47 protein-coding genes (1 of these 47 only partly in view) are annotated in these 57,671 nt (G+C 70.8%); 17 read left to right on the plus strand and 30 right to left on the minus strand.

Going from position 1 to position 57,671, the window contains the following annotated elements; all coding sequences use genetic code 11:
* Positions 1 to 334: 334 nt before the first annotated feature.
* Positions 335 to 1,609: a lipase family protein gene (locus tag ABD691_RS17075; protein ID WP_344680803.1), complete on the plus strand. Its 1,275-nt coding sequence runs from the start codon at positions 335 to 337 to the stop codon at positions 1,607 to 1,609.
* A 76-nt stretch (positions 1,610 to 1,685) separates the two neighbouring features.
* Positions 1,686 to 2,921: a PucR family transcriptional regulator gene (locus tag ABD691_RS17080; RefSeq protein WP_344680805.1), complete on the plus strand. Its 1,236-nt coding sequence runs from the start codon at positions 1,686 to 1,688 to the stop codon at positions 2,919 to 2,921.
* Here the strand turns inward: ABD691_RS17080 and ABD691_RS17085 are convergent.
* Together ABD691_RS17085 and ABD691_RS17090 are read right to left on the minus strand one after the other, a co-directional pair.
* Entirely contained in the window at positions 2,893 to 4,512 is a 1,620-nt protein-coding gene (locus ABD691_RS17085; RefSeq protein ID WP_344680806.1) for an FAD-dependent monooxygenase, read from the minus strand. The two genes, ABD691_RS17080 and ABD691_RS17085, sit on opposite strands and share 29 nt — an antisense overlap.
* Positions 4,513 to 4,533: 21 nt before the next feature.
* Positions 4,534 to 5,496, minus strand: a complete 963-nt coding sequence (locus ABD691_RS17090) for an MBL fold metallo-hydrolase (protein ID WP_344680807.1) — start codon at positions 5,494 to 5,496, stop codon at positions 4,534 to 4,536.
* 267 nt (positions 5,497 to 5,763) lie between these two features.
* On the opposite strand from ABD691_RS17090, the gene ABD691_RS17095 reads away from it, so the two are divergent.
* From ABD691_RS17095 to ABD691_RS17110, 4 genes are all read left to right on the plus strand, one after another.
* Complete coding sequence (locus ABD691_RS17095) at positions 5,764 to 6,060, plus strand: DUF485 domain-containing protein (RefSeq protein WP_344680809.1); 297 nt, start codon at positions 5,764 to 5,766, stop codon at positions 6,058 to 6,060.
* Positions 6,057 to 7,565: a solute symporter family protein gene (locus ABD691_RS17100; RefSeq protein WP_344680812.1), complete on the plus strand. Its 1,509-nt coding sequence runs from the start codon at positions 6,057 to 6,059 to the stop codon at positions 7,563 to 7,565. The genes ABD691_RS17095 and ABD691_RS17100 overlap by 4 nt, the downstream gene beginning before the upstream one ends.
* A gap of 14 nt (positions 7,566 to 7,579) precedes the next feature.
* Positions 7,580 to 9,979, plus strand: a complete 2,400-nt coding sequence (locus ABD691_RS17105; RefSeq protein WP_344680814.1) for a penicillin acylase family protein — start codon at positions 7,580 to 7,582, stop codon at positions 9,977 to 9,979.
* 120 nt (positions 9,980 to 10,099) lie between these two features.
* Positions 10,100 to 10,969, plus strand: a complete 870-nt coding sequence (locus ABD691_RS17110) for a LuxR C-terminal-related transcriptional regulator (RefSeq protein WP_344680816.1) — start codon at positions 10,100 to 10,102, stop codon at positions 10,967 to 10,969.
* A 61-nt stretch (positions 10,970 to 11,030) separates the two neighbouring features.
* Here ABD691_RS17110 and ABD691_RS17115 read toward each other — a convergent pair whose 3' ends face one another.
* Positions 11,031 to 11,678 carry a C40 family peptidase gene (locus tag ABD691_RS17115; protein WP_344680817.1) on the minus strand — a complete coding sequence of 216 codons (648 nt, stop codon included), beginning with the start codon at positions 11,676 to 11,678 and terminating at the stop codon, positions 11,031 to 11,033.
* A gap of 323 nt (positions 11,679 to 12,001) precedes the next feature.
* Here ABD691_RS17115 and ABD691_RS17120 point away from each other — a divergent pair, with 323 nt between their 5' ends.
* Together ABD691_RS17120 and ABD691_RS17125 are read left to right on the plus strand one after the other, a co-directional pair.
* Positions 12,002 to 12,871, plus strand: a complete 870-nt coding sequence (locus ABD691_RS17120; RefSeq protein ID WP_344680818.1) for a helix-turn-helix domain-containing protein — start codon at positions 12,002 to 12,004, stop codon at positions 12,869 to 12,871.
* A gap of 62 nt (positions 12,872 to 12,933) precedes the next feature.
* The gene (locus ABD691_RS17125; RefSeq protein ID WP_344680819.1) at positions 12,934 to 14,457 is read left to right on the plus strand and encodes an AMP-binding protein; all 1,524 of its coding nucleotides are present in this window, start codon (positions 12,934 to 12,936) and stop codon (positions 14,455 to 14,457) included.
* Positions 14,458 to 14,716: 259 nt separating this feature from the next.
* Here ABD691_RS17125 and ABD691_RS17130 read toward each other — a convergent pair whose 3' ends face one another.
* From ABD691_RS17130 to pdxR, 3 genes are all read right to left on the minus strand, one after another.
* Positions 14,717 to 14,962: an HC3 family zinc finger protein gene (locus tag ABD691_RS17130; protein ID WP_344680820.1), complete on the minus strand. Its 246-nt coding sequence runs from the start codon at positions 14,960 to 14,962 to the stop codon at positions 14,717 to 14,719.
* 67 nt (positions 14,963 to 15,029) lie between these two features.
* Positions 15,030 to 16,175: a helix-turn-helix transcriptional regulator gene (locus ABD691_RS17135; RefSeq protein WP_344680822.1), complete on the minus strand. Its 1,146-nt coding sequence runs from the start codon at positions 16,173 to 16,175 to the stop codon at positions 15,030 to 15,032.
* A gap of 349 nt (positions 16,176 to 16,524) precedes the next feature.
* Positions 16,525 to 18,000 (minus strand): MocR-like pyridoxine biosynthesis transcription factor PdxR, encoded by a 1,476-nt coding sequence (gene pdxR, locus ABD691_RS17140; RefSeq protein WP_344680824.1) that lies wholly within the window; start codon positions 17,998 to 18,000, stop codon positions 16,525 to 16,527.
* Positions 18,001 to 18,029: 29 nt separating this feature from the next.
* On the opposite strand from pdxR, the gene ABD691_RS17145 reads away from it, so the two are divergent.
* Positions 18,030 to 18,848 carry a methyltransferase domain-containing protein gene (locus ABD691_RS17145; protein WP_344680825.1) on the plus strand — a complete coding sequence of 273 codons (819 nt, stop codon included), beginning with the start codon at positions 18,030 to 18,032 and terminating at the stop codon, positions 18,846 to 18,848.
* Between the two features lie 16 nt (positions 18,849 to 18,864).
* Here ABD691_RS17145 and ABD691_RS17150 read toward each other — a convergent pair whose 3' ends face one another.
* From ABD691_RS17150 to ABD691_RS17190, 9 genes are all read right to left on the minus strand, one after another.
* A complete protein-coding gene (locus ABD691_RS17150; RefSeq protein WP_344680827.1) occupies positions 18,865 to 19,293 on the minus strand; it encodes a VOC family protein in 429 nt (142 codons plus the stop codon).
* Positions 19,294 to 19,369: 76 nt separating this feature from the next.
* On the minus strand, positions 19,370 to 20,332 hold the full coding sequence (locus ABD691_RS17155; RefSeq protein WP_425565109.1) for a methyltransferase: 963 nt from the start codon (positions 20,330 to 20,332) through the stop codon (positions 19,370 to 19,372).
* A gap of 112 nt (positions 20,333 to 20,444) precedes the next feature.
* Positions 20,445 to 22,487 (minus strand): OPT family oligopeptide transporter, encoded by a 2,043-nt coding sequence (locus ABD691_RS17160; RefSeq protein WP_344680829.1) that lies wholly within the window; start codon positions 22,485 to 22,487, stop codon positions 20,445 to 20,447.
* Between the two features lie 201 nt (positions 22,488 to 22,688).
* A complete protein-coding gene (locus tag ABD691_RS17165) occupies positions 22,689 to 23,351 on the minus strand; it encodes a methionine ABC transporter permease (protein WP_344680830.1) in 663 nt (220 codons plus the stop codon).
* Positions 23,348 to 24,361 (minus strand): methionine ABC transporter ATP-binding protein, encoded by a 1,014-nt coding sequence (locus ABD691_RS17170; RefSeq protein ID WP_344680832.1) that lies wholly within the window; start codon positions 24,359 to 24,361, stop codon positions 23,348 to 23,350. Before ABD691_RS17170 ends, ABD691_RS17165 begins: the two co-directional genes overlap by 4 nt.
* Entirely contained in the window at positions 24,358 to 25,293 is a 936-nt protein-coding gene (locus tag ABD691_RS17175; RefSeq protein WP_344680834.1) for a MetQ/NlpA family ABC transporter substrate-binding protein, read from the minus strand. Before ABD691_RS17175 ends, ABD691_RS17170 begins: the two co-directional genes overlap by 4 nt.
* A gap of 160 nt (positions 25,294 to 25,453) precedes the next feature.
* Positions 25,454 to 26,347 (minus strand): YceI family protein, encoded by an 894-nt coding sequence (locus tag ABD691_RS17180; RefSeq protein WP_344680835.1) that lies wholly within the window; start codon positions 26,345 to 26,347, stop codon positions 25,454 to 25,456.
* A gap of 237 nt (positions 26,348 to 26,584) precedes the next feature.
* On the minus strand, positions 26,585 to 27,202 hold the full coding sequence (locus ABD691_RS17185) for an FMN reductase (protein WP_344680837.1): 618 nt from the start codon (positions 27,200 to 27,202) through the stop codon (positions 26,585 to 26,587).
* A complete protein-coding gene (locus tag ABD691_RS17190) occupies positions 27,199 to 28,326 on the minus strand; it encodes a CE1758 family FMN-dependent luciferase-like monooxygenase (protein ID WP_344680838.1) in 1,128 nt (375 codons plus the stop codon). Before ABD691_RS17190 ends, ABD691_RS17185 begins: the two co-directional genes overlap by 4 nt.
* 492 nt (positions 28,327 to 28,818) lie before the next feature.
* Between ABD691_RS17190 and ABD691_RS17195 the strand changes: the two genes are divergently transcribed.
* The 3 genes from ABD691_RS17195 to ABD691_RS17205 are packed head-to-tail and all read left to right on the plus strand — an operon-like array spanning position 28,819 to position 32,373.
* Positions 28,819 to 29,682 carry a HalD/BesD family halogenase gene (locus ABD691_RS17195; protein WP_344680840.1) on the plus strand — a complete coding sequence of 288 codons (864 nt, stop codon included), beginning with the start codon at positions 28,819 to 28,821 and terminating at the stop codon, positions 29,680 to 29,682.
* A 30-nt stretch (positions 29,683 to 29,712) separates the two neighbouring features.
* The gene (locus ABD691_RS17200) at positions 29,713 to 30,537 is read left to right on the plus strand and encodes a class I SAM-dependent methyltransferase (RefSeq protein ID WP_344680842.1); all 825 of its coding nucleotides are present in this window, start codon (positions 29,713 to 29,715) and stop codon (positions 30,535 to 30,537) included.
* 30 nt (positions 30,538 to 30,567) lie between these two features.
* Complete coding sequence (locus ABD691_RS17205) at positions 30,568 to 32,373, plus strand: choline/carnitine O-acyltransferase (protein WP_344681320.1); 1,806 nt, start codon at positions 30,568 to 30,570, stop codon at positions 32,371 to 32,373.
* 19 nt (positions 32,374 to 32,392) lie between these two features.
* Here the strand turns inward: ABD691_RS17205 and ABD691_RS17210 are convergent, their stop codons facing one another.
* Both ABD691_RS17210 and ABD691_RS17215 read right to left on the minus strand, forming a co-directional pair.
* Positions 32,393 to 34,240 (minus strand): FUSC family protein, encoded by a 1,848-nt coding sequence (locus ABD691_RS17210; protein WP_344680844.1) that lies wholly within the window; start codon positions 34,238 to 34,240, stop codon positions 32,393 to 32,395.
* Between the two features lie 235 nt (positions 34,241 to 34,475).
* Positions 34,476 to 34,994, minus strand: coding sequence for a CGNR zinc finger domain-containing protein (locus tag ABD691_RS17215; protein ID WP_344680846.1), 519 nt, complete (start codon positions 34,992 to 34,994; stop codon positions 34,476 to 34,478).
* 95 nt (positions 34,995 to 35,089) lie between these two features.
* Between ABD691_RS17215 and ABD691_RS17220 the strand changes: the two genes are divergently transcribed.
* A complete protein-coding gene (locus tag ABD691_RS17220; RefSeq protein ID WP_344680848.1) occupies positions 35,090 to 35,959 on the plus strand; it encodes an alpha/beta fold hydrolase in 870 nt (289 codons plus the stop codon).
* Here the strand turns inward: ABD691_RS17220 and ABD691_RS17225 are convergent.
* Genes ABD691_RS17225 through ABD691_RS17245 form a run of 5 tightly spaced genes read right to left on the minus strand, consistent with a single transcriptional unit; the run spans position 35,925 to position 43,525 of the window.
* Positions 35,925 to 36,872 carry a TDT family transporter gene (locus ABD691_RS17225; RefSeq protein ID WP_344680850.1) on the minus strand — a complete coding sequence of 316 codons (948 nt, stop codon included), beginning with the start codon at positions 36,870 to 36,872 and terminating at the stop codon, positions 35,925 to 35,927. The genes ABD691_RS17220 and ABD691_RS17225 overlap by 35 nt on opposite strands.
* Positions 36,869 to 37,597, minus strand: coding sequence for a respiratory nitrate reductase subunit gamma (gene narI / locus ABD691_RS17230; RefSeq protein WP_344680852.1), 729 nt, complete (start codon positions 37,595 to 37,597; stop codon positions 36,869 to 36,871). The genes ABD691_RS17225 and narI overlap by 4 nt, the downstream gene beginning before the upstream one ends.
* On the minus strand, positions 37,594 to 38,226 hold the full coding sequence (narJ, locus tag ABD691_RS17235; protein WP_344680854.1) for a nitrate reductase molybdenum cofactor assembly chaperone: 633 nt from the start codon (positions 38,224 to 38,226) through the stop codon (positions 37,594 to 37,596). Before narJ ends, narI begins: the two co-directional genes overlap by 4 nt.
* Complete coding sequence (gene narH, locus ABD691_RS17240) at positions 38,223 to 39,818, minus strand: nitrate reductase subunit beta (RefSeq protein ID WP_344680856.1); 1,596 nt, start codon at positions 39,816 to 39,818, stop codon at positions 38,223 to 38,225. Before narH ends, narJ begins: the two co-directional genes overlap by 4 nt.
* Positions 39,818 to 43,525 (minus strand): nitrate reductase subunit alpha, encoded by a 3,708-nt coding sequence (locus ABD691_RS17245; RefSeq protein WP_425565095.1) that lies wholly within the window; start codon positions 43,523 to 43,525, stop codon positions 39,818 to 39,820. Before ABD691_RS17245 ends, narH begins: the two co-directional genes overlap by 1 nt.
* A gap of 361 nt (positions 43,526 to 43,886) precedes the next feature.
* Here ABD691_RS17245 and ABD691_RS17250 point away from each other — a divergent pair, with 361 nt between their 5' ends.
* Positions 43,887 to 44,633, plus strand: coding sequence for a lipoate--protein ligase family protein (locus ABD691_RS17250; RefSeq protein WP_344680860.1), 747 nt, complete (start codon positions 43,887 to 43,889; stop codon positions 44,631 to 44,633).
* A 112-nt stretch (positions 44,634 to 44,745) separates the two neighbouring features.
* A complete protein-coding gene (locus ABD691_RS17255) occupies positions 44,746 to 45,561 on the plus strand; it encodes an ion transporter (protein WP_344680862.1) in 816 nt (271 codons plus the stop codon).
* A gap of 13 nt (positions 45,562 to 45,574) precedes the next feature.
* On the opposite strand, the gene ABD691_RS17260 is transcribed toward ABD691_RS17255, so the two are convergent.
* The 8 genes from ABD691_RS17260 to ABD691_RS17295 all read right to left on the minus strand — a co-directional run bounded on the left by ABD691_RS17260 (position 45,575) and on the right by ABD691_RS17295 (position 56,154).
* Positions 45,575 to 47,185, minus strand: a complete 1,611-nt coding sequence (locus ABD691_RS17260; protein ID WP_344680864.1) for a class I adenylate-forming enzyme family protein — start codon at positions 47,183 to 47,185, stop codon at positions 45,575 to 45,577.
* Entirely contained in the window at positions 47,170 to 48,648 is a 1,479-nt protein-coding gene (locus ABD691_RS17265) for a CoA transferase (RefSeq protein ID WP_344680866.1), read from the minus strand. The genes ABD691_RS17260 and ABD691_RS17265 overlap by 16 nt, the downstream gene beginning before the upstream one ends.
* Entirely contained in the window at positions 48,645 to 49,436 is a 792-nt protein-coding gene (locus ABD691_RS17270) for a methyltransferase domain-containing protein (protein WP_344680867.1), read from the minus strand. The genes ABD691_RS17265 and ABD691_RS17270 overlap by 4 nt, the downstream gene beginning before the upstream one ends.
* Positions 49,427 to 51,001, minus strand: a complete 1,575-nt coding sequence (locus ABD691_RS17275) for an AMP-binding protein (RefSeq protein WP_344681322.1) — start codon at positions 50,999 to 51,001, stop codon at positions 49,427 to 49,429. Before ABD691_RS17275 ends, ABD691_RS17270 begins: the two co-directional genes overlap by 10 nt.
* A gap of 246 nt (positions 51,002 to 51,247) precedes the next feature.
* Positions 51,248 to 52,582: a protoporphyrinogen/coproporphyrinogen oxidase gene (locus ABD691_RS17280; protein ID WP_344680868.1), complete on the minus strand. Its 1,335-nt coding sequence runs from the start codon at positions 52,580 to 52,582 to the stop codon at positions 51,248 to 51,250.
* On the minus strand, positions 52,579 to 53,550 hold the full coding sequence (locus tag ABD691_RS17285; RefSeq protein WP_344680870.1) for a UbiA family prenyltransferase: 972 nt from the start codon (positions 53,548 to 53,550) through the stop codon (positions 52,579 to 52,581). The genes ABD691_RS17280 and ABD691_RS17285 overlap by 4 nt, the downstream gene beginning before the upstream one ends.
* 53 nt (positions 53,551 to 53,603) lie before the next feature.
* A complete protein-coding gene (locus ABD691_RS17290; RefSeq protein WP_344680872.1) occupies positions 53,604 to 54,743 on the minus strand; it encodes a DegT/DnrJ/EryC1/StrS family aminotransferase in 1,140 nt (379 codons plus the stop codon).
* A 214-nt stretch (positions 54,744 to 54,957) separates the two neighbouring features.
* Positions 54,958 to 56,154, minus strand: a complete 1,197-nt coding sequence (locus ABD691_RS17295) for a DegT/DnrJ/EryC1/StrS family aminotransferase (RefSeq protein ID WP_344680873.1) — start codon at positions 56,152 to 56,154, stop codon at positions 54,958 to 54,960.
* Positions 56,155 to 56,447: 293 nt separating this feature from the next.
* Between ABD691_RS17295 and ABD691_RS17300 the strand changes: the two genes are divergently transcribed.
* Together ABD691_RS17300 and ABD691_RS17305 are read left to right on the plus strand one after the other, a co-directional pair.
* Entirely contained in the window at positions 56,448 to 57,437 is a 990-nt protein-coding gene (locus tag ABD691_RS17300; protein WP_344680874.1) for a Gfo/Idh/MocA family oxidoreductase, read from the plus strand.
* Positions 57,434 to 57,671, plus strand: the 5' end (the start) of a protein-coding gene (locus ABD691_RS17305; protein WP_344680875.1) for a sugar phosphate isomerase/epimerase family protein. The gene runs 599 nt beyond the window's last position; only the first 238 of its 837 coding nucleotides appear in the window; its start codon is at positions 57,434 to 57,436; its stop codon lies off the right edge, out of view. Before ABD691_RS17300 ends, ABD691_RS17305 begins: the two co-directional genes overlap by 4 nt.

A 57,671-nucleotide genomic window follows, 5' to 3' on the forward strand; every position in this document is an offset into this window, starting at 1 on the left:
GCGCGCAGCAGCGCGGATCTCAATGTCCACATAAGACAAGAATTCCCTTGGACGGAATGCGGATTCCTCGATGGCAGGCCGGTAGATTACTTACGGCCCGGCGGAGCGGACAAGAACGAATACGCCGCGACTGCGGTATTTGTCATCCACATCAAGGTCCTTCGCCCTCCCGCACTCCCCCGGGACACAAGTCCGCGCCCCGACGCACGCGCATCGTTCATATCCGTGCTAAAAACCCGGACCCGAACTGCCACGCGCATGTCTAGAACTGCTTGCGCCCGCTCCGGAACACTCACCGTTCGAATCGAATCCAGCGAACGCGAGGAGTTGACCCATGCGGCGGGTACTTGCACCCGCGGCGGCGCTGGCCATCCTGTGTGGTGCGGCAGCGCCCACCGCACTGGCCGACGCACCGCAGCGCGGCGACGCGCCCTGTTCGGCGACCGACGAGCAGATCTACACCCCACCGGCGCAACTCCAGGGAAAACCTGGTGACGTGCTGGCCTGCGCCCCCTCGGAATTCCCGAAGATTCCCGGCAACATTCCGAAGCGTTCGTGGAAGGTGCAGTACCAGTCGACCGATGTGCGCGGAACTCCCGTCGCGGTGTCCGGTCTGGTCGCTGTTCCCGACGTGCCGTGGAACGGTCCGGGCCCGAGGCCGGTCGTGGCCTTCAACCCCGGAACGGTCGGGCTCGGTCCGCAGTGCGCCTATTCCAAGCAGATGTCGGGCGCTTACGACGACGCCTACGAACTCGAACAGCTCGCCGCCGCGCTCAAGGCGGGATACGCGGTGGTCGCCACCGACGGCGTCGGCTACCTCAACGGGCAGCAGCACACCTACATGGTCGGGCAGAACGCCGGGCACGCCCTGCTCGACGCGGCCCGTGCCGCGGCCCGCGTGCCGGAGGCCGGGATCGCCCCGGAGGCACCAGTCGCGCTGTGGGGCTACTCCGAGGGCGGGCAGGCCGCGCTGTGGGCCACCCAGCTCGCCGCGTCCTACGCCCCCGACCTGAAGCTCGCCGGGACCGCCGCCGGCGGTGTTCCCGGCGACCTGCGGATGGTCGGCAACGCGCTCAACGGCGGCCAGTTCGCCGGGTTCGCCGCCGCCGCGCTGGTCGGATTCCACGCCGGCTACCCGGAAATGCCGTTCGACGAGCTGCTCAACGACCGCGGCCGGGAGGCCGTGGGCAAGCTGTCCGGCAGCTGCCTGATCGACACCATCTTCGGCTTCTCCGGGGAGCGGGTGGAGGACTACACGCTCGACGGGCTCACCCCGGACCAGATCTACGAGCTGCCCGGGCCGGACGGCACCACCTGGGGCCAGATCGCCGACTCGCACCGGGTGGGCGACGGCATCGGCACGCCGGGTTCGGGCGCGGCCTACGAGATCGGCGTCCCGGTCTTCCAGTACCGGGGCGCGCGGGAGCAGATCATCCCGGTGCCCACCGAGGAGCAGACCCGCGACGCGTACTGCCGGGCGGGGATCCAGACCCAGTGGAAGCCCGATGTCGACGGCGATCACCTGATCGCGGCCAAGAACGCGATCCCGGACGTGATGGCGTTCTTCGCGAGCCGGTTCGCAGGCGAACCGCCGACCGGGAACTGCTGATCTCCGGCCGGGGGCGGTGGTCACCGCTCCCGGCCGGCACCACCGCTGACCACGAGCCGAACCTGATGGTGATGACGTGATCGACCCGCTCGACGCGGAACCCACCGGCCCCGTCGAGGCCGGCTACGAGTCGCTGACCGCGCCCGCCCGCGCCGAGGACGCCGGGCGGGCGAACCGGTTGTGGGAGCTGCTGCCCGGCGGCCTGGCCGGGGTGTTCCGGCCCACGGTCGCCGAGGCCACCGCCGAGGTCATGCGCGAGATCCAGCTGGCGCTGCCGGAGTACGCGGGCTGGCTGGAAGGCGAGTTCGGCGACGCCGTCGCGACCGGGGTGCAGCACGCCATCCACCACTTCCTGGACCGGCTGGGCGGTCCGGCGGCCGGCTACGAGGACCGCGGCCGGATCTTCCACCTGCTGGGGCGCAACGAGATGCAGCAGGGCCGCAGCCTGGACATGCTGCAACGGGCGTACCGGGTGGGGGCGCGGGTCGCCTGGCAGCGGGTGTCGGCGATCGGCATCCGCGCGGGCATCCCGTCCTCCACCCTGTGCCTGCTGGCCGAGGCGATCTTCGCCTACATCGACGAGCTCTCCGCGCTGTCCATCGAGGGCTACGCCGCCGCCCAGGCCGAGGCCAGCGGAACCCTGGAACGGCGGCGCCGCAGGCTGCTGGACCTGATCCTGGCCAGCCCGCCGACGCCGCCGGAGACCATCGCCGAGTTCGCCGCGACCGCGCACTGGCCGGTGCCGGACCGGGTCGTGGCCGTGGCGCTGGAGCCCGCGGGCGACCGCGCGCTGCCGAACCTGGGCGACGACGTGCTGACCAACATGGAGGACGCCACGCCGTGCCTGGTGATTCCGCATCGGAGCCCGGCGCCGGACCGCGCGCTGGCGGGCTGGCAGGCCGCGATCGGGCCGGCCGTGCCGCTCGGCGAGGCCCGGGAGTCGCTGCGCTGCGCGCGGCAGGCGCTGGAGCTGATGCGCCGGGGCGTGCTGCCGTCGGAGACGGTGCTGCACTGCGACCAGCACCTGTTCGCCCTTTGCCTGCACCGTGATTCGTTCCTGCTCGACGAGCTGGTGTCCACCGCGCTCGCGCCGCTCGCCCCGCTTTCACCCAAGCAGCAACGGAAACTGTCGTCCACGCTGCTGGTCTGGCTGGAGACGCGCGGGAACGTGCGGGAGGTCGCGACCAGGCTCGGCATGCATCCGCAGACCGTGCGTTCGCACCTCCAGCAGTTGGAGGGGCTGTTCGGTTCTCGGCTGAGCGAGCCTCGGGATCGGTTCGATCTCATGCTCGCTCTCCGGGCGAGCTGCTGAGGTATGCGCCAAGAGCGCGTCGCAGCGCGATGAGCGTTGCCGTCCGGTCCGGGTTGCGAAGCACCGCAGCCACGTGTGCGTCCGGACGAATGATCCACAGCTGTCCCTCCTCCACCTCCAGAGCTTCGGCCAGCGCTCCGGTGCGGTCGATGCGCGCCAGATGCAGCATTCGCACCGGGGCGCCGGACGCCGCCGCGGCGGCTTCGCGGATCGCCGCCTCGTCCAGGTTTCCGCACAGCAGCAGCAGAAATCCGTCCCGCGCCAGGGCCCGGAAGCGGGTGGTTCCGCGGCCGAACGCCGCCACCGGGGCGTCCGGGACCAGTACTCCCGGCCCGGGCCTCGGCGTGTGACCGCGTTCCGGGCGGTGTGCGGGCGGTCTTGCCGGGTCCGGGGTGGTCAGCGGTGAGGCCGAGTACCAGAACGGCTCGGCCAGCCGGCCGGAATCCACCTGCTGCCAGGCCGTTTCGTCGCGCACCGCGCGCTCCAGGATCGACGTCCGGCGTTCGCGCTCCTCGTCGTCGCCCGGCACCAGGAATCGCATCGTCGTGCCGGTGACGTCGAGGTTTTCGACCGCTGCCGCGTGGCGTTCGTCGTGGTAGGTGTCCAGCAGCCGCTCGCCCGCCCAGCCGTGCAGCACGAACGCCAGTTTCCACGCCGCGTTCTCGGCGTCCTGGACCCCCGAATTCAGCCCCCGGGCCCCGAACGGCGACACCAGGTGCGCGCAGTCCCCGGCCAGCAGCACCCTGCCCACCCGCATCCTGTCCGCCAGCCTGGAGTGGAACCGGTACACCGACTTCCAGACGATCTCGTAATCCCGGTCGCCGATGATCGCCCTGATCCGGGCGTCCAGCGCCCCGCTCACCTCCTCCGCGTCCGGGTCGTAACCCGCGGGGACCTGCCAGTCGATGCGGAACGTCGAGTCCGGGCTGGGATGGATCAGCACTTGGCGGCCCGGGTTCCAGGCCGGGTCGAAGTAGAACCGGCGCTCGTCTGCCCAGTCCGGCAGGTCGGTGCGGATGTCGCAGATCAGGAACCGGTCGTCGAAGGACCGGCCGCCGAACCCGACTCCGAGCATCCGCCGCACGGCTTCTCCCCGCGCACCCGCGCAAGCCACAGCCCAGCCGCCCTTGACGCGCACCTCACCACCGGAAGTCGCGCAGGTGAGGACGACCCCGTCCGCCCCCTGCTCGATCCCGGTCACCTCGTGTCCCCAGCGGACGTCGACGAGGGGTTCGCCCGCGATCCGCTCGTCGAGGATCTGCTCGGTGCGGGCCTGGGAGAGGTTGACGAAAGGCGGGAACGGCGAATCGCCTCGGTCGTGGAACGAGTAGGCGAACAGTTCCCGGTCCCGGTAGAAGGTGCGCGCTGTGGTCCAGGTGACGCCCTCGTCGGCGATCCGCTGACCCGCACCGACGGCGTTCCACACGTCGAGAACGTCCCGCTGCTGGCAGATCGCCTTCGACCCGGCCGGATCGCGCTCCGGCCGCCGGTCGAGCAGCAGCACCGGAATCCCCCACCTCGCGAGCAGGAGCGCGGTGGTCTGCCCGACCGGCCCGTTGCCGATCACCAGCACGGAATGCCTTGTGTTCATGGGGCTCCGATCGACCCGGTGTCAGGCTTGGAGTTGGTTCCAGATGTCGTGGTCGCGTTCGGTGGTCCAGATGACGGGCCGGTCGATGCCGGAGAGCTCATCCCAGAGGCGGGTGACGTCGAAGGGCAGGCAGTGCTCGAAGATCGGCCACCGCCCATAGGTACCGACCAACGCGGCATGCGCGGCCTGGAACGCTTCCTTCAACGTGCCGCCGCGCTCATGGACCGTGCCGACTTCGCGGATCAGGGTTGCGAGGAAGTGCCGGGTCTGCGCGATCGCGGCGTCCACAGCCTCCCGCCCGTGCACGACCGCGCCTCGGCCGCCCACCAGTGCTTCGGCCTTCAACGATGCCAGGGTGTCCAGAGTGGACGTCGACCAGTCGTGGTGGAACGCGTCCCCGGTGTACAGCGCGGCCTCGGCCTCGACCAGGTCTCCGGCGAACAGGATCTTGTTGCGAGGTAGCCAGGCGACGATGTCGCCCTCGGTGTGGCCACGGCCGCAGTACCGCAACTCCAGATCTCCCCGATCACCACCCAGCGGGATGGTCAACCGGTCCGAGAAGGTCAAGGTGGGCCAGGTCAGACCCGGGATCGACTCCGGCTCGGCGAACAACCTCGGCATGCGGCCGAACTCCGAGTCCCAGTCCTGCTTGCCGCGCTCGGTGATCAGAGCCCGGGTGTTGTCGTGCGCCACGATCACCTCGGCATCGAATGCGCTGGCACCCAGCACCCGCACCGCGTGGTAGTGGCTCAACACCAGGTACTTCACCGGCTTGTCGGTGTGCTCCCGAAGCTTCGCCAACCAGCCCCGGGCCGCGGCCGGGGTCGCCAACGCCTCGAAGCAGACCAGGAAGTCCTCGCCCTCGATGGCACCGACGTTCGGATCACCCTCCGCCGTCAGCGCGTACACACCGTCAGCCAGCACCTCCAACGTCTGCTCCTTGGCGGCCAGATCACCCGACGACGCAAACGGCCTCACGGTCACTCCTCAATACGATCAAAACTTTGATTACCTGTGGGTGATCCAGCACACTAGAGCAACCGGGTCCGTTCAGGAAGAGCCCGATCCAGGATTCTTCCACAGCGCCGATCATCGAATTCCGCAGGCAATCCTCGGCTTGACCGAGCAAGTGGGACGTCAGCCTTGCGGACTGTGCAGTGCATCACTAGCCTTCCGGTTCAATCCAAGCTTTGACTACTTCCGCGTTGTCTTCTGCTGCTCCCGCACCCACTCACCCCAATGCGAGGGATCATGGTTGCTCCATCGCCGGGCCGTCCCGCCGGCACCGACTCCGACCTGGTCGCGCTGGCCCGGCGCCGCAGGCGGCTGGCGCTGGGCGGCGCCGCGCTGCTGCTGGCGGGCTTCCTCGGCTACATCGCCCTGACCACCTCGACCACGGTGCTCTCCGGCAGGCTGGCCGGGCTCGGCACCGCCTACTGGGCGGGATTCGCGATCTTCGCCGCGATCCTCGCCGTCGCGCACGCCTACGCCCGCTGGGCGCGGCGGATGGACGCGCTGGCCCAGCGGTCCCGGGGTGAGGCGCGGTGATCCTCAGCGTCGCCATCGTCGTGGCCATCCTCGGCCTCACGCTGGGCATCACCTGGGTCGCGGCCCGGCGCAACACCTCCGCCTCGGCGCACTACGTCGCCGAGGGCCAGGTCGGCCCGCTCGGCAACGGGCTGGCCATCGCGGGCGACTACGTCTCGGCCGCCTCGTTCCTCGGCATCAGCGGGGCGATCGCGCTGTCCGGCTTCAGCGGCTTCTACCTGGCCGCCGCCGTCCCGCTGGCGTACCTGCTGGTGCTGCTGGTGATCGCCGAACCGCTGCGCAACCTCGGCCGGTTCACCCTGGCCGACGCCGTCGCCGCGCGGTTCGCCGTACGCGGCCTGCGCGGCTGGCTGGCGACCACCACGATCGTCATCTCCGCCATGTACATGGTGATCCAGTTCGTCGGCGCCGGTCTGCTGGTGCAGGCGCTGCTCGGGGTGGACTTCGCGGTGGCGGTGCTCGTGCTCGGCCTGCTCATGGTCGTCTACACGATGTTCGGGGGCATGCTCGCCACGACCTGGGTGCAGGTGCTCAAGACCGGTCTGCTGCTGGGCGGCACGGCCACGATCCTGCTGCTGGTGCTGGTGAAGTACGGGCCGGACCCGCTCGGCGTGGTGCGCGGGCTCCCGGCGGAGTCCGTGGCCGCCGAGCCGACCGGGCCGCTCAAGACGATCGACACGATGTCCCAGCAACTCGCCCTCGCGTTGGGCGTCATGGGGCTGCCGCATGTGATGGTCCGGTTCCTGACCGTCCGCGACGCGCCCGCCGCGCGGCGTTCCGGCCTCGTCGCGCTCTGGGTGTTCAGCGCTTTCTACGTCGTGCTGCCGTTCCTGGGCTACGGGGCGCTGCGTGCGGTCGGCGCACCCGGGATCAGCGCGGCGCACGACAAGGGAAATCTCGCCGCTGTGCAGCTGGCCGAGGTGCTGGGTGGCGACGTGCTCCGGGCGGCGATCGTCGGCATCGCGCTGGCGACCATCCTCGCGGTGCTCGCCGGGGTCGCCATCGCCACCTCCGGCGCGTTCGCGCACGACCTCTACACGCACGTGATCAAGCGGGGCGCGGTCTCCCCGCGCGGGCAGCTGCGCGCGGCCCGGCTGTCGCTGGTCGGCATCGCGCTGGTGGCGATGCTGCTGGCGCTGGCGGCGAAGCAGTTCAACCTGGCCTTCCTGGCCAACGTCGCCTTCGCGGTGGCAGCGAGCACCAACATGCCGGTGCTGGTGCTGTCGATCTACTGGCGGCGGTTCAACCGCACCGGCGCGACCTGGGCGCTGGTCGGTGGGCTGATCACCAGCCTCGGACTGGTCGCCGTCAGCCCCAACGTGCTCGGCCCCACCGGCCTGGTCCCAGGAGTGGAACCGCTGTTCCCGCTGACGATTCCGGCGCTGGTCTCCGTTCCGGCCGCCTTCCTGCTGGCCGTCGCAGGATCGTGGTGGGGCCGCGACCGCGACGACGACGCCACGCCGTTCGGCCGGATCGAGCGTGCCGCCCTGATCGGCACCCGCTGAACCCGAGGAGAACGATGTCCGATCCCGCCCAGCTGAGCCGCCGAAGCGTGCTCGCCGCAGCCACCGCCCTCGGCGTCTCCGCCACCACCGCGACCGGCGCGCACGCGCGCGAAGCCGGTGGCGCCGCCATCGTCCGCGACACCTGGGGAACCCCGCACGTCTACGCAAGCACCCGCCGCGACCTGTTCCGCGGTTACGGCTACAGCGTCGCCGAGGACCGGCTGTTCCAGCTCGACATGGCGCGCCGCTCGTTCACCGGCCGCGTCGCCGAAGTGCTCGGCGCCGACCACGTCGAGCACGACCGCTCGGTGCGGGCCGAGACCGACACCCCGTCCATCCGAGGCCAGTACGACCGCCTGCCCCGGCAGGACCGCGACGTCGTCGACGGTTACGCCGAGGGCGTCAACGAGCGCATCCGGGAAGTGCTGGCGGACCGGGGAAACCTGCTGCCGCGCCAGTACTCCGCGCACGGCTTCGACCCCACCCCGTGGACCGGTCTCGACGTGGTGATGATCTTCGTGGGGACGATGGCGGTCCGCTTCTCCGACACCACGGTGCAGGCGGCGAACCTGGCCACGCTGACCGAACTCGTCGAGCACTTCGGCCCGGAGCGGGGGCGGGAGCTGTTCGACCAGCTCGTGTGGCGCGACGATCCCGACGCACCGACGACCGTTCCCTCCGCGCCCGCACGGGTGCCGCACGTCCTGCCCGCGTTGTCGGCGAGGCAGTCCGCGATCCCGGTTCTCCCGGAGGCCGCCGGAACCGGGCCCGTCCGCTTCAGCAACGCCTGGCTGATCGGCGGCGGCAAGACCCGGTCCGGTGGGGCGATCCTGGTCAACGGCCCGCAGTTCGGGTTCTTCCGGCCCGCCTACACCTACTCCGTCGGCCTGCACGGCGCGGGGTTCGACGTCGTCGGCAACACGCCGTTCGGCTACCCGGTCGTCCTCTTCGGGCACAACGAGCACATCGCCTGGGGCTCGACCGCCGGTATGGGCACCAGCGTCGACCTGTACGCCGAACAGCTCAACCCCGCCGATCCGGACGAGTACCTGTTCAACGGTTCCTACCGCAGGATGGACGAGCGCACCGAGACCATCGCGGTCCGCGGCGCCGATCCCGTCACCACGACCGTCCGGTCCACAGTGCACGGTCTGGTCACCGCAGGCGATCCGGCCGGGGGAGTCGCCTACAGCACCCGGCGGGCGTGGGCGGGCAAGGAGCTGGAATCGCTGTTCGGCTGGCTGGACTCCACCCGGGCCCGGTCCTGGCCGGAATGGCTCGAACAGGCGGGGCGCAACGCCACCTCGATCAACTGGTACTACGCCGACCGCGACGGCAACATCGGCTACGTCCACACCGGCAGGTACCCGAAGCGCAGGCCCGGTGTCGACCCGCGGCTGCCGATGTCGGGCACCGGCGACATGGAATGGCTCGGGCTGCAACCGTTCTCCTGGAACCCCAAGGTGTTCAACCCGGAACAGGGGTTCATCGCCAACTGGAACAACAAACCCGCCGCCGGTTACGAAGGCACCTCGTCGTGGTCGTCGGCCGACCGGGTCAACGAGATCACCGACCTGCTGCGGGACCGCTCGGACATCACGCCGCGGCAGGCGTGGGACGTCATCGCCGGGACGTCGTTGCTCGACGTCAACGCCCGGTACTTCCTCGGCGCACTGCGGTCGGCGACGGCCGACCTGCCCGAGGACTCCGACGAGGCCCGGGCCGTCGGCCTGCTCGGTGAGTGGGACCGCGCCAACGCCGACCGCGACGGTGACGGCCGCTACGACCACCCGGGCGGCGCGATCATGCGCGCCTGGCTGGAGCGGATGGTCGGCCAGGTCGTCGCCGGACTGCCGGCGGGTGTCCGGGAGCACTACGGCAGGACCGGATATCCGGACTCCAGCGAGGGAATCGGGTCGCTGAACATCTCCCCCGGCGTCCAGCTCGTCCACAACGCCCTGCGCGGGCCGGAATCCGGTGTCCCGCAGAAGCACGACCTGTTCGGCGGCAGGCCCGTCGACGAGGTGGTCCGCGAAGCGCTCGGCGCGGCGATCGAGGATCTCCGCCACCGCCACGGCCCGGACATGCGACAGTGGAAGGCGCCGGTGGTGCCCGCGACCTTCGACCACGAGAACTTCGCCGGGATTCCGCAGGCACTGCCGGAGGAAGCGGTCAGCCGCGGCGCGTTCATGAACCGCGGCAGCCAGAACGACATCGTCGTGCTCGACCGCGACGGGATCACGGCCGCGGAGGTGTGCGCGCCCGGCCAGAGCGGGTTCGTCGCTCCGGACGGGGCGACCGGCGCCCACTACCAGGACCAGCTCGACCTGTTCTTGTCGTTCCGGAACAAGCCGGTCTGGTTCACCCCCGACGAGGTGCGCGCGCACCAGTCCTCCGTGCGCCACCTGCCTTGAGCGAGGGCATGCGCGATTCGCCACCGGTTGAGTAGTGTGCTCGCCAACACCAGGCGGCCAGCCGGTGCCCGCACCCCTCAGAGCGGGCACCGGTACTGCCGTGACCTGCGAGGACGTGCCATGACAATGTCGTCGAAGAACTTGGGTGCGTCGAAGAATCCGGGCGCGTCGAACGACCTGGGCGCGCCGGACGACCTCGGCCCACTGCTCGCCCGGGGAGTGCGCGACCTCCGCCGGGTGACCGGACTTCCGGTCGCCTTCGGCGGTGCGGTCTCGCCCGACCACCGCACCCTGGTCATCGAGCAGCTCTGCGGGACGGCCACCCGGTCGCTGGCGAACCTGCAGGTCAGCGCGGGAGCCGGGCTCGGCGGCAAGGCGCTCGCGCTGGCCCGGCCCTCGGCCGTCGAGGACTACCTCAGCGCCAGGGGCATCACCCACCGCTACGACGCGGCCGTCGCGCCGGAGCGGTTGCAGGCGATGCTCGCGCTGCCGGTCCGGGTCGGCGGCCGGACGCGGGCGGTCCTCTACGCGGCCACCAGGCAGCGGGTCCGGTTCGGCGACGTCGTGCTGCGCTCCGCCGCCCAGGTCGTGCACCAGGTGGAGCGCGACCTCGAAGCCGAGCAGGAGGTGCTGCGCCGCCTGGAGGCGCCTGCCACGTTGTCCCGCGACGAGATCGACGACCTCTGCGCGGAGCTGACGGCCATCGCCGGAACCGTCTCCGACGACGGCGCCCGCACCCGGCTCCTCGACGTGTGCCACCGGGTGCGCTCCCGGACCCACCAGCCCCGGCCCGCGGTTTCGCTGTCCCCCCGCGAAACCGAAGCCCTCGCGCTGGTCGCCGCCGGATGCACCAACGACGAGATCGCGCACCGGCTCGGGCTGCTGCCGAACACCGTCAAGTCCTACCTGAAGAGCGCGATGAAGAAGCTCGACGCGACCAACCGCGTGCAGGCGGTCAACCGCGCGCGCGAGGCCGGGCTGATCAGGTGATCCGCCTGCGGGACCGGAATCCCGGCCCCGCAGGACGGATCGCAGCGGTCGCGCGAACCCGTCAGAAGACCGGGCGGACGTAGCCGTAGACGGCGCCGCCGTTGGTCGTCTTCGTCTTCGGGTCGATCGTCCGCTTGACCACCTTGTCGGACAGGTTGCCGTCGATGGTGGTCAGCTTGCCGTCGGAGTGGACCTTGACCACGATGCCGACGTGGCCGTCGAGGCTGCCCGGCACGCCGTAGACGATCGCGTCACCGGCCTGCGGGTTGCCGCCCCTGGTTCCCGCCGGGCGGCGCTTGAGCAGGTCCTTGTCCTTGCCCCACTTCGCCCAGTACGTCGCGACCCACGCCTTGCCGTAGCCTGCGGGCGGCAGCTTGCTGACGCCGGCCTTCTGCCACACCCAGCGGGCGAACATGCCGCACCACGCCGCGCAGTCCCTGCTGTACTTGTTGCAGTTGTTGGCGCGCTCGGTGTAGCCGATCTCCTTGGTGGCGATGCGGACGATGTCCTTGCGGCCCGCCGCCGCGACATCGGTGCCCGCGGCCAGTTCCGCCATCGCGGCGGCCGTCAGCTCCGGGTACTCGTCGGCCACCTGGCTGGTGGCCGCGAGTCCCGGTTCGACCGGGGGCACCGCGCTCGCGGTGCCGGACGCGCCCAGGAACGCGACGGTGGTGATCGCGGCGGCGATGACTGCGGTTCTCGGATTCACGAACGTTCTCCTCTTCTTCTCGAACATGCCAGGACGGGAAACCCCGAATCGGCATCGGGGACGGGAGAGAAATGCCATCCGCGGCGCATGGAATTCGCGGGTGGCCGATTTCGGTTCGCACCGGCGGTCACGCCGGGCGGGACAAAGATTGCCCGGCCGGGCGGGAAAAGGACAACAGCATTGGCCGTCCCGGACTTGTCCGAGGTTGTCCGGCCTGGTCAGAGCCGTGTCCGGAAACGCATTGGACGTTCCCGGACCGATTCCGGGAACGCACCTCGAACGGCCGATGTCAGGCAGGTCCGGCTTGGGCAAAGTGTGGAGCCATGGAAAAGCAGCGGGAGTTGTCCCCGCAACAGGCGCGGGATGCCGTCGAGTTCACCGCGTTGCTCCGCCGGCTCAAGCAGCGGTCCGGGCTGACCTATCGGCAGCTGGAAGGGCGCGCGGCCGAGCGCGGCGAGGTGCTGGCGCGCAGCACCCTGGCCGATGTCCTGGAGGGCAAGCGGTTGCCGCGCCCCGAGTTGCTGGCCGCGTTCGTGCGGGCGTGCGGGGACGACGACGTGGAGACGTGGTTGCGCGCCAGGGAAAGGATCGCCGCGGCGGTCGAGGAACCGGCTCCGGCCCGCAAGAGCCGCGTGCTTCCGGTGTCGGTGGCGGCCGGAGCCGTGGTCGTGGCTGTCACGGCGGCCTGGCTCCTGGTTTCGGCGGGCGGATCGGGTGAGCGACCCGGCGCGGAATCCCCCGCCCTACCGGGCGGCTGGGTGCGCCTGCGTCCGGTCAGCGCGCCCGGCCTGTGCCTGACCGACGGGCAGGTCCGGGACCGGCGGTACACCGCGCTGGTCGCCGTGCAGCGGCCGTGCGACGCGGTGGCACCGCAGACAACCCTGCTGGAGCCGGTGGGCGGGGGCTTGCACCGCATCCAGTGGCACCACCCCGATCACGGCAAGGGCTGTCTGAAAGCGCTGGCCGACGGACCGGCTGCCGGGCTGCTGGAACCGTGGGACGCTTGCGACCAGGCGACTTCCTTCCGCATCGAACCGCGGTTCGGCACCTACGTGCTGCGGGTGGACGGCCGGGGGTGCGTCGGAATCGCGGGCTCCGATCCGGGCGAAGGCGCCGAAGCGGTCGTGGAGCAGTGCGCGGGGCAGGACGGCCAGGCGTTCTTCATCGAGCCCGCTACCCCCTTTGTGGGGTAGTCCGCCTCCGCCCGGATGGCCATGATTCGGTCCACTCGCGACGGGGCGGAAAGGGGCGGCAGATGTTCTTCGACCTGGGAGTGCGGGACTTCCTCGACCGGGCCGAGCTGGTCTATCCCGATCGGATCGCCGTGGTCGACGAACCCGACCAGCCCGCGGCGTCCTGGGGTTCGCTGACCTACCGGGAGGTCGCGCGGCTCGCGCGGGCGCAGGCGGCGAGCCTGGACGAACTGGGCGTGCCGGTCGGCGGCCGGGTCGCGATCGTGTCGCACAACGCCGCCCGGCTGCTGGTGTCGTTCTTCGGCGTCTCGGCGTGGGGACGGGTCCTGGTGCCGGTCAACTTCCGGCTCGCCCCGGCCGAGGTCCGCTACATCGTCGAACACTCCGGCGCCGACGTCGTCATGGTCGATCCCGAGCTGCGGCACCTGCTCGACGCCGTCACCGGCAAGCACGTGTTCGTGCTCGGCGAGGACGACGACAAGATCTTCGGCAGCACCGCCGAACCGGCGCCCTGGGACACCGACGAGTCGGCGACGGCCACCCTGAACTACACGTCCGGAACCACGGCCCGGCCCAAGGGCGTGCAGCTCACCCACCGCAACCTGTGGATCAACGCGACGGTGTTCGGGCTGCACACGACGCTCGACGACAACGACGTCCTGCTGCACACGCTCCCGATGTTCCACTGCAACGGCTGGGGCATGCCGTACGCGGTGACCGGCCTGGGCGGTAGGCACGTCGTGTTGCGCAAGATCGATGGCGGCGAGATCCTGCGGCGGATCCGCGACCACGGGGTGACGATCCTGTGCGCCGCGCCCGCCGTGGTCGCCGCCGCGCTGGATGCCGCCCGCGACTGGGACGGTGAGATCCCGGGCCGGGACCGGGTGCGGATCGTGGTCGCGGGCGCTCCCCCGCCGACCCGGACCATCCAGCGGGTGCGCGAGGAACTCGGCTGGGAGTTCATCCAGATCTACGGCCTGACCGAGACCGCGCCGCTGCTGACGTTCAACCGGATGCGCTCGGAGTGGGCCGAGCTGGCCGGCACCGAGCAGGCCCGCCTGCTCGGCCGTGCCGGGGCGCCGGCGGTCGGGGTGCGCATCCGCATCGACGAGAGCGGCGAGGTCCTCGCCCGGTCGAACACCAACCTCGCCGGCTACTGGAACGACCCGCAGGAGACCGCGCGGGTGCAGGCGGGCGACTGGTTCCACACCGGTGACGGCGGCAGCCTGACCGACGGCTACCTCACCATCGCCGACCGGAAGAAGGACGTGATCATCACCGGCGGCGAGAACGTCTCGTCCATCGAGGTCGAGGACGCGCTCACCTCGCACCCGGCGGTCCGGGAGGTCGCGGTGATCGGGATCCCGGACGAGAAGTGGGGCGAGCTGGTCACGGCCCTGGTCGTCGTGGAGGACGAGATCACCGCCGACGGTCTGATCGCGCACTGCCGCGAGCACCTGGCGGGGTACAAGTGCCCGAAGCGGGTGGAGTTCCTCGACGAGCTCCCCCGCACCGCGACGGGCAAGATCCAGAAGTTCAAGCTCCGCGCGCCTTTCTGGGAGGGCCACGACCGCCAGGTCCACTGAGGACCGGGTGTCGGGCGTCCGACGCGCCTGGCAGTGCGCGTCGGACGGCGCCTGAGGGGCCCGGGGGCCGGGAAGCGCGAGCGCTGCGCGCAGTGTCCAGACGGCCGACGAGTGGTACTGCCACGACACCAGTTCGGGCACGAACGGATCGGAACCGCGCATGGTTGGCGTGCGGTACGCGGTCGCGTCATCCTCGCCATGGAGCATCACCACGTCGGCACAGCGAGCAGGACATCGGTGTCGGAATCCGCGCTTCGCTTCACGGCGCAGCGACCATCGGAACCCGGGCCATCCGGTGTGCCTCGGCGTTGCAATCGGCGCAGGTCTCCCACAACCACGCCTCGACGGAGTTGTCGACCTCGACGCTCTCCCCGCACAACATGGTGACCGCTTCGCCATCGGACCAGCCGCCAGCAGCGAGCCGGTCGGTCGTCGCGTGTCGTTGGCCCTCGGCAGGAACCCATCGAAATGGATGCGGGCGGTAGCTCGTTTGCGGCATGCCCATACCGTCGTCGCGCCATCACGCCCGATGCAGGGGTTGCGTCATGCGGACAGCTATGCGCATAGGTCGGTTAGACCGCCACCCGTCGATCAAGCTCGGCAAGCATGTCCGCGAGGGTGGACTGGGTCGAGGTACGCCGGGACTCGGCGATCATGCGCTGCAGCAGTCGGCTCACACGATCTGATCCCATGTCGGCAGCAAGCGAGACCAATTCTTCGGTAACGGTCTCGGCGCGGCTCCAGTCTCGTACGCGGATGAGCGCTTCGAGGAGATGCGCGTTGTTTTCGTACCGCCATCGCGGCTGCTGGGTGGCGAAGTGCTCAGCCGCCCTGCTGAACCAGTCGACGGCGGTGGACCAGTTGCCGAGACCGGCGCAAAGCATTCCCTCGTTCCAGTCGACCACCCCGTTACCGACCCACCACGTCCACGCCGGGTCACTACCGCGCACGCCATCGGAAAGCGCCGTCCTGGAACGGCTCATCTCCGCCAGAGCTTCGGTTTCGGCTCCGAGGTCCGCGAGCGCGCGAGCTCGGCGAATCCGCAGCAGTGTTGTGACGCGAGGCGATAGGAAGCCATCGTCCATCGCGGTGTCGACGATTCGCAGTGCCTCGCGAGGTCTGCCCACGTACAGGCTTTGCATGCTCCAGTTCGAGAGCGTGAACAGCTCGATCGCACGATCCCCCGCCATCCGGGAGAGCGTCAGCGATTCCAGGTTCAGCGTCCGTGACTCGTCCTGGCGATCGGTGTCGTACAGCAGCCATCCCGCGAGTTCGCCCATTTCACCGGTCACAGCTTCGAAATCACGCTCCACTGCGCGTTCGTAGAGCCTGCTGGAAAGTTTTCGGTGGGCTGTGCGGAACAAGCGCACTGCGAGACCGGCGATGTCGTTCCCGCCATGCAGGCCATCGAGGGCAACGAGGTGATGAATGGTTTCCCGCATGCTGTCGACGTAGCGGCTGTCCACGGGCCGATCGTGTTCGTCCGGCGCGATCACCCCGGTGAAGACGTCTGCGGGTTCTGCGAGGGCGACCAACGCCCCGCCACCATCGAGCACGTCGTCCAGGTGCTGTGCGGTGGTGCCGTCGGGAGTTTGTTTGTCGTTCTCGTAGCGGCAGATGCTGGATTGACTAACGTACGCTCGTCGGGCGAGCTGCGGTTGCGACAGTCCTGCTGCCAGCCGGAGCCGCCGGAGCGCCTGTCCGAAGCTTTCGAACATACCGATGCCCCTTCCACCGGAGATACCAGCGACAGTAGCCGAGGATCACTCCGCGATCAGAAAACCACTATCCATGCGGGCTGCAGCTCACCACGGACACGCCATATGCATACGCCGCGCATAGACGCATGGGCTGCAACTGCGCGGCGGAGAGCTGGTCAACATGCTCTCCAAGCTGCTCGGGGCACGCTTGCGCCGAGCCGTCGCGGCGGGATACCGCAGGCGTTTCCCCGCTGACAAGACCTCCGAGACCAGCCTCGCTACATCGGTAGCGACACGTTCGGCCTCGCGGGAAGCTCCGGGCTGCGAGACGGGTCGACGCCGCACGAAACATGCACGCCGCTGAGGATCACAACGCTGATCGCCGCTCCAGCACCTCCCCGAGAACCGCCACGCCTTCGGCGATGTCCGCCGGTGAGTTCGCCGCGTAGCCGAGCACGAATCCGGGGTCGCCGGGTCGCTGGCGGTGCCAGGACAACGGCTGCACCTTCACCCCGCGCGACAGCGCCTCGTGGGCCGCCGTGAGATCGCTGAACCCGGCGGGGAACGTGATCGTCAGGTACAGGCCGGCCGCCGCACCGTGCACGACCGCGCCGGGGAGGTGGGTGCGAATCGCCTCGATCATGGCGTCCCGGCGGCGGCGGTGCCGGGTGCGCAACGTCCGCAAATGCCGTTCCAGCGCACCGGATTCCATCATCCTGGCCAGCACCAGCTGGGGCAGCACCGCGTTGCCGAGGTCGGCGAACCGCTTGGCCGCCGCCAGAGGCTCCCGGTACTCCGGCGGCGCGACCACCCAGCCGATCCGCAGTGCGGGCGCGAGCAGCTTCGACACGCTTCCGGCGTAGCAGACGCGGTCGGGCAGCATCGCCCGCAGCGCGGGTGCCGGCGCGCGGTCGTAGCGGTGTTCGGCGTCGTAGTCGTCTTCCACGATCAGGCCGCCTTCTTCGGCCCAGCGCAGGAGTTCCCGACGCCGCTGCCCGCCGAGCACGACGCCGGTCGGGAACTGGTGCGCCGGGGTCAGCAGCACCGCCCGAGCTCCGCTCGCCCGCAGCTCGTCGACGCGGACTCCGCCGGCGTCGACCGGGACCGGCGGCGTGTCCAGCTGCCAGTACCGGAGGTGCTGGCGCACGCCGAGCGACCCGGGGTCCTCCACTGCGATCTCGTGAACACCGTTGTCCCGCAACGCTTTTCCGAGCAGTGCGAGCGCCTGGGCGACCCCGCCGACGATAAGGACGTCGTCCGGATCCGCGCTGACACCGCGATTCCGGGCCAGCCACCGGGACACCGCCTGGCGCAGAACCGCTGTTCCGCGCGGATCGGCGTATCCCAGGTCCGCTGCCGAAAGCTCGTTGAGCACCGCACGCTCGGCACGCGCCCAGGCCGCGCGCGGAAACGCGGCCAGCTCCGGCACTCCGGGCGAGAGGTCGATCCTGGCGGGCGCCAGGCGCAGTGAGTCGAAGACGTCCTCCCCCGGCTCGGTGGCGAACGGTTCCGCCGCCTCCGCAGCCGGAGTCCGGTCGGTCGACGCCGGGGCGGCCACCACGACCGTCCCCGCCCGACCTCGCCCGGCGATCTGCCCGCTCTCGGCCAGGCGCTGGTACGCCTCGGTGACCACTCCCCTGGACACGCGCAGCTCGGCGGCCAGCACGCGGGTCGCGGGCAGGCGGCTGCCGACCGGCAGGCGGCCGTCGACGATCGCGTCCCGGAGGCGGCGGGCGAGCTGCTCGGTCTTCCCACCGGGCGCAGCGTCGTCGAGGGTCAGCTGGAGAAAGTCCGCCCCCGGCGTTGTGGACCGACCGAAGCGGACCTCTTTGGACCTGTCCATCGGTCCATTGTCCCCGGCAGGGTGGCTGCATGAGCACAGCCGAATACGTGCACGGGTACTCCGCGGCCGAAGCCCGGCGCCTGGGCGACCAGGCCGACGTTCTGGCGGAACTGCTGCACGCCGACACGGCCTACCCGCCCGGAAGCCGGGTGCTGGAGGCCGGGTGCGGCGTCGGCGCGCAGACGGTGCACCTGGTCGCGAACAGCCCGGGCGCGCAGGTCGTCGCCGTCGACGTCTCCGCCGACTCCCTCGCGCGGGCCCGATCCGCCGCACCGGGCGCGGAATTCCACCGCGCCGACCTGCACGCGCTGCCGTTCCCGGACGGCTCCTTCGACCACCTCTTCGTCTGCTTCGTCCTGGAACACCTGCCCGACCCCCGGAAAGCGCTGACCGCGCTGCGCCGCGTGCTGCGGCCCGGCGGCACGATCACCGCTGTCGAAGGCGATCACGGGTCGGCGTTCTTCCACCCCGACAGCGAACACGCCCGCGCGGCGATCAACTGCCAGGTCCGGTTGCAGGCAGGAAACGCGCTGATCGGCCGCGAGCTGCAACCGCTGCTGGCCGATGCCGGGTTCACCGACGTCGTGGTCCGCCCGCGCACGGTCTACGCCGACCGGACCCGGCCGGAGCTCGTCCGCGGCTTCACCCGCAACACCTTCATCGCCATGGTGGAGGCGGTCCGGGACGACGCGCTGGCCGCCGGGCTGACGACCCCGGACGACTGGCACCGGGGAATCGCCGACCTGCACCGCACCGCCGAGGAAGGCACGTTCGTCTACACGTTCTTCAAGGGTGTCGCGGTGAATCCGGGCCAAGGGCAGTTCGGCAAGCTGGTCACTGAGGGATGACTTCCACCTCAGGTGCTTAGTCGATACAGAACTCGTTGCCCTCGATGTCCAGCATCGGGATGCACGAATCATGGCCGTCGTACAGCGTTTGCACGTGTACTGCGCCGAGCGGGACCAGCCGTGCGCATTCGGCCTCAAGTGCGGCGAGGCGTTCTTCACCCACGAGTCCGGTCCCGACCCGCACATCAAGATGCACCCGGTTCTTGACGGCCTTCCCTTCGGGGACGCGCTGGAAGTACAGCCGCGGGCCCACACCTGAGGGATCTACGCAGGCGAACCAGGAACCCTGCTGCTCAGAGGGCTGCGAACGCTGGAAATCGTCCCAAGTGGCAAACCCCTCCGGCGGCGGCGGTATGACGTACCCCAACACCTCGCACCAGAAACGAGCGAGACGCTCAGGTTCCGCGCAGTCAAAGGTGACTTGGAACTTCTTGATCGCTGACATCGATGCACCGTAACAAGGGGACTTGAGGCTCCGCCGCTCATTTCCGGGCAGTCCAGGATCAGTTACGGGACAACCCTTAGCCGCGGAACTCCAGCACCGTCCGGCCCTCGGCCATCGCACCCGAGTCGCGGAGCACCAGCCCGCAGTCGGCCGCCAGCCCGATCAGCTCGTCGACCGTCCGCTCCCGGCCGCCGAAGCACATCAGCATGAACAGGTCGATCGCGGTGTCGGACCCCTGGCCCCGCACCGGCTCGATCACCACCACGGTGCCGTCCGGTCCGGCGGCCCGGCGGCAGGCGGTCAGGATCCTGCGGGCGTGTTCGTCGTCCCAGTCGTGCAGGATGTCGGACAGGACGTAGGCGTCCGCGCCCTCCGGCAGCGGATCGAAGAAGCTGCCCGCAACGGCGGCGGCGCGATCGGCGAGCCCGGCCGCCGCGAACCGGTCGGCGGCCGCGGCAGCGGTCGGAGGCAGGTCCAGGACCTCCCCGCGGACGTCGGGGTGGGCGCGCAGGATCGCGGCGAGCACCTGCCCGTCACCCCCGCCGACGTCGAGGACGCGGGGGAAGCGGCTCCAGTCGAAGCGTTCGGCGATCTGCGCGGCCAGCGTCTGGAACCGCCAGTTCATCTGCGCGTCGAACGAGCGCCGCAGCCGCGGCTCGGAGTCCAGATCCGACCAGAAGTCGCGGCCGTACCGGTGCGGGTAGGCGGGAGCGCCGGTGGTGATCGTCCCCAGCAGCTCGACGAAGGCGAGCTCCGCGCGCCCGCCCGCGCTGTTGATGTCGAGCAGGGGCCTGATCCCCTCCGGAGCGTCCTCGCTCATCTGGGCGCCGAGGTCCGTGGGCCGGTAGTGGCCGGAATCCGCGTCGAGGTCGAAGACGCCGACCGCGACCAGATGATCGAGCAGACATCCCAGTGCAGGCGCGGATGTTCCGGTATCGGAAGCGAGTTGTTCCACCGTCGCCCCCGTGCTCCCCGCGCGCTCCACCAAGCCGAGCGTCGCGGCCACGCGGATGGACATCGGGGTGGCCATGTCGGCCATGGCCCTGATCGAGGGTGCTGCCGTTGACACGTTCACCTTTGAAGGCTATCCGCGCGGACAAACGGCTTTTGCCGAGCGAGCGGTGGTACCGCACCACCGCTCGCCCAGCGCGTCAGCCTGCTCGGACAGCCGTGCGGTAGAGCCAGATGACGAAGCACGCGAACGCCGCGATGCCGAGGACGTTCGTGCCGATCTCGAAAGCCCCGTCGGACATTCCCAGCGCCGACGGGCTGATCGCGAACACGTCCGCGCTCTGGGCGATGGCGAACGGGATCGCGAGGAGGATGCCGACCAGCGCCTCACCGGTGATCAGGCCGGACGCGAACAGCACGCCCCGGCCGGCTTCGCCGTCCTGCTCCCCGCGCCCGCGGCGCGCCCGCGCGGCGACGTGGGCGATCAGCCCGCCCGCCAGGATCGGCACCGACAGCTCGAACGGCAGGTAAAGCCCCACCGCCACGGCCAGCACCGGCATCCGGAACGACGAGCCGCGGCGCCCCAGCAGCTGGTCGGCGACGATGAGCAGCACCGCCAGCACCCCACCGGTGATGATCATCGGCCAGGGCAGGCCACCGAGCAGGACGCCCTTGGAGATCGAGCTCATCAGCGCGGCCTGCGGAGCCTGCAACGCCTGCGCCGGGTCCATGTCCGGGCGCGGCAGGGAATCGCCCATGCCGTAGGCGGTGTAGAGCACCGACAGGATCGGGGCGATGCACAGCGCCGACACCACGACCCCGACGATCAGCATGATCTGCTGCTTGTACGGCGTGGCGCCGACCAGGTAGCCGGCCTTGAGGTCGTGCAGGTTGTCCCCGGCGATGGCCGCCGCGCAGGTCACCACGCTCGACAGCAGCACCGCGGTCGCGGCGGCGATGGTCGCCTTCGCCTCGTCGGCGCTGAAGTCGATCCGGCTGCCGAGAATTCCCAGCAGCGCCAGCGAACTCGCCAGCAGCGTCATCACGGTCACGCCCGACACCGGGTTGTTGGACGACCCGACCAGACCGGTCATGTAGCCCGACACCGAGGAGAACAGGAATCCCGCGATGAGCGAGAAGACCAGGCCGAAGGCGATCGTGCCCGCGAACAGCCCGCCGCCGATCTCCAGCCGCCCGCCGTCCACGACGGACAGGAACACCAGCAGGACCGGGATCGCCATCAGGATCGTCCCGTACACCAGGTAGTTGGCCGGGAGGTCGCGCTCGGTGCGCTCGACCGTGGCCTCCCCGCTGCCCCGCGCCTCCCGGACGGCCCGAAGCGACGAGCGGAGGCTGTCGCGCATCGGCCGCAGCACCGACAGCAGCGCCCACAGCCCGCCGACGGCCATCGCGCCGACGCCGAGGTACCGCACCTGCTCGCTCCAGACCGCCTCCGCGGCGTCGTAACCCGTGGCGCCGCTGACGATGGTCTGCAACTGGGCGGGATCGGCGAACGCCATGTAGAGCGGGATGCCGACGAGCCAGGCGAGCGCGCCACCGGCGAACACGAGCACGGCGATGTTGAGCCCGACGATGTAGCCGACGCCGAGCATCGCGACCCCGAGCTCGCTGCCGAACCCGATGACCACGCCGCCGGCCTTCACCGCTCCGGTCACGGTCGAGGAGGCGATGCCCAGGCCGGTCTGGCAGAACTTCAGCACGGCACCGGCGATTCCGGCGATCGTGATGTACCGGGCGCTGCTGCCGCCGCGCTCGCCCGCCTTGAGCACCTCGGCAGTGGCCACGCCCTCGGGGAACTGCAACGGCTTGTCCACGATGAGCGCGCGCCGCATCGGGACCGTGAACAGCACGCCGAGCACGCCGCCGCACAGCGAGAGCGTCATGACCGGCCAGAACGGGAACTCCGTCCAGTAGCCCAGCAGCACGAGCGCGGGCAGCGTGAAGATCACACCAGCCGCCAGTGCCTCGCCCGCCGACGCCGCCGTCTGCACGATGTTGTTCTCGACGGTCGTGGCTCCGCGCAGCATGCGCAGCACGGCCATCGAGATGACGGCGGCGGGGATCGAGGCGGACACCGTCAGGCCGACCTTGAGCCCCAGGTACGCGTTCGCCCCGGCCAGCAGCGCCGCCAGCACGATGCCGAGGACCACGGCCTTGACCGTGATCTCCCTGGGACTCGCCGAAGCGCGCGGTCCGGTTCCGTCTTCTGCCACTTGAGCCATCTGCGGACGTCCTTGTCGAATGCGGAGGCACCTGGTCGCGGCGGTGCGGAGCCGTCCGCACCGCCGCGGGTGATCTTCGCATCGGATGCCGCACCGGCCGGTGGTGATCGGCGCGTTTCCGCCAGCGACCGGACCGATTCAGCGACCGCCGGGAGGCGAACCCCTCGACCTGCCCGGGGCCGCTGACCTGTCCGGCGCCGTTCACCGCCGCAGGGCCTTGCGCGCCAGCCAGTTCCCGGTGAACTGCGCGGCCTGCACCAGCACGATGATCACCACCACCGCGACCGCGGTGACCGCCCAGTCGAACCGCTGGTAGCCGTAGGCGATGGCGAAATCGCCCAGCCCACCGCCGCCCACAGCGCCCGCGACCGCGCTCATGTCGACCACCGCGACGAAGACGAAGGTGTAGCCGAGGATCAGCGGCGCCAGCGCCTCCGGCACCAGCAGGGTCGCGATGATCCGCAGCGGGCTCGCGCCCATCGCCCTGGCCGCCTCGACCACCCCGGGATCGATGCTGAGCAGGTTCTGCTCGACGATCCGGGAGATCCCGAACGTCGCCGCGAGCACCAGCGCGAAGGTCGCCGCCCCGGTGCCGAGCTGGGTGCCGACCACCGCGATGGTCAGCGGCCCGACCGCGGTGATGAAGATGATGAACGGGATCGGCCGGATGATGTTGACCAGCACGTTGAGCACGGTGAACACCACCCGGTTGGCCAGCAGCCCGCCGGGCCTGGTGGTGTGCAGCAGGATTCCCAGCAGCAGCCCGAGAACCCCGCCGACGACCAGGGTCGTGACCACCATCCACAGCGTCTGGCCGACCGAGGTCAGCAGGACCGGGCCGAGCGTCTGCCAGTCGGCGTTCATGCGATCAGCTCCTGCACCTCGGTCGCCTCGCGCAGCTCGGCGATGACGGCGTCGACGTCGGTGTCGGCGCCGACCAGTTCCAGCGTCAGCCCGCCGAAGGAGGCGCCGCCGAGCTCCTTGACGCCGCCGTAGACGATCTCGAAGCGCACCCGGTGGCGGGCGACCGCGTCCGAGAGCACCGCGCCGATGCGCTGGTCGTCGCGGATGCGGGCGGTGACCAGCCGCCCGCCGTGGCGGGCGCGGATGCGGGCGAGGTCGTCGCCGCTGGGCCGGTCCCGCAGCACCGTCTCGACGAACCGGCGGGTGGTCTCGGTCCGGGGCGAGCCGAACACCTCGGCGACCGGGCCCTGCTCGACGATCCGGCCCGAGTCCAGCACCGCGACCCGGTCGGCGATCTCGCGGACGACCTCCATCTCGTGGGTGATCGCCACGATCGTCACGCCCAGCTCGGTGTTGACCCGCTTGAGCAGGCGCAGCACCTCGCCGGTGGTCTCCGGGTCCAGCGCGCTGGTCGACTCGTCGGCCAGCAGGATCTTCGGGTTGGTCGCCAGCGCCCTGGCGATGCCGACCCGCTGCTTCTGGCCGCCGGAGAGCTGGTCCGGGTAGTGCCACGCCTTGTCGGTGATGCCCACGAAGCTCAGCAGCTCGGCCACCCGGCGCTCCCGGTCGGCCTTGTTCCAGCCGGCGATCCGCAGCGGGTAGGCCACATTTCCGAACACCGTGCGCGAGCGCAGCAGGTTGAACTGCTGGAACACCATGCCGATGCCGCGCCGGACCTCCCGCAGCCTGCGCTCGCCGAGCCCGGTGAGGTCGGTGCCGTCCACCAGCACCCGGCCCGAGCTGACCGGTTCGAGCGCGTTGATCAGCCGGACCAGCGTGCTCTTGCCCGCGCCGGAGTAGCCGATGATCGCGAACACCTCGCCCGCGTCGACGGTGAGGTCCACGCCTTCCAGCGCGGTCACCGCGCCGAAGGTCTTGCGCACGTCACGGAACTCGATGACCGGGCTCATCGCCGCCCGGCCCGCACGGTCTCGGACAGCCTGGCCAGGATCGCGTCCAGGTCGGACCGCGGCCGGTCCACCATCACCGAGGTGCCCTTGGACTCGGCCTGCACCTGGGCCACCACGGCGCTGTCCTTGTAGAGCTGCGCGACGCGCTGGTAGACGGGGTTGTCCCGGTCGGCCGCCCGGGTGGCGATGACGTTGATGTAGGGCTCGGCGGACGGGCTGGCCGGGTCGTCGCCGAACAGCGCCTTCGACGGGTCGAGGCCGCCGTTGAGGGCGTAGTTGTTGTTCACGATCGACGCGTCCACCGACGGCAGCGCGGTGACCGTCTGCGCGGCGTCCACCGGGGTCACCGACACCTTCGACGCGGCGGCGTCGATCTCGGCCGGGGTCGACAGCACGCTGCCTCCGCCGTTGAGCTTGACCAGCCCGGCGGACTGGAGCACCAGCAGCGCGCGGGCCTGGTTGGTCGGGTCGTTGGGGATCGCGACCGTGCCGCCCGCCGGGATGTCGGCGACGGTGGCGTGCTTCTGCGAGTACAGCGACAGCGGCACCACGAAGGTCGACCCCACGGGCACCAGCGAGTCGTTGTTGGACACGTTGTAGTTGGCCAGGAAGAGCAGGTGCTGGAACAGGTTCAGGTCGATCTGGCCCTGCGACACCGCCGGGTTGGGCTGGGTGTAGTCGCTGAAGTTCACCGGCACGATGTCGATGCCCTCGCGGGCCGCGATCTCCTTGAACGTCGGCCAGTACGGCGAGCTGGCGTCCGTGGTGCCGATGCGGACGGTGACCCGGTCACCGCCGGAGCCGCCGCTGGTGGTGAACACGAGCACCGCCACCAGCGCGGCGGCCAGCACCACCCCGAGGCCGATCAGCGGCCCCTTCTTCCTGGCCGGCCGCGGCGGGAGCGCGGCGACGTCGTTCTGGTTCTCTGACATGCGCCCACGATGGCCGAGCGCGCCGCGCGGCCCAAGGCGTTCCACCGTGTGAGCCACGAAAGGGACGATTTGCCCCCAGGTCCGGCGCTGTGTTAACGGCCGAATTCCGCCGCAGGGACGGGAAAGCCGCGTTCCGGTCCACTTGAGACGATGATCACGTTCACCGCTCCAGGACGGCCTGGACGCCCAGCTCGATCTGGACGGTCGGACCGACCACCGCGATCCCCTTGGCCAGGGTGGCCCGCCAGTCCACCGCGTAGTCCTCGCGGCGCAGGCTGGTGACCGCGCGGCAGGCCACCCGGAGATCGCTGTCGAAGCCGGGCCCCTGCCACTTGCGCTGCCCGAGGTAGGTGGTGTCCAGCCGCACCGGGCTGGTGGTGGCCCGCAGCGTCAGCGAGCCCTCGACCTGCCACTGGTCCCCGCGCAGCAGCACCAGCCGCGAGCTGCGGAAGGTCAGCCGGGGGTAGTTCGCGACGTCGAGGAAGTCCGCCGACCGCAGGTGGTCGTCGCGCATCCGGACGCCGGTGTCGATGCTGGCCGCGTCGATGACGACCTCGATCTCGGAGTCCTCGAACCGGGGCGCGACCCGGATGTGCCCGCGGAAGTCGTTGAACCGGCCGCGGATCTTGGACATGCCGATGTGCTGGGCGACGAAGTGCACCTCGGTGTGGGTGGGGTCGAAGGTCCACACGCCGGGCTGGGGAAGCGTCAGCGACGCGTCCGGCTCCAGCTCGATGCGGTTGAGCACGACGTGCTGGTTCACCCCGACCTCGACCTGGACGCTGGTCCGCCGGTAACCGCCGGCGGTGACCGACAGCTTGTGCGTGCCGGGAGACACCGCGACCAGGAACGACCCGTAGGCGTCGGTCTCCCCGGAGGCGATCTCCCGGCTGAAGCGGTCCACGACGGAGATCTCGGCGCCGGGCAGCAGCCTGCCCTGCTCGTCGTGCACCTGGCAGCTGATCACCCCGCCGTCGAGCGGGATCGGCGGCAGGTAGCTGCCGGTGCCCGCCCGGACCGCCCGCTTCCGGCCGCGCAGCCTGGAGAAGATCATCCGCGTTCCCTTCCGCCCCGTCCGCCCGCTCGGGCGAAGGTTTCGGCTTCAACCAACAGCCGATCATGCTAGGCACGCCCAAGATCAGCAGCGGAGCAGGACCGGACCGCCTCCCGCGCCCGGAAAGCGCAGTTCACGGCCGGATTTCGCGCGTGTTGCCGAACAGCAAACGGGCCGCGGCAACACCTTCGGAAGTTGGTGACATTTCCCACCGCCGGGGCGGCTAACGCGGACGCCTCACAGCTCCCGCATCATCTGCTCGAAATCCGGGACCGCACCGTAGGGGTCGGCCGGGCCGGACGGCTCGCGCGCGGCGACCGCCTCGGCCAGTTCCCGGCCGGCGCGGCGGATCCGGGCGGGCAGCGGGTTGACCTTGTCGCCCTCCCCCGCCCAGTCGTCGGTCGCGGCGAACACCGACGTGGTGGTGACCTCGGCGTGCAGGTAGGTGAACAGCGGGCGCATCGAGTACTCCAGCGCCAGGGAGTGGCGCGGGGTTCCGCCGGTCGCGCCCAGCAGGACCGGTTTCCCCGTCAGCGACTCGTTGTCGAGGATGTCCACAAAGGACTTGAACAGCCCCGAGTACGTCGTGGTGAACAGCGGCGTGACCGCGATCAGCCCGTCCGCGCCGGTGACCGCGTCGAGCACGCCGGTCAGCTCACCGGCCGGGAAGCCGGTGAGCATCGCGTTGACCACGTCGTGCGCGACGTCGCGGAGCTCGACCGTCCGCACGTCCGCCGTGATCTCGCGGACCGCCAGCTGCTCGGTGACGGCCGCCGACAGCCGGTCGGCCAGCATCCGGGTGGACGACGGCTGCCCGATGCCCGCCGAGATCGCGACGATGGTGCGCTCGCTCATGCGTTTTCCCCTTCCTTGACCGGCTCGGCGGCCTGCTCGGCCTCGGCCGCGCGAGCCGCGGCGACCCGCTCGGCGTGGCTCGGCGGGTTGGCCGGGACGTGGGCCGGGCGCTTGGCCTCCATCTCCGCGCGCAGCGCCGGGACGACCTCCTCGGCCAGCAGGTCGATCTGCTCCAGCACGGTCTTGAGCGGCAGGCCGGCGTGGTCGACCAGGAACAGCTGCCGCTGGTAGTCGCCGACGTGCTCGCGCATCTCCGCGTAGCGCTCGATCACCTGCTGCGGGCTGCCGACCGTCAGCGGCGTGGTGGTGGTGAAGTCCTCCATCGACGGGCCGTGGCCGTAGACCGGGGCGTTGTCGAAGTACGGGCGGAACTCGTTCCAGGCGTCCTGGGAGTTCCTGCGCATGAACGCCTGCCCGCCCAGGCCGACGATCGCCTGGTCGGCCCGGCCGTGGCCGTAGTGCTCGAAACGCCGCCGGTAGTAGTTGACCATCTGCTTGGTGTGCCCGATCGGCCAGAAGATGTTGTTGTGCAGGAACCCGTCGCCGTAGTAGGCGGCCTGCTCGGCGATCTCCGGGCTGCGGATCGAGCCGTGCCAGACGAACGGCGGAACGCCGTCGAGCGGGCGCGGGGTGGAGGTGAAGCCCTGCAGCGGGGTGCGGAACCGGCCCTCCCAGTCGACGACCTCCTCCTCCCACAGCCGCCGCAGCAGCGCGTAGTTCTCGAACGCCAGCGGGATGCCCTGGCGGATGTCCTGGCCGAACCACGGGTAGACCGGGCCGGTGTTGCCGCGGCCCATCATCAGGTCCATCCGGCCGTCGGAGAGCACCTGCAGCGTCGCGTAGTCCTCGGCGATCTTGACCGGGTCGTTGGTGGTGATCAGCGTCGTCGAGGTCGACAGCACGATGTTGCCGGTCGATGCGGCCAGGTAGCCGAGCAGCGTGGTCGGCGACGAGGCCACGAACGGCGGGTTGTGGTGCTCGCCGGTGGCGAACACGTCGAGCCCGGCCTGGTCGGCGTGCTGCGCGATCCGCATCATCGCGCGCATCCGCTCGGTCTCGGTGGGCGTCTCCCCCGTGGTCGGGTCTGTGGTGACGTCGCTGACCGTGAAGATCCCGAACTGCATTCGCGCGCTCCTCCCGTCGCGAGTGGGCCCGGCGCCCACTTAACTTCCCATGGAAGAGTCTTCCATGGAAATTATTTCTTCGCAATTCATCCTCGGTCGCATCGGTTCGGTCGAGACCTTGCCCGGCCGGAACTCGCGCGGCGACGGACAGACGGCGAGGACGAGCGGCGTGCGCATCCCAACACCTGCTTCCGGAACAGAGGTCGCCGACCCGCCCAGTCTAAACGGAAGCGCTTCCTCTTCGGGGTCGGCCAGCCACCTCGCGATCCCGGAGAGTCCCGCCGGCGGACGGCCGACATACCCGCCCTTGGGCACTCCGCACAATATGGGCACGATCACGCAACGCGATCATCCGGTCACTCCCGCAGGTCAGAGCGGTCGGGACCGGCCGCGGACCGGCCGAGCCGGGCCGCGCGGCCTGGTCACCCAGTAACCGGGCTGGGCAGACTTCGTTGATCGGCCCGGTGAGCTTGGCACGCGGAGAGGACCCTCATGAGCGCATCGGAAGCCCAACTCGTGGAACAGGTCGTCGACACCGGCCGCTACCCGCTGTCGGATCCGGCGAGCCCGTCGTGGGTCGCCGCGGTCGACCGCGCCCGGGACGACCTCCGCCGGATCGGGTGCAGCGTCCTGCCGAACTTCATCCGCTCGTCCCTGCACGAGACCCTCAAGCGGGAGGGCGAGGAGATCGCACCCTCGGCGCACTACGACGTCGAGGTGGTCAACGCCTACAACATCGCCAACGACGAATCCCTGCCCCTGGACCACCCCGCACGCATCACGTGGGAGCGCGGGAACGCCTTCGTGCCCCGGGACCACATCCCGCGCCAGGCCATCATCCACCAGCTCTACCGCAGCACGCTGTTCCAGCGGTTCCTGGCCGACTGCTTCGAGCTGCCGCGGATCCACGAGCTCGCCGACCCGCTGGCCGGGCTGGTGCTCAACGTCGTGCGGCCGGGGATGGGGCATCCGTGGCACTTCGACACCAACGAGTTCGCGGTCAGCCTGCTCACCCAGGAGTCCGAGGAGGGCGGGATCTTCGAGTACTGCCCGAACATCCGCTCCGCCGAGGCGGAGAACTTCGACGACGTGCGCGAGGTCCTGGAGGGCGGCGGGCGGCCCAGCAGGCTCGCGCTGCGACCGGGCGACCTCCAGCTGTTCCGGGGGCGCTACTCGCTGCACCGCGTGACCACCGTCCGCGGCGGCACGGCCCGGCACACCGCGATCTTCGCCTACACCGAACGGCCAGGGGTCATCGGCAGCGTCGCGCGGACCCGGCAGCTCTTCGGCCGCGTGTTGCCCGAGCACGTGGCCGCGGAGGACCGCGCGGTGCGGGTCGACCAGCTGCTGGACTGAACCACCGCCAGAACCAGGAGGAAGCGGCCCGTGGACTTCGACGCCACCGGCAAGGTCGCGCTCGACGCGATCTACGCCCAGCCCGACCCCCGCGCGTACTTCAACACGCTGCGCGAGTTCGACTACTGCATCCCGCAGCTGGCCAAGCCCTACTTCGCCAAGTTCGTCCAGGAGTACCGGGAATCCACCGGCGTGGTGGTCCCGACCGTGCTCGACATCGGCTGCTCCTACGGCATCAACGCGGCGCTGCTGCGATGCGAGGCGACGATGGACGAGTTCTACGAGCACTACGGCAGTTCCGCACCTCAGGACCGGGAGGAACTGCTTGCCAGGGACCGCGATCTGCTGCGCTCGCGCGGGCAGTTCGAGATCGCGCGGTTCGTCGGTCTCGACAGTTCCGAGCCCGCGCTGGCCTACGCGCTGTCGGCCGGATTCCTCGACGCCGCCGTGCACGCCGACCTGGAGGCGCACGAACCCACGCCGCGGCAACGGGAACAGCTGCGCGGCGCCGATCTGGTCGTGTCCACCGGCTGCATCGGCTACGTCGGCGAGCGGACCCTGACCCGCGTCGTCGAGGCGCAGGACGGGCGCCTGCCGTGGATGGCGCACTTCGTGCTCCGGATGTTCCCGTTCGAGCCGATGGCCGAACGCCTGTCGCGGCTAGGATACGAAACCGTGGTCGTCGACGGCGTTTTCCGGCAGCGCCGGTTCGTCTCCGCCCAGGAGCAGGCGCAGGTGCTGGACACCCTGTCCGCCGTCGGCGTCGACCCCTCGGGCCTGGAAGCCGACGGCTGGCTCCACGCCCGGCTCCACCTCTCCCGGCCCGTTGGCACGCGGCCGGTCCAACCGCACTGATTCAAGTCCGACCCGCGTTCGAAGTCGAGGATCACAGTGAACAGCAGCCAAGAGTGGTCGTCCCGCACCTTCGGCAACGAGGAGCGCCTCCCGCGCGTACCGCTGCCGACGCTGGAGGACAGCGCCCGGAGGTTCGTCGAGTGGTGCGCGCCGCTGCTGACATCCGCGGAGCTGTCCGAGACCGAGGCCGCCGTGGCGGCCTTCCTGCGCCAGGACAGCCCGGCCCGCAAGCTGCACGCCGCGCTTGAGGAGTACGACGCGTCTCCGGAGGTGCGCAGCTGGCTTGACACGTTCTGGCCCGCGCGATACCTGGGCCGCCGCGACCGCATCGCGCTGAACGCGAACTTCTTCTTCCTGTTCAAGGAGTCCGACCTGCGGCAGGTGGACCGGGCGGTCGAGCTGATCACCGCCGCGGTCGGCTTCAAGCAGCGGCTCGACGCCGAGCAGATCCCGCCGATCGTGCAGCGCGGGCAGGCGCTGTCGATGGAGCAGAACAAGTTCCTGTTCTCCACCACGCGGATCCCGGGCGCCGAGCAGGACACCGTCCGCACCCCCTACAGCGACGAGTGGCCCGGGCCGTCCCAGGCCCGCCACATCGTGGTTTTCTTCCGCGGCAACGCGTTCCGGCTCGACGTGTTCGGGCCGGACGGCGCGCCGCACACGCCCGACGACCTCGCGGCCGGGCTGCACTCGATCATCAAGTCCGGTGCGGTGCGGGCCGACCGCGAAACCTCCGTCGGCCACCTCACGACCAAGGCCCGCGCGGAGTGGGCGGCCAGCAGGCAGGCCCTGATCGCCCTGGACCCGGCCAACGCCGAGGCGCTGGACACCGTCGAGACCGCGCTCTTCTGCCTCTGCCTGGAGGATTTCGCCCCGGCGGACACCCAGGAGGCGTGCGACCAGCTGCTGCACGGCGACAGCGGGAACCGGTGGTTCGACAAGGCGGTGTCGCTGATCGTCTTCGAGGACGGCACGGCGGGCATCAACGTCGAGCACTGCGGGCTGGACGGGACGACCATCCTCAGCTTCGTCGACGCCCTGCTGGCCGGTGATCCCCCGGAACCGGGGGAGTCCCAGGGCCTGCCCGCGTCCGAGCCGGTCGAGTTCGTGCTCGACGAAACACTGCGCGCCGACGTGCTCGCCGCCGCGGACGCGTTCAGCGCCTACGCCGAGGCCAACGCGACCACGACCGTTTCGTTCGAGGACTTCGGCGCGAACCGGGCGAAGCAGCTCGGCATGTCGCCGGACGCGTTCGTGCAGATGGCCTACCAGCTCGCGCACAAGCGCACCAAGGGGCTGACCGGCGCGACCTACGAGTCGATCGCGACCCGGCAGTACCAGAACGGGCGCACCGAGGCCATGCGCGTGGTCACGGCGGAGATCCTGCGTTTCGTCGACGTGATGGAGGACCCGTCGACCAGTGCCGCCGAGCGGCGGGCGGCTTTCCGCGCGGCGGCCGACAAGCACGTGGCGCGGGCGAAGGAGTGCCAGGCCGGTCAGGCTCCGGAGCAGCACCTCTGGGAGCTCCAGCTGATCCAGAAGCGGCGGGGCGCGGAGCTGGCGGCCGACGAACCGCTCGCCCTGTACGGGACTCCGGGCTGGCTGGTCATGCGCGACGACTACCTGAGCACGAGCTCCGCGCCGTCGGTCAACATCCGGTACTTCGGATTCGGGTCGACCAGCAGCCGCTGCATCGGCGTCGCCTACGTGCTGCTGCCGGATCGCTTCAACCTCTACCTGAGCACCCCGCGTCCGGTGGCCGACGAGATGTTCCGGTTCGCCGACAAGCTCAGGGAAGCCGTGCGGGAGCTCGACGAGCTGCTCGCCTCGGAGTAACCGCCGCACGCCTGCGGGATCACGCCGCGCAGACCTCGGTGTAGGCGTGCTCCAGCTGTTCCCGCAGGCGTTCCGGCGACGTCCCGCGCCCGCGCAGCCGCCGCGCGGTGCTGCGCATTCCGGAGACCAGCCGTTGCGCGTGCTGGAGGCGGTCGTCGTCGGCGCCGCCGGGCAGCAGTGCCCGTTCGGTCGCGGCGTCGACGACGCGTTCCAGCAGGATCACCGCGGGCCACCACGGCTCGGCGCGCGCCGCGTCCGGTTCCATGAGCCGCTGCTGGAGAGTCGCCCGCAGGTCCGACAGCTCGCGGTAGGTGCGGCGGCGCAGCGCCGAACGCCCCTGCGGGATTCCGGCCAGGGACAGGGACACGTACTCCGACACGGCCTCGGTGGCGGCGGCGATCCGGTCCGCCAGCTCCACCCGGAACGGGCGCAGCACCGCCGCGACGGCCAACACGATCGCGCAGCCGAGCAGTGAGTCCGCGAGCCGGGCCGCGGGGAGCGCGGCGGGGAACAGTTCCGACTGGCTCATCTGGAGCAGCACCAGCGCGGTCACCACCGTGGTGAAAAGGCCGTAGTGCCGGCTCAGCGCGGACGGCAGCTTGGCTGCGAGCGCGGTCACGAACAGCGCGATCCCCCAGCCCGCCGGGACGACCGCGAGCAGCGCCAGCGCGATCAGCACGCCGAGCACGCTGCCGATCGCGCGCGAGACCGTGCGTGCGAAGACCGAGCCGGAGTTCGGCTTGAGCACCAGCGCGACCGTCAGCGCGATCCAGTAGCCCTGGTCCAGCCAGCCCAGCAGCGCCACGCCCTCGGCCACCGCGAGGCACAGCACCATGCGCAGCGCGAGCAGCCAGGTGGACCGGCCCAGCGCGAACCGCTCCCTCGGCCCCCGTTTCCGCGCGGGCGCGGGCTTCGCCCGCCGCCACGCGCTGATCAGCTCCGCGACGCCCTCATCAAACGCCCGCACCGTCGGTGATCCGGTACCCGCGGGCCGGTAGGGCGCCGGGGGCGCACCGCTGCGGACACCGCGAGCCAGCGCCCGCAGCGCGGCGGAAGCCCGTTCGGGCGGGCGAGTTCCGGCATGGGTCAGCGCGACCGCCGCCTCCACCACCGGCGTCGCGCGGGTGAGGATCACGTACAGCCGGTCGTGCACCCGGCTCCGCACCGGGGAAGCGCCGCTGATCAGCATGTCGTGCGCTTTGTTGAGCGCTGTGGTCAGCTCCTGCCGCACGCCGATCGCCCGGTCGGTCCCGATGGCGTCGAACATGCGCAGGGCCGTGTCGAAGACGTCGGCCACCGCTTCCCGCGCGGGAGCGGTGCGGCGGAACGGCCAGGTGGCCGCGACCATCCCGACCAGCAGCAGCTCGCCACCGGCGAACCACAGCACCTGCTCCCCCACGCCCAGCACCTCGGACCGCTGGCCGGTCGCGACCACGCAGAACGTGAGCATCTGCGCGCCCGCCGCGGCCCACAGGTCGCCCAGCCCGCTCAGCAGCACCGACACCGGGGCGAGCGCGAGCACCACGGCCGCGGCCCACCACGGTCCGGCCGCCGCGGCTCCCGCCGCGAACCCGACCGCGCCCAGCACCGCGGTCAGCCCGACCCGGCGCAGCCGGTGCCGGTAGGAGGTGGTCAGGTCGGAGAAGCTGACGCACAGCGCGCCGACCGACGCGAGCACCGCCTCCTCCACCCGGCCGGTCGCCATCCCGGCGAGCTGCGGCCCGCCGACGCCGACGGCCACCGCGCACACCCGGGTCCAGTCCCGCGGATGCGGGGCCGGGCGCAGCATCCGCAGCAGCCATGCCGGGAACAGCCGTGCCGGGAACAGCCGCGTCGGGAACAGGGCTCGCAGCGAATCGGTCGTCACACGCACATCCCTCCGGTGCGGGATACGCGCTCCACGCCGAGCGGCGTCCGGGGACAAGGTCACCCGATTGTCACGGAGCGGGGCCGCCGAGCACCGCCGTTCGCCACCGGCGTCACACCTTGCGGTCGATCACACTGGGCTCTCGATCACACTGGCACGCCGATCGAACCGGCCCGCCGATGACGCTGAGCCCTCGATCACTCCGGCCCGCCGATCGCTCCGCGCGGGAGCCGGATCACCGCCCCCGCGCCCGGTCGTAGTGGCTCTTGACCTTGGCCCGGTTGCCGCAGCCCGCCATCGAGCACCAACGGCGCCTGCCGTTGCGCGAGGTGTCCAGGAACCACAGGACGCACTCCGGTCCCTCGCATCGCCGGAGCCTTCCCCGCGGTGCCGAGCGCAGGAGTTCCAGGAAGGACCGGGCGACCTCCCACGCGGGCAGCCAGTCGTCCCGGTCCACCTCGGCGCGTTCGCCGGGCACGCCGTCGGAGACCTCCAGCCGCAGCCGCCCGTGCTCCAGCACCAGGTTGAGCTCGTCGTCGGCGCCGTCCTCTAGGAAGCGCCGGATCGCGGCGCGCACGGTGCGCAGCGGTGCCAGCGCGTCCTCGGCCGCGGCGGGCGCGAGGTCGTGCTCAGCCAGCCACTCGCCGAGCGCGCCCGGCTCGTCGAAGAGGTCGCGGACCTGCCCCTCCGCGGCCCACCGGGTGTTCACGAGGTCCAGCGGCAGCGGCTCACCGGTCAGCGGTCGGTCGATCACCCGGCAATCCTAACCCTCTAGACATACTTGACAAGTTAGCTCCCGCGAGTATCGAATACTAACTGTTCACTTCACTTACAACGGTTAGGAATGGCATGACCGCCACCGTGCACCACCGCGAGACCGAGATCCAGGGGCAGCGGGTGTTCTACCGGGAGGCCGGCGACCCCGCCCGGCCGACGATCGTGCTGCTGCACGGCTTCCCCAGCAGCTCGGCGATGTTCCGCGGCCTGATCCCGCTGCTGGCCGACGAGTTCCACCTCGTCGCCCCCGACCACGTCGGCTTCGGCGGCTCGGCCATGCCGCCGGTCGGCGAGTTCGAGTACAGCTTCGACAAGCTCACCGAGATCACCTCGGAACTGCTCGACGCGCTGGGGCTGGACCGGTTCGCGATCTACGTCCAGGACTACGGCGCACCGATCGGGTTCCGGATCGCGAGCAGGCACCCGGAGCGGATCACCGCGATCATCAGCCAGAACGGCAACGCCTACCAGGAAGGCTTCACCCCGTTCTGGGACGTGCTGTTCGCCCACGCCGAGGACCGCGCCGCGAACGAGCCCGCGATGCGCGAAATGCTGGAGCTCGACGCCACCCGCTGGCAGTACACCCACGGCGTGCCCGCCGACCGGCTCGACCGGATCAGCCCCGACACCTGGGTCCTCGACCAGGCCTACCTGGACCGGCCGGGCAACAAGGAGATCCAGCTCCAGCTGTTCTGGGACTACCAGTTCAACGTCGAGAGCTACCCGGCGTTCCAGGAGTACTTCCGCACCCACCGCCCGCCCGCGCTGATCGCTTGGGGCGAGCACGACGAAATCTTCGGCCCCGACGGCGCCCGCGCCTTCGCCCGCGACCTGCCGGACGCCGAGATCCACCTGCTCGACGCCGGGCACTTCGCGCTCGAAACCCACGGCCCGGAGATCGCCGCGCTCATCCGCGACTTCCTCGGCCGGTCGCTCTCCTGACCTCGGCCCGCACGGTGCGGACGGGATCCGCTTCGGCCTTCCGGACGCCGCGGAGCCCGGACCGCACCGTGCGGGCGAGCACGAGCGCCCACGCCAGGACCAGCCCCGCGTAGAAGATGACCGCCGCGGCGGCGAAGACGACGGCGTGCGAGTGCCTGGCCAGTTCGCTGGTGCCGGTGACCACCGTGCCCACCGGGAACGTGAACGACCACCAGGCCATCGACTGGCCCAGCGGGCCGAGCCCGATCCACAGCGTCGGCACCAGCGCGGGCGGGCCCTCGTGGTGCCGGACCAGCCGCGCCCAGACCAGCGTGATCACGACCAGCGATCCGGCCAGGCCCACCCCGAACTCGGCGTAGCACAGCAGTAGCAACGACAGCCGCGGCTGACCCTCCGGGGTGTGCGGGACCAGCAGCGCGCCGCCCGCGGCCGAGACCATCGGCGGCACCAGCGGGACCAGCCAGCCGCCGAAGGCCGCGCCGGGGGACGGCCGGTGCCTGGTGAACATCCACAGTGGAACGACGACGGCGCAGAGCAGACCGGTCACCGTGCCCGCGCTCCACAGCACCCAGTCCACCGCCAGCGCCGGCTGCTCACCCAGGACGCGGTGACCGACCAGCACCGCCCCCGCGCCGACCGTCAGCAGCGCCATCGGCGGAGCGCCGTAGAACTGCGCCATCACCGGGTGCTCCAGATGCCGCCGAGCCGTGGCCGGCCGGACGAGCCACTGCGCGGCGAACACGGCGGTGATCGCGATCAGCATGACCACCGCGACGAGCCACACCACCGTCGCGGCGATCTCCAGCTCCGGCAGGTGGACCGGGAGGGTCGCCGCGGCGTTGGCGACGATCCCGGTACCCATGACCGAGGTGAACCAGTTCGGGCCGACCGACTCGACGGCCGCCGAGGTCACACCCTTTCCCAGCCGCGGTCGGGTGCTCGTGTCCCGATCTTGTCGCCGGTGCGGCTGCGGTACACGATGTAGGGGCGGAACAGGTAGTGCAGCGGCGCGCTGAAAGCGTGCACCAAGCGGCTGAACGGCCACAGCATGAACAGCGCGAACGCCAGCAGGGCGTGCATCCGGTAGCTGAGCGGCGCGCCCGCCATCAGCCCCGGTTCCGGCTGGAGCAGCAGGATGCTGCGGACCCACGGGCTCACGCTCGCGCGGTAGTCGTACGGGCCGTTGATCCCGTTGTCGATGCCGGTCACCCACATGCCGGCCAGCACCACCAGCGCCAGGACCACGAAGGTGATCCGGTCGCCGGGGGTGGTCGCCTTGCGCACGGCCGCGGTGTTCCACCTGCGCCACAACAGGATTCCCAGGCCCACGACCACCGCAAGACCGGCGACTCCGCCCGCGACCAGTGACAGCACGTGGTACATCGAATCGGTCACGCCGACCAGCTCGGTCAGCTCCTTGGGGACCAGCAGGCCGAGCACGTGGCCGCCCAGCACCATGAACAGCCCGTAGTGGAACATCGGGCTGCCGAGGCGGAGCAGCCTGGACTCGTGCAGCTGGCTCGACCGGCTGGTCCAGCCGAACTTGTCGTGCCGGTAGCGCCACACCGAACCGACGACGAACACCGCGAACGCGACGTAGGGCAACGCGCCCCACAGAAGGAGATCGACCGGACTCAACTCAGCCCCCTGCCCACAGCACGCGGATACGGATCGAGACCGACCTGCTCGGCCGGCGGGACTTCGGGCAGCGGTGCGCCGGACTCGGCGACGGTGGCCAGCACCGCGCGCACCACGTGCTCGTAGGGGGTGGCGATCTCGCCCAGCTTGCGCGCCAGGAGTTCCAGCGCCGGGCGGAACCGCTCCAGCAGCTGCTCGCCGCGCCGGGTGGCGGCCCGGTCCCCGGTCGCGGTGAACTCCAGCAGGGCGGGCAGGTAGTCCGGCAGTTCCCCGCCTTCGAGCCGGAACCCGTGCTCGCGGTACACGCCGACGAGCTCGGCGAGCGCGCCGCCGCGCACCCGGGTGTCGCCGTGGACGTACCAGGTGAGGTAGAGGCCCCGGCGCGGCTTGGTGTCGAAGACCTCGACGTAGTGCTGCTCGGCCGCCCGCGGCGTGGTGCCGCGCAGGTACTCGACGGCCGGGCGGAGGTGCGCTGCCGCGTCCAGCCCGCCGAGCTCGTCCACGCACTGCTCCAGCAGGTCCAGCCGGTACCACAGCTGGTCGTCGGGGTAGTGCAGCAACCAGCCCGACACCTGCCGCACGACCGCGACCGACCGCGCCGACCGGCGCTGCCCGAACAGGCGCCTCACGACCGCCCCTGGCCCTTCAGCGTCGGGAACATCCCGTCCGGACGGCCGCTGCCGCTCCAGACGAACAGATCGGTGTCGCCGGTCTTGAGCTCCTGGCCACCCGTTCCGGAACCACCGCCCATACCGGGACCGCCGTCGGTGTCCAGACTGCACGTGGTCGCGATGGACTCCAGGTCGTGGGCGTCGCCGATCCCGGCGGTCGGGATGACGTAGCGCTCGTCGTACTTGGCCAGCGCCAGCAACCGGTACATCGACCGCACCTGATCGGTGGTCAGCCCGGCCGCGGCCAGCGCCGACTCCTCCGGCTGCTCCCCGAGGTTCACCGACCTCATGTAGGAGCGCATCGCGGCCAGCTTGCGCAGCGAACCCCGCACCGGGCCGACGTCGCCCGCGGTGAACAGCTCCGCCAGGTACTCCACCGGGATCCGCAGAGCGTCGATCGCGCCGAAGAGGTTCCCGGCGTCCTCGCCGTCGAACCCGGTCTCGGCGACCGCGTCGACCACCGGCGACAGCGGCGGGATGTACCAGACCATCGGCATCGTCCGGTACTCCGGGTGCAGCGGCAGCGCCACCTGGTAGGTGCAGATCAGGTCGCGCACCGGCGAGCGCCGCGCGGCCTCCATCCAGTCGTGCGGGATGCCCGCTCGCTCGGCCGCGGCGATCACCTCGGGATCGTCGGGATCGAGGAACAGGTCGCGCTGCGCGGGGTAGAGCGCGTGCTCGTCGGTGATGCTCGCCGCCTCGGTCACCTGGTCGGCGTCGTAGAGCAGCACGCCGATGTAGCGCAGCCTGCCGACGCAGGTCTCCGAGCAGATCGTCGGCTGGCCGACCTCCACCCGCGGGTAGCAGAAGGTGCACTTCTCGGCCTTGCCGGTCTTGTGGTTGAAGTAGACCTTCTTGTACGGGCAGCCCGAAACGCACATCCGCCAGCCCCGGCACTGGTCCTGGTCGACCAGCACGATGCCGTCCTCGGCCCGCTTGTACATCGCCCCGGACGGGCAGGACGCCACGCACGACGGGTTCAGGCAGTGCTCGCAGATCCGGGGCAGGTAGAACAGGAACGACTGCTCGAACTCGAACTTCAGCTTCATCCCGAGCTCGTCGCGGAGCTTGGCCACCACCGGGTCGGCGTCGGCGTGCTCGGGCATCCCGCCGAGGTCGTCGTCCCAGTTCGGCCCCCACGTCACCGAGGTCGGCGCACCGGTGATCGCCGAGGTCGGCCGGGCCACCGGCACGTCGTCGCCCAGCGGCGCGTCCACCAGGTTGCGGTAGTCGTAGGTCCACGGCTCGTAGTAGTCACCGAGGCCGGGCAGGTCCGGGTTCGCGAACAGCGACGCCAGCCTGCGCAGCCTGCCGCCGCCGCGCAGCCGCAGCCTGCCCCGGCGGTCCAGCTCCCAGCCGCCGCGCCACCTGTCCTGGTCCTCGTACCGGCGCGGGTAGCCCTGGCCGGGCCGGGTCTCGACGTTGTTGAACCACGCGTACTCGACGCCGCCGCGGTTGGTCCAGGTCTGCTTGCAGGTGACCGAGCAGGTGTGGCAGCCGATGCACTTGTCCAGGTTCATCACCATCGCCAGCTGGGCCATCACGCGCATCAGTACTCGACCTCCTGGCTGCGGCGGCGGATCACGGTGACCTCGTCGCGCTGGTTCCCGGTCGGGCCGTGGTAGTTCAGCGCGAAGGACTGCTGCGCGTACCCGCCGATGAGATGGGTGGGCTTGATCTGGATCCGGGTCAGCGAGTTGTGGATCCCGCCGCGCCTGCCGGTGGTCTCGCTCTTGGGCACGTTCACCGTGCGTTCCTGGGCGTGGTACAGGAAAACCGTGCCGGTCGGCATCCGGTGCGAGACGATCGCGCGGGCGACCACCACGCCGTTGCGGTTCACCGCCTCGATCCAGTCGTTGTCGGCCACGCCGATCACCGCGGCGTCGGCCGGGCTGATCCAGAACGCCGGGCCGCCGCGGGAGAGCGTGAGCATGATCGGGTTGTCCTGGTACTCGCTGTGGATCGACCACTTCGAGTGCGGGGTCAGGTAGCGCACCACCACCTCGGCCTCGCCGTGCGGACCGATCCGCGGTTCGCCGGACAACCGGTGCAGGTCCAGCGGTGGCCGGTACAGCGGCAGCTGCTCGCCCAGCTCGGCCATCCAGTCGTGGTCGAGGAACACGTGCTGGCGCCCGGTGAGCGTGTGCCAGGGCTTGAGCTGCTCGACGTTGATGGTGAACGGCGCGTAGCGCCTGCCCCCGGACTCGTCGCCGGACCACTCCGGGCTCGTCACCACCGGCGCGGGCCGCGACCGGGTGTCGGCGAAGGTGATCCGGTGTTCCCTGCGGTGCTCGGAGATCCGCGTCAGCGGCCTGCCGACCTGCTCGGCCAGCGCCGCGAAACCCGCGTCGGCCACCCGGCCGTTGGTGGTCCCGGACAGCGCCAGGATCGCGTCGGCGGCCTTGCGGTCGGTGTCCAGCAGCGGCCGGCCCTCCGCGGGCCCCTGCCTGGCGAGTCCGTTGTGGTCGCCCAGCCACCGCAGCTCCTCCTCGACCTCCACCGTGTAGCCCTTGGTGGTGGTGCCGAGCTTGTCCAGCAGTGGGCCGAGCGCGCCGAGTTTCGCCGCCACCGCGGGATAGTCCCGCTCGACGACGGTCAGCGTCGGCATCGTGCTGCCCGGCACCGGCTCCAGGCCCTCGCCGCGCCAGTCCCGGAACACGCCTCCCGGCTGCGCGATCTCGCCCGGGGTGTCGTGGCCCAGCGCGGTGGCCACCAGGTCCTTGCGCACTCCCAGGTGCTCCGCGGCCAGTTCGCTGAACCGCCGCGCGATGGCGTGGAAGGCGTCGAAGTCGGTCCGGCACTGCCAGGGCGGGTTGACCGCCGCGTTGAAGGAGTGCACGTAGGGGTGCATGTCCGTGCTGGACAGGTCGTGCTTCTCGTACCAGGTCGCGGCGGGCAGCACGACGTCGGAGAACAGCGTGGTGCTGGTCATCCGGAAGTCCAGCGACAGCAGGAGATCGAGCTTGCCCTCCGGCGCCTGCTCCGCCCAGCTCACCTCGGCGGGACGCGCGTGCTCGGCGGTCTCCGGACCGCGGATGGCGCCGTCGGTGCCGAGCAGGTGCCGCAGGAAGTACTCGTTGCCCTTGGCCGACGAGCCCAGCAGGTTCGACCGCCACACGGTCAGCACGCGCGGCCAGTTCGCCGGATCGTCCGGGTTCTCCGCGGCGAACCCGAGTTCTCCGGACCTCAGCCGCTCCACGACGTGCTGCGCGGGTGCGGTTCCCGCCGCCTCGGCCTCGTCGACGAGGTCCAGCGGGTTGCGGTCGAAGGTCGGGTACGAGGGCATCCAGCCCGCGCGCGCCGAACGCGCGAGGCAGTCCGCCGCCGTGGTCCCGGCGAGGTCGCCCGCCGCGCCGGGCCAGCTCAGCACCTCGTTGGTCAGCGTGTCGTAGCGCCACTGGTCGGTGTGGGTGTAGAACCACGCGGTCCCGATCATCTGCCGGGGCGGACGGTGCCAGTCGGTGCCCGCCGCCAGCGTCTGCCAGCCGGTCAGCGGCCGGACCTTCTCCTGACCCACGTAGTGCGCCCAGCCGCCGCCGTTGCGGCCCTGGCAGCCGGTGATCATCAGCAGCGTCAGGAAGGTGCGGTAGACCTCGTCGGAGTGGAACCAGTGGTTGGTCCCGGCGCCCATGAGGATCATGCAGCGGCCACCGGAGCGGACCGCGGTGTCGGCGAACTCGCGGGCGATCCGGGTCACCCGGGCGGCCGGGACCGAGGTGATCCGCTCCTGCCAGGCCGGGGTGCCGGGCGCCTCGGCGTCGTCGTAGTCCGCGGGCCACTCGCCGGGCAGGCCGTCGCGCGCGACCCCGTACTGCGCCAGCAGCAGGTCGAAGACCGTGGTCACCAGCGGCCCGTCCGGGCGCAGCCGGAACGCCGGGACCCCGCGCGAGATCTCCTGGCCGGTCCCGTCGGGTGCGTCGAACCGCGGCAGCCGCACCTCCACCGGGCGCACCCCGCGCACGTCGGAGCCGTGCAGGCTCAGCAGCGGTTCCACCTCGCCGAGGTCGAGGTTCCAGCGGCCCGGCTCGGCCTTGTTCCACCGGTGGCCGATCGATCCGTTGGGCACCACCGGCTCACCGGTCCGCTCGTCGACCAGGACCGTCTTCCACACCTCGTGCTCGCCCTCGTTGCCCAGGTCGGCCGACGTGACGAACTTGCCGGGCACCAGCCCGCCGCCGCGTTCGGACAGGGTCACCAGGAACGGCAGGTCGGTGTAGTTGCGCACGTAGTCCGAGAAGAACTCGGTCCTGCGGTCGACGAAGAACTCCTTGAGCACGACGTGGCCCATCGCCACCGCGAGCGCGGCGTCGGTGCCCGGGTGCGCGGACAGCCACTCGTCGGCGAACTTGGTGTTGTCGGCGTAGTCGGGGGAAACCACGACGACCTTCTGGCCCCGGTAGCGGGCCTCGGTCATCCAGTGCGCGTCCGGGGTGCGGGTCACCGGGACGTTCGAGCCCCACATCATCAGGTACGCCGCGTCCCACCAGTCCGCCGACTCCGGCACGTCGGTCTGGTCGCCGAAGACCTGCGGCGAGGCGACCGGGAGGTCGGCGTACCAGTCGTAGAACGACAGCATCGGCGCGCCGATCAGCGCCATGAACCGGGAGCCGACCGCGTGCGAGACCATCGACATCGCCGGGATCGGCGAGAAGCCCGCGATCCGGTCCGGGCCGTGCTCTGCGATGGTGTGCACGTGCGCGGCGGCGATCATCTCGACCGCCTCGTCCCAGGAGATCCGGACCAGCCCGCCCTTGCCGCGCGCCCGCTGGTACCGCCGCCTGCGCTCCGGGTCGGACACGACCGACCGCCACGCCAGCACCGGGTCGCCGAGCTCCCGCCGGGCGGCGCGGTACATCTCGACCAGCACTCCCCGGGCGTGCGGGAAGCGCAGCCGCGACGGCGAGTAGGAGTACCAGGAGAACGACGCGCCGCGCGGGCAGCCGCGCGGTTCGTACTCCGGCCGGTCCGGTCCGACCGACGGGTAGTCGGTGTCCTGGGACTCCCAGGTGATGATCCCGTCCTTGACGTAAACGTTCCAGCGGCACGACCCCGTGCAGTTCACGCCGTGCGTGGACGGGACGACCTTGTCGTGGTTCCAGCGGTTCCGATAAAACGAATCCCCTTCACGGCCGCCTTCGCGGTAGACCGCGCGCAGGTCATTCGAGAAGTCCTCCCGGGAGAGCAGCCGACCCATTTTCAACAGCGCGTCGCCGGGCGAAATGCTTTCGCCGCCGCCGCGCGTCGGTGCCGCACACATAACCACTCCCGGTTTTCCAGGCGATGTCCGACCAGCTCAAAGAAAACTACGCCGGTCAAGAGCGCGGTTTCAACACCGAATTCGATGTGACCGTAATCACACTTCAGTGCTATATCACCCCGACTATCGCCGATTTGCGCGATATGTTCCCACTGGCCGGAGAACTACGCGGCGCACGATTCTTCCGCCCTACCCGGAACAGCCGCCCAGGCACAATCACGTTTTCTCGCCATTTTTTGATTCGGACTTGAACTCCTCTTTTGAAACGATTTTGAGGCGATGCGGCGATCGGCCCAGCACCGCGCGGCGACCAGCGCACCACCGCACCGCCGACTGCCACCGGGTAAGTAGGCTCGCCGGCATGGACCTGCTGCGCGGCGCGCTCGACGGCAACGACGACCAGGCGCTCGAGATCGCCGTCGGCCACGCCCTGCTGCGCCGGATCAGCGGCGAGGGCGCCGGGCCGGCGCTGCGGATCTACCGGCCCACGCGGTCCGTCGTCGCGTTCAGCCGCCGGGACTCGCTGCTGCCGGGGTTCGACGCGGCGCTGCGCGCGGTGCGGGACGCGGGGTTCCAGCCGGTCGTCCGCCCGCAGGGCGGGCGCGCGGTGGCCTACACCCCGCAGTCGGTCGTGGTCGACCACGCCAGCCCGGACCCGGACTTCCCGGCGGGCATGAACGAGCGGTTCACCACCTACGGCCGGCTGTGGGCCGACCTGCTCCGGGAGCACGGCGTGGACGCCAGGGTGGGCGCGGTTCCCGGCGAGTACTGCCCCGGCGCCTACAGCGTCAACGCGCGCGGCGAGGTCAAGCTGGTCGGGACCGCGCAGCGGCTGGTCCGCCAGGCGTGGCTGTTCAGCGCCGTGGCGATCTTCGACGACGCCGGGCCGCTGCGCTCGCTGCTCACCGAGGTCTACGGCCACCTGGGCCTGGATTTCGACGGAGATTCGGTCGGATCGGTCCGCACCGAGGCACCCGATCTGTCGCTGCCCGAGCTGGAAGCGGCGATCACCGCGGCCTACGCCGGGCAGTTCCGGCTCACCGAAACCGCGCTCGACGACGGCCTGGTCGAATCCGCGCGGACGCTCGCCGACGACCACCGCCGCTGAACCACAACGCACCGTAATCGTCCACAGTAGAGTTTCACCGGAACGAGATTCCGCACGGTGCGGCGATAAGCTGTGCGCGCATCCGACCGCTTCCCTCACCCGCGGAGTCCGCGTGAACCTGCGTGAACGCCTCCACTCGATGTTCGAGTCCGCCGGCTTCCAATGGCTGATCACCTCGGTGATCGTGGTCAACTCGATAGCCCTGGGCTGCGAGACCTCCCCGGTGCTGGTATCCCGCTACGGCGACGTGATCGGCCTGATCGACAGCACCGCGCTGGCCGTCTTCGCCGTCGAGATCGCGGCCAAGATCTACGCCTACGGCCCCGACTTCTTCCGCGACCGCTGGAACCTGTTCGACTTCGCGATCGTCTCGCTGTCGCTGCTGCCGGCATCGGCGGCGTTCTCCGTCGTGCGGTCGCTGCGGATCCTGCGCGCGCTGCGGCTGCTGTCGACCGTGCCCAGCATGCGGCGGATCGTGGCCGCGCTGCTGTCGGCGCTGCCCGGCGTGGTCTCGATCGTCGGCCTGCTGGTCCTCGTGCTCTACGTCGCCGGGGTGATGGCCACCAAGCTGTTCGCCGGGGCCGACGCCGAGCGCTTCGGCGACCTCGGCACCTCCCTGCTCACGCTGTTCCAGATCATGACCGGGGACGGCTGGGCGGACATCCTGCGGGGGCTGATGGACCAACGCCCGCTGGCCTGGATCTTCTTCGTCGGCTACATCCTGATCTCCAGCTTCACCGTGCTGAACCTGTTCATCGCGGTCGTGGTCAACGCGATGGAGTCGCAGATCACCGACGAGCGGGCGCCGTCGATCCCGGCGCCACGCACCCACGACGACGTGGAGCTGCTCGCCGAACTGCGCGCCCTGCGGCAGGAACTCCGGGAACTGCGCGAAAGGCCGGATCTCCCGCAGCCGGAAGACGTCTGAGGCCGGCGGCCCGTCAGCCCCGGGCCGCCAGCGCGGTCAGCGTCCGCCGGCAGATCTTGCCCGTCGGACCCAACGGCATCTCCGCGACATGCACCAGCACCTCCGGCAGCTTCCGCCGTTCCAAACCGCGCTCGGTCTCCAGAAAAGCGGTGACCTCGGGCAGGGTGATCGGCCTGCTCCCGGCCGGTTGGCTGATGCACGCGCACAGCCGTTCACCCAGCTCGGCGTCGGCCACGGGCACGCACACGACGTCGGCGATCCCGGGGTGCGCGCCGAGCTCCTGCTCCACCTCGGCCGGACTGATGTTGTAACCACCGCGCACGATGATCTGCTTGAGCCGCCCCAGAACGTGCAGCCGCCCGCGCTCGTCGAGCACGCCGCGGTCGCCGGTGCGGACCCACCCCTGTTCGGTCCGGTAGCGGCAGTCGAGTTCCGGCGAGCCCACGTAGCACTGCGGTGTCATCGGCCCGCGCGCGCGGATTTCGCCCGGTTCTCCCACAGGCAGCGGGTTCCCGGTCTCGTCAGCGATCTCGATCTCCGCGACCGCCGGGTCCGGCAGGCCCGTCCCGGCGCCCGGTCCGGTCCTCGCCGTGTGGCAGTTGACGCCGTCCGAACTGCCGTACACCGCGATCACCGGGCGGCCGAACGCCTCCCGGCACACCCGCTCGGTCGCCTCCGGCAGCGCGGCTCCGCTGGACACGAGCGCGCGCAGGCTCGAAATGTCCTCTCCACCAAGGCGATCCGCCAGCCTGCGCAACATCGTCGGCACTCCGAACACGTGGGTCGGCCGGTGCTCGGCGATCATCCGCAGCGCCGCTGCCGGGTCGAAGGAGTCCTGGACCAGCAGCGTTCCGCCCAGCGCGGCGATGGTCACCGACGTCCCGCACGAACCGAACGACGACGCCAGCGGAACCAGCACCAGATTCCGCATCGGGCCGTCACCGTCGTGGAGCGCGCGCAGGTAGTTCGCACGCCCGCCGCCCATCGCGTTGTGCGAGTAGGCGACCATCTTCGGCTCGGACTCCGAACCGGACGACACCAGGATTCGCGCTGGTGACTCCGGATCGACGCGACACGCGGACCACTGTGGACAAGGTTCGACCTGGTCCAGGCAGACGGCGTCCGGCCTGGCCGGACCGAAGGTGAACACCGCGCGCAGGTCCGGCAGCTCCCGCTGGAGCTCGACGTCCACGGGATCGGCGAAGATCGCCCCGGCAGCCCGCGACCGGCCGAGCAGGCTGAGCGTGTCCCGGCTCCCCCGCCCTGCCGGGTACGGCAGCGCTACCGCCCCGATCGCGGCCACGGCGAGTTCCGCCGCGACCATGTCACGCCCGTTGGCCATCCTGATCCCGACGATGTCCCGCTCACCCAGCCCCGAAGCGGCGAGCGTCGCGGCGATCGCGCGTACTCGCGAGTCCAGGGCCGCGTAGTCGAGCACGCCGGTGGAGTCGATCACGGCCTCGCGATCAGGATTCCGCCGGACCTGCTCGTGGAAAAGCGAGTACAGATCCCGGTCCGGGCAGTGCCCATCGGCGACCCACCGTCGCCGATCACGCTCGGGAACCAGATCGCGAATGATGATGCCATTGCCCGAAACCCACGGCGTGGTCACTCGAACTCCCATGGTGCGACAGGAAAAACGTGTCCTTCGTGCTTGAGCGCGGGACTGAACCGAGGATCGGACGCCAGTGCGCGCAGGTCCGTGCACACTGGCGTCCGACCGGCGACGTATCCGTCCTCTGTGAACAGGACCTCTCGATTGGACCGCGTCCGGGGAATCAAACCCGCGGCGGAGTACAGCGAGGAGTCGACCCGCGCACCCTCCCCTCTCGTCAGCCTGCCCAGCAACGCGGCCAGCACACCCTGCGCGCAGACCAGCCCACCGAGGACGTCGGTCAACGTCATCAGCGACGGCGAACGCCCCAGCGCAGCGGCCACGCCGCTGTGCGCCTGCACCAGGAAGTCGGTGCCCAAGGGCGGGGCGTCGCCGAACTCGTCACCCCAGCCGGACGCCCACGCGTAGACCAAGCCCGGGTTGACGCGGGCAAGATCCTCCGCGTCGAGCCCGAGCTGCGCGGCCTTGCCCGGTGCCCAGTTGTGCAGGAAGACGTCGGCGTCGGCGATCAGCTCGCGCACCTCGCCGGGCGCGGTCTTCAGATCCACCTCCACAACGCGTTTCCCCGCGTTGAGGGCGCTGAAACGGGCCGAGCAGTCCCCGGCCATCGGCGGGATCCCCCGCATCGGGTCGCCGCCCGGCGGCTCGATCCGCACGACGTCGGCACCCAGCAGGCTGAGAACGTGCCCGGCCATCGGCCCCTGGACGCGGCGCGTCGACTCGACGACCGTCAGCCCCTCCAACGGCAGGCGCAGCGGAGCAACGCGAGCAGGAGTGCCAGCCGTGCCCAGCTTCGTGAGCTTCCACGGCGAGACCCGAGTCGGATGCTCGGTGTCCTCCCGAACGCGCAGCACGCTGACCCCGGCATTCCGCGCCGCCTCGGCGATCGCGCCGAAATCACGGGCGCCGACCGCCGCCCGCAACGATTCCGGCAGAGCGCACGCAGCGGTCGCGAACCGCTGCTGGAAGGGTCGCCAACCTCGTCGCACCGCACCGGGATCGGCCTCCAGCGAAGTCCAGAACCGCAGCCAGTCCATGGCGTCCAGGGTTTCCATCTCGAACCGGACGTCGTCCGCCGACCGCAGATCCGGCGTCCCCGGCGCGTGGTCCTCCTCCGGGTCGTCCGCGGTGGCAGCGGCCAGGTACTGCGACAGCGAGATCAGCGCCGCCTGCGCCACCGACGTCCGGACCCGGGCGACCGCGAGACCCCGGGCACGCCCGATGCCTGCGGCGAGAACACCCTGCGCGGCAAGCACTCCGGCGGTCGCCGACGCGTAGTCGACGGCGAGCGCCGCCGGTCGGCCGCCGGCGCGGCCGTGGACGTGCATGATCCCGCACGCCGCCTGCACGCTCGTCTCGTCCGCCAGCGGCAGGCCGACCGGCCCCGCCCAGTCGATCTCCCAACCGACCGCCGGAACCTCCTCCAGCAGAGCCAGGTTCCGCGCCGCCACGGCGGTCGCGACCGCGGTCATCGCTTCGCCCTCTTCCCCTGCACCGAGTACATGACGCTGGAGCAGGCCCGGAACGACGGATCGCGCATGATCTCCCGGAGCTCGTCGAGCTCCCGGTCGGTCATGCCCGCCGCGACGAGCCTGTCCCGCAGGTGGAACGTGTGGTGCACCAGCTGTTCGAGGTCCGCGCTGCCGGGGCTGCGCAGCTGGACGAACGGCTGCGGATCGACCTCGACCAGCCCGGCCTCGCACATCGCGGCGCCGACCCGCCTGCCCCAGGCGGGATCGACGCCGCCCTCGGCCATCACCTCCGCCTTCGCCGCCAGGAACCGCTCGTAGAGCTGCCGGGACCGGTCGTCGGGGGTGATCAGCGGCGGCTCGTAGGAGGTGTCGAACTCGTCGATCTGGAGCGTGCCGCCCGGCCGGAGCGCGCGGGCCAGCTTGGCCAGCACCTCCTGGCGGCGCGGCAGGTGCCGCAGCACCAGCCGGGCCACCACCAGGTCGAACCCGGCCTCCGGCAGCGGATCGGCGACCACGTCGTGGCGCAGCACGGTCAGGCCCGGCCGGTCCGGGATCCGGTGCGGCTTGATGTCGGTGGCCAGCACGGTGCCGGTGGGCGCCACCCGGTCCGCGAGCCACCCGGCGATGCTGCCGCCGCCCGCGCCGATCTCCAGGCAGTCCCAGCCGTCGGTGACGCCGGTCGAGACCAGCCGGGTGATGCTCATCGGGTCGTGCGCGGCGGTCAGGAACCGGTGCTGGTCCCGGCTGTGCGCGCTGTCGTTGTCGAAGACGTAGCCGGTCACGTCCACCGGCCCGTTCCGGAGGTGTCGGTGCGCCCGGTCAGCTGCTCCAGCAGGGCGTAGCGGCGCACCTTGCCGGTGCCCGTGCGCGGGACCTCCGACCAGGTGAGCCCGACCGGGTCCTGCAGGAGCGGCAGGTCGCGGGTGGCGCGGCGCCAGGCCGCGTGGTCGAGCGAGCCGTCCTCGGTCACCACCACCGGCAGCGGCGGGACGCCGGGGCAGCCCAGGACCACGCACTCGTCGGCGGCGGCGAGCCGGTCCTCCAGCACGTCCTCGAGTTCCAGGCAGCTCAGGTCGGTGATCCGGTCGACCTCGCGGTCGAGCAGGTGCACGCTGCCGTCCCGGTTGCGCAGGCCGAGGTCGCCGGTGTTCCACCACTTGCCCACCCGTTTGGCCTCGTAGCGCTCGTGCTCGCCGACGTAGTCCAGGCACAGCGCCGCGGTCCGGGTCAGGATCAGCCCGGTCTGCCCGCGCCGGACCGGCCGCAGCGTGTCCGGGTCCACCACCCGCAGACGGGTCTTGACCGGGACCGGCCTGCCCAGGTTGCGGGTGTCGGGCTTGCGGCTGTACTTCGAGTGCAGCGAACGGCGGGTGTGGAACCGGAACGTCAGCGGACCGGTCTCGGTCTGCCCCCACCCCTGCATCCACAGTGGACTCCTGCGGCGGGAGGCGGTGAGGTACGCGCGGATCGTGGGCGGGTGCATCGCGTCGTAGGTGCTGATGAACAGGCGCGCCCGGCGGAACGGGTTGTCCAGCCGCTCGGTCAGCGGCTGGAGGCGGACGAAGGTCGCGGGCAGCGCCTCGACCACCGTCGGGGGGTGGGCCCGCAGCAGCGGGTCCGCCCGGTCCGGGTCCTGGTGGGTGAGGAAGGTGATCCGCCGCGGTGCCAGGCACATCACGCTCGCCGTCCAGCAGAACGTCCGGCCGTGCGCGTAGGAGCTCGCGTTGAGCAGGGTGTCGTCGGTCCGGACGCCGATGCGCGGCACCCGGTTGGTCTCGAACCGCGCGAGCTTGTCGATGATGGTCCGGGTCGAGTGCACGACGAGCTTGGGCACCCCGGTCGTCCCGGACGTGTGGTGGATGATCAGCGGCGCGTAGTCGGCGCGCCGGTGCGGCGCGGGCACGGGGCCGCCGCGGACGTCGTCCATCGTCAGCGCGCCCGGCGCGCTCCCGTCGAGCGCGAGCACCCGGCGGGCGAACGACCCGAGGTCCGCGCCTTCGACCCGGCCGCGTTCGAGCACCCCGACGTCGGTGACCAGCACGGCCGGTTCCAGCCGCTTGAGCAGCACCTCCAGCGTCTCGGCGGACAGGTGCGCGGACAGCTGCGCCGGGACCGCGCCCACCCGCACCGCCGCGCAGGCGAGCAGGTCGTAGTCCCAGTGGTTGGCCTTGACGATCGCCACCCGGTCGCCGGGCCTGGTCCCGGCGGCGGCGAGCCATCCGGCCGCGTCCCGGACCAGCGCGGCCAGCTCCGCCACCCCGTACTCGACACCGCCGTCCGGCGCGATGTCGAAGGGCCGGTCCAGGTGCACGGTCGTCCCGCTGCCTGCGCACTCGTCGAACAGGACACCCATGTCATGCGGTTTCACGTGTTTTCCCTCAGGTTGTTGAACTCGGTTTGCCTGGGTGGTCGGGGGCGGAACCTCAGACGCCGCCTCGCTGCGGGACCGAAGCGGTCCTGCCGCTTCGGAAGTCCAATACGACGGAAAAAGCTGTCCTCGCGAGACGACGCCTGAGAACCCGCGCGTGGTCCTCTTGCGTGCGTGGGCTAAGCGGCTTCGCCGCTTGAGGACGATGGTTCGGTTGGGCGGCTGCGGGAGCTACGCGGCCACCCGCCGGGACCGCAGCCGGGCGAGGGTCCGGGACGCCGCCAGCGCGCCCGATCGGACAGCACCCTCGCTCGCCGGCCGCACCATCACCCAGTCGCCCGCGTAGTCGACCGGGCCCGGATCGCGGTTCATGAACGCGGACCGGTGCTGCAACGCCTCCGGGGTCGCCTCGGGAAGGCCGTGGCGGAAGCTGTGCACGAAGTTGCCCACGTTCGCCTCGGCGAGACCCGGCAGGTACTGCCGGGCCGCACCGGTCAGCCACCTGATGACGTCCTCGCGTGGTGCGTCCAGCAGCGTGGGCACGCTGCGGGCGTTCGCGAGCAGGCTCAGCAGGCCCCGGCCTTCGGGCGCGCGGCCGGGGTGCTTGGCGTGGTCGACCACGATCCCCGACAGCATGTCGTCCTCGGCCTCCGGGGTGAGCAGGATGTAGAGCGGCTTGGCCGACTCCGGCACCAGCGGGCGGTCCAGCAGGCAGCTGACCTTCAGCACCGGCGTGAACGTGGACGCCCGCAGGAACGCGAGCTCCCGCCCGGGCGGGTTGCCGTGCAGCCGCGCGGCCACCGGCGCAGGCACGCACAGCAGCACCGACCGGGCCGTCACCGCCCTGCCGTCGACCACCAGCCGGGCGGTCTCGCCCGCCGAGACGACCTCCTGCACCGCGGCGCCGGTGACCACGTCCAGGTCCTCGGCGAGGCTCAGCGCGAGCGAGTCCATGCCCTCGCTGTAGGTGCGCCAGCAGCCGGTGTCGCCGACCGCGAGCAGCAGGCTCACCATCGACGCGGCGGTGGAGCGCTCGGTGTCCCAGCCGAAGAAGCACCCCGCCAGCGGCTGGAACAGGTAGTCGTGCAGATCGGGGTGGTAGCTGCGGGCGAACTCGGCGATCGTCCGCGACCCCAGCGGGGTCGACTCCGGGCGGTCCGGGTCGAACTCGCCCTTGCGGCCGGAGGCCCACGCCATGAACCGCGCCAGGTCCAGCCTGGCCCTGGGCGACAGCCCGGCACCGGTGAGCACGCCGGTGCGCTCGGCGATGCCGGGGTGCGCCCGGCCGCGGCGCCACACGCCGATCGACTTGCCGATCAGCGGGATCTCGTCGGCCGTCATCCGCTGCCTGCGCAGCAGCTCCCAGGTCGCCCGGTAGCCGCGCAGCGAGATCTGCTCCGCGCCCTGGTCGATGGTGTAGCCCTCGTGCCGGAAGCTGGACATCCGCCCGCCGACCCGGGGCTCGACCTCGAACACCCGCACGTCCAGCCCGGCCCGGGTCAGCTCGTGCGCCGCGGTCAGCCCGGCGATCCCGGCACCTACCACGGCCACGTCGAGATCGGTCATGCCAGCACCCCGGCGAGGACGTTGGCCACGACCAGGAGCGCGGTCGTGGTGCGGTGCACGGAGAAACCGAGCTTGCGGGCGCGCATGATGTCGCCGTAGCGGAACCCGAGCAGGAACTGCCGGGTCCGCAGCGCGGCGGCGGGCAGCATCAGGACCGCGAACCACCAGGGCGCGACGCCCGCGAGCGACGCCGCCAGCGCGATCACGTACTCCGACGCCGACAGCGCGCCGATGAACACCGCATTGCCCCTTGGGGACACCAGCGACGCCACGGTGGGCCGTCCCACGCTGCGGTCGCCCTCGATGTCGTTGGTGTTGGAGTACACCCCGAACATCAGCACACCGAGTCCGAACAGGACGGACTGGACCAGCAGGAACCAGGAGAACTCCCCGGTGGCGAGCCCGAACGGCGACAGCACCAGCGACGCGCCGAGCGCGACCAGGAAGACCTCCTGGAAGCCGTGGTAGCTGAGCTTGAGCCCGTAGGAGTACTGCAACGCGAAGACGTAGGTCACCACGACGACCACGATCGTCCATGTAGGACGGTGCGGTGCCACGGCGACCGCGGCCGCCCACAGCACCGCGCCGACCCCGGCGGTGATCCAGCCGAACCACAGCGCCTCGCCCTGCGTGAGGGTTCCGGCGACCAGCGGCTTGCGGAGCTTCTTGCGGGTCGGGTCGTCCGGCCCGTAGTTGCGGAGGTCGCTGCCGTCCCGGAACCCGGTCAGGTCGTCGAACGCGACCAGGGCGACGATCGTGGAGATCGCGCCGAGCAGGAACAGCACGAGCATCGCGATGGTGCGGTTGTCCAGCCGCAGGACCGGGAAGGCCAGCGCGGACAGCACCACCAGGAAGCTGAGGTAGTAGTCGAAGACGTCGAGCTTGCCCAGTCGCGCATAGCTGCGGAGCTTGCTCTCCGGGCGCGCTGAAGTGGCCGGCAGCGTGCCGGCCTCGGTACCGCTGGTCATCACACTTCCTTCGTTTCCGGTCTTCGAAAGGTCAAAAGCGGGCGGTGCGGGCCTCAGGACGTCGGTGCCATCCGGAGGCGGGCGAACTCGCACACCGCGTCGGCGACGCGCTCGACCTCCGCGTCGGTGAGGTGCGGGTAGATCGGCAGCGCCAGGATGCGATCGCACGCGCGCTGCGCGTTCGGCCACTCGCCGCCGGGAGCGGCGTGCGGTGCGAACGCGGGCTGCTTGGGCAGCGGAGCCGGGTAGTACACGTGCGAGCCGATGCCGCGCGCGGCCAGGTGGTCGCGCAGTTCGTCGCGGCGCTCGGCCTGCAGCGAATACACGTAGTAGCACCGCCCTTCCCTGCCGGGCGGCGGCGGCACGATGCCGTCGTCGGCCAGCGGCTGGAAGCGGTTGGTGTAGTAGTCCGCGATCGCCGCGCGGCGTTCCAGCCTGGCAGGGAGCCCGCGCAGCCGGTGCAGCTGGAACGCCGCCTGGATCTCGTCGAACCGGCTGTTCTGGCCGACCAGGTGGTGCACGAACCGCTGCCTGCCGTCCTGCCCGTGGTTGCGCAGCATCCGGACGGTGCGGGCGATCCCGGGGTCGCGGGTCACCACCGCGCCGCCCTCCCCCGGCATTCCGAACGACTTGACCTGCACGAAGGAGAACACCCCGGCCTCACCCCACAACCCGGCGGGAACGCCCTGCAGGGTCGCGCCCTGGGCCACCGCGGAGTCCTCCAGCAGCCGCACGCCCGCCTCGTCGGCCAGCTCCGCGAAGCGGGGCATGTCGGCCATGATCGAGAACATGTGCGCGGGCATGATCGCCTTGGTGCGCGGGGAGATCCGCCGCGCGGCCTGATCCGGATCCAGCACCATGTGCAGCGGGTGGACGTCGGCGAACACCGGAACCGCACCGACGCGCAGCACCGACGACGCCAGCGGGGCGCAGCCGAACGCGGGCACCACCACCTCGTCCCCGGCGCCGATCCCCATCGCCCGCAGCACGAGCCCGAGCGCGGACGTGCCGCTGCCGCAGGCGATCACGTCCCGCGCTCCCAGCGAACGGCGCAGCGCCGTCTCGAAGTCCGCCGTCCGCTCGCCCAGGATGAACCGCTGGTCCCTGGACAGCCCGACCTCCTGGATCAGGTCGAGCAGCACCTCGCGGTCCTCGGCGAACAGGTCCGGCGGGAAGAACGGCAACTCACTCATGCGGACCTCCTGTGCTGTTGCGGGACACCCGCACCCGGTCGGCCCGCAAGAGCGGCGAGAGATGATCGCTCATGCGGACCTGCTGTGCTACTGCGGGACACCCGCACCCGGTCGGCCCGCAAGAGCGGCGAGAGATGATCGCTCATGCGGACCTGCTGTGCTACTGCGGGACACCCGCACCCGGTCGGCCCGCACGAGCGGCGGAAATGATCGCTCATGCGGACCTCCGTCCGAAGAACTCACCGACGGCCTCGCAAACCTGGTCCACCTGCTCGATCCCCAGGTCCGGGTAGAGGGGAAGCGCGACCGCCCGCTCGCACGCGGCTTCGGCGTTCGGGAAGTCCCCCTTCCGGTAGCCGAGGTCGGCGAAGCACGGCTGCAGGTGCAGCGGGACCGGGTAGTAGGTCTCGGTGCCGATCCCCCGCCGGGACAGGAACTCGACCAGCTCGTCCCTGCGCTCCACCTCGATCAGGTACACGTAGTACGCCGGTGACGACCCCGGGCCCCGGTCCACGAAGCGCGGAAGCCGCACGATGCCGGAAACTCCGCTCAGCCGTTCCCGGTAGGCGTCGGCCAGCATCGCCCGGCGGGCGATGTCGCGGTCCAGGAAGCTCAGCTTCGCCAGCAGCACCGCGGCCTGGATGTCGTCCATCTTGCTGTTCATGCCCGGCTTCGACGTTTCCGTGGAAATGCCGGGGAAGTTGTCCAGCGTCGGCCCCCGCCGCCCGTGGTGGCGCAGCGCGGCGACCTGTTCGGCGACCTCGGGATCGTCGGTGAGCACCGCCCCGGCGTCACCGATGGCGCCCAGCGTCTTGCTCGGGAAGAACGACAGCACCCCGCCCCGGCCGTGCCTGCCTGCGTGCACTCCGCCCTGCCACATGCCGATCGCCTCGGCGCTGTCCTCGACGACGGTCAGCCCGCGCCCGGCCGCGACGTCGGAGAGCCCCGCCATGTCGGCCATCTGCCAGAACAGGTGGGCGGGCATGACGAAACGGCTGTCCGGCCCGATCCGGTCGGCCACGTCGGCCGGATCCAGCGCGTAGGTCTCCGGATCGATGTCGGCGAACTCCGGCGTCCCGCCGGCGAGAACCACCGACGACGCCGTGGCGACGAACGTGTAAGCGGGAACCACCACGCCGTCGCCCGGTCTGAGCCCGCACGCCTGCAACAGCAGGATCAGCGCGTCGGTGCCGCTGTTGACACCCACCGCGTAGCGGGCGCCGGTGTAGTCGGCCAGCGCCCGTTCGAACTCACCAACCTGCGCGCCGTGGGAGAACTTGCCGTTGGCGAACACCTCCCCGATCCGTTCCCGGATCAACGGCCAGGAACTCGCGAACGTCAATGCCTGGGAGAAGAACGGGACCGAGTCGGGGACCACCGCCGCCGCGGGGACCCGCACATCCGTTTCCAACTCACCAGGGTCCTGCCCGCGATACCAGCGGGACAATGCGACCACACTCCAGACCCAGTAGCCGATCTTCGGCGGCGAAGCTACCGACGCGCACTCGCCCCGGGAAAGCTCGCACCGAACGCGAACGAGCTTTTTCACTCGTTACGGTGACGATCCGATGGGGACACCGCATCGGGTTGACGATCGCCGCGAGCGGGCGGTTATGGTTCGCCGGACGAAGCACCCGCCGCGCTCGCGGCCGGTTCCGCCGCTCTCTCACCACTTCCCCCTGACGAGGACGTCGACTCAGAACGATGCTGCAACCACTCGTGGTCGGACTCGGCCGAGCGGGGGCAGGGCTGCACCTGCGCGTGCTGGCCCAATCCCGTGCCGCACAACAGGAACTGTTCACCTCCGGTCCCGTCATCGCCTGCGATCCGCGCCCGGACGCGGTGTCCCGCCGGCCGGACGTCACCACCGCCGACTCCCTGGAGTCGGCGGTCGCGCTGGTGGATCCACTGTCCACTGTGGCCCATGTGTGCACCCCGCCGGTGGCCAGGATCGGCGTGATCAGCGAGCTCGCCGACCACGGGATCACCCGCTTCATCGTGGAAAAGCCGCTCGCGGCGGGCAGGAACGAGCTCGACGCGATCGACCGGATCCGCCGCGCGCGCGGGCTCGACCTCGTCGTCGTCGCGCACTGGCTCAGCGCCGAGCTGACCAGGCGGCTGGCCGAGCTCGTCGGTGGCGGGGACCTCGGCGCGCTGCGGTCGATCAGCTTCGCGCAGCACAAACCGCGGTTCTCCCGGTCCACCGCGACCGCAGGCCATCCCACGGCGTTCGACGTGGAGATCCCGCATTCCCTCGGCGTCGTCCTGCGGCTGGCCGGACCGGCGGAAGTGGTGGAGTCGCACTGCGCGGACATGCGGATCGGCGCGCGGACCGTCCCTGGCATGGGCGGTGCCCGGCTCGTGCTGCGGCACCGGTCCGGTGTGGTCACCGAGATCCGGTCCGATCTGACTTCTCCGGTCCAGGAACGCAGAATCCGGCTGGACTTCGAGCGGGGATCGGCGATCGGGCACTTCCCGCTCAGCGAGCACGACGACCACGCGCAGCTGACGATCGGGACCGAGCACCACGTCTTCCGCGACGACGCCCTGACGGCCTTCGTCACCGACGCCTACCGGCGGTTCCACGTGCCCGGGGCTTCGGCGGAATCCGACTTCGCGCTGCACCTGGACGCGGTGCGGCTGATCTGCGACGCCAAGGACAAGGCAGTACAGGCCAGGGAGGTACCGGCATGAACGTCCGGCTGACCGGGATCGGGGACGAAGCAGCACTCGGCCTGGCGGACCAGATCGCCGTCGCGGGGAAACTGGGCTGGCAGGCGCTCGAACTGCGCACGGTCGACGGGGTCGCGATGGCCGACCTGGACGCGGACGCGCTGCGCGGGGTGCGGGACCGGCTGCGCGAAGCGGAACTGGGCGTGGCCTGCCTCGCCTCGCGCATCGGCAGCTGGGCCCGGCCGATCACCGCGC

Source organism: Saccharopolyspora taberi, assembly GCF_039534165.1.
In the GTDB taxonomy this organism is placed as follows: Bacteria; Actinomycetota; Actinomycetes; order Mycobacteriales; family Pseudonocardiaceae; genus Saccharopolyspora_D; species Saccharopolyspora_D taberi.

Bases quoted from the DNA above. Each gene is read 5' to 3' on its own strand.
- ABD691_RS17075 (WP_344680803.1), top strand. From the start codon at position 335: ATGCGGCGGGTACTTGCACCCGCGGCGGCGCTGGCCATCCTGTGTGGT.
- ABD691_RS17085 (WP_344680806.1), bottom strand. From the start codon at position 4,512: ATGAACACAAGGCATTCCGTGCTGGTGATCGGCAACGGGCCGGTCGGG.
- ABD691_RS17095 (WP_344680809.1), top strand. From the start codon at position 5,764: ATGGTTGCTCCATCGCCGGGCCGTCCCGCCGGCACCGACTCCGACCTG.
- ABD691_RS17105 (WP_344680814.1), top strand. From the start codon at position 7,580: ATGTCCGATCCCGCCCAGCTGAGCCGCCGAAGCGTGCTCGCCGCAGCC.
- ABD691_RS17110 (WP_344680816.1), top strand. From the start codon at position 10,100: ATGACAATGTCGTCGAAGAACTTGGGTGCGTCGAAGAATCCGGGCGCG.
- ABD691_RS17120 (WP_344680818.1), top strand. From the start codon at position 12,002: ATGGAAAAGCAGCGGGAGTTGTCCCCGCAACAGGCGCGGGATGCCGTC.
- ABD691_RS17125 (WP_344680819.1), top strand. From the start codon at position 12,934: ATGTTCTTCGACCTGGGAGTGCGGGACTTCCTCGACCGGGCCGAGCTG.
- ABD691_RS17130 (WP_344680820.1), bottom strand. From the start codon at position 14,962: ATGGGCATGCCGCAAACGAGCTACCGCCCGCATCCATTTCGATGGGTT.
- ABD691_RS17135 (WP_344680822.1), bottom strand. From the start codon at position 16,175: ATGTTCGAAAGCTTCGGACAGGCGCTCCGGCGGCTCCGGCTGGCAGCA.
- pdxR (WP_344680824.1), bottom strand. From the start codon at position 18,000: ATGGACAGGTCCAAAGAGGTCCGCTTCGGTCGGTCCACAACGCCGGGG.
- ABD691_RS17145 (WP_344680825.1), top strand. From the start codon at position 18,030: ATGAGCACAGCCGAATACGTGCACGGGTACTCCGCGGCCGAAGCCCGG.
- ABD691_RS17150 (WP_344680827.1), bottom strand. From the start codon at position 19,293: ATGTCAGCGATCAAGAAGTTCCAAGTCACCTTTGACTGCGCGGAACCT.
- ABD691_RS17155 (WP_425565109.1), bottom strand. From the start codon at position 20,332: ATGGCCGACATGGCCACCCCGATGTCCATCCGCGTGGCCGCGACGCTC.
- ABD691_RS17160 (WP_344680829.1), bottom strand. From the start codon at position 22,487: ATGGCTCAAGTGGCAGAAGACGGAACCGGACCGCGCGCTTCGGCGAGT.
- ABD691_RS17165 (WP_344680830.1), bottom strand. From the start codon at position 23,351: ATGAACGCCGACTGGCAGACGCTCGGCCCGGTCCTGCTGACCTCGGTC.
- ABD691_RS17170 (WP_344680832.1), bottom strand. From the start codon at position 24,361: ATGAGCCCGGTCATCGAGTTCCGTGACGTGCGCAAGACCTTCGGCGCG.
- ABD691_RS17175 (WP_344680834.1), bottom strand. From the start codon at position 25,293: ATGTCAGAGAACCAGAACGACGTCGCCGCGCTCCCGCCGCGGCCGGCC.
- ABD691_RS17180 (WP_344680835.1), bottom strand. From the start codon at position 26,347: ATGATCTTCTCCAGGCTGCGCGGCCGGAAGCGGGCGGTCCGGGCGGGC.
- ABD691_RS17185 (WP_344680837.1), bottom strand. From the start codon at position 27,202: ATGAGCGAGCGCACCATCGTCGCGATCTCGGCGGGCATCGGGCAGCCG.
- ABD691_RS17190 (WP_344680838.1), bottom strand. From the start codon at position 28,326: ATGCAGTTCGGGATCTTCACGGTCAGCGACGTCACCACAGACCCGACC.
- ABD691_RS17195 (WP_344680840.1), top strand. From the start codon at position 28,819: ATGAGCGCATCGGAAGCCCAACTCGTGGAACAGGTCGTCGACACCGGC.
- ABD691_RS17220 (WP_344680848.1), top strand. From the start codon at position 35,090: ATGACCGCCACCGTGCACCACCGCGAGACCGAGATCCAGGGGCAGCGG.
- narH (WP_344680856.1), bottom strand. From the start codon at position 39,818: ATGCGCGTGATGGCCCAGCTGGCGATGGTGATGAACCTGGACAAGTGC.
- ABD691_RS17245 (WP_425565095.1), bottom strand. From the start codon at position 43,525: ATGTGTGCGGCACCGACGCGCGGCGGCGGCGAAAGCATTTCGCCCGGC.
- ABD691_RS17250 (WP_344680860.1), top strand. From the start codon at position 43,887: ATGGACCTGCTGCGCGGCGCGCTCGACGGCAACGACGACCAGGCGCTC.
- ABD691_RS17260 (WP_344680864.1), bottom strand. From the start codon at position 47,185: ATGGGAGTTCGAGTGACCACGCCGTGGGTTTCGGGCAATGGCATCATC.
- ABD691_RS17265 (WP_344680866.1), bottom strand. From the start codon at position 48,648: ATGACCGCGGTCGCGACCGCCGTGGCGGCGCGGAACCTGGCTCTGCTG.
- ABD691_RS17275 (WP_344681322.1), bottom strand. From the start codon at position 51,001: ATGGGTGTCCTGTTCGACGAGTGCGCAGGCAGCGGGACGACCGTGCAC.
- ABD691_RS17280 (WP_344680868.1), bottom strand. From the start codon at position 52,582: ATGACCGATCTCGACGTGGCCGTGGTAGGTGCCGGGATCGCCGGGCTG.
- ABD691_RS17285 (WP_344680870.1), bottom strand. From the start codon at position 53,550: ATGACCAGCGGTACCGAGGCCGGCACGCTGCCGGCCACTTCAGCGCGC.
- ABD691_RS17290 (WP_344680872.1), bottom strand. From the start codon at position 54,743: ATGAGTGAGTTGCCGTTCTTCCCGCCGGACCTGTTCGCCGAGGACCGC.
- ABD691_RS17300 (WP_344680874.1), top strand. From the start codon at position 56,448: ATGCTGCAACCACTCGTGGTCGGACTCGGCCGAGCGGGGGCAGGGCTG.